54 protein-coding genes and 1 pseudogene are annotated in these 57,671 nt (G+C 28.2%); 47 read left to right on the top strand and 8 right to left on the bottom strand.

The window, feature by feature from the left end:
- The first annotated feature begins 68 nt into the window (after positions 1–68).
- On the top strand, positions 69–548 hold the full coding sequence (locus BUA19_RS06975) for a hypothetical protein (RefSeq protein ID WP_084601979.1): 480 nt from the start codon (positions 69–71) through the stop codon (positions 546–548).
- A 280-nt stretch (positions 549–828) separates the two neighbouring features.
- Positions 829–1,365 carry a hypothetical protein gene (locus BUA19_RS06970; RefSeq protein WP_072725079.1) on the top strand — a complete coding sequence of 179 codons (537 nt, stop codon included), beginning with the start codon at positions 829–831 and terminating at the stop codon, positions 1,363–1,365.
- A gap of 603 nt (positions 1,366–1,968) precedes the next feature.
- Here the strand turns inward: BUA19_RS06970 and BUA19_RS11725 are convergent.
- Positions 1,969–2,205: a hypothetical protein gene (locus BUA19_RS11725; RefSeq protein ID WP_072725077.1), complete on the bottom strand. Its 237-nt coding sequence runs from the start codon at positions 2,203–2,205 to the stop codon at positions 1,969–1,971.
- A 334-nt stretch (positions 2,206–2,539) separates the two neighbouring features.
- On the opposite strand from BUA19_RS11725, the pseudogene BUA19_RS06955 reads away from it, so the two are divergent.
- From BUA19_RS06955 to BUA19_RS06930, 7 genes and pseudogenes are all read left to right on the top strand, one after another.
- Positions 2,540–3,506, top strand: a pseudogene (locus BUA19_RS06955) (IS3 family transposase).
- A gap of 198 nt (positions 3,507–3,704) precedes the next feature.
- Positions 3,705–3,848, top strand: coding sequence for a recombinase family protein (locus BUA19_RS11720; protein WP_178137465.1), 144 nt, complete (start codon positions 3,705–3,707; stop codon positions 3,846–3,848).
- 388 nt (positions 3,849–4,236) lie between these two features.
- Positions 4,237–4,488, top strand: coding sequence for a DUF2087 domain-containing protein (locus BUA19_RS06950; protein WP_072725073.1), 252 nt, complete (start codon positions 4,237–4,239; stop codon positions 4,486–4,488).
- 251 nt (positions 4,489–4,739) lie between these two features.
- Complete coding sequence (locus tag BUA19_RS06945) at positions 4,740–5,624, top strand: ATP-binding cassette domain-containing protein (protein WP_072725071.1); 885 nt, start codon at positions 4,740–4,742, stop codon at positions 5,622–5,624.
- A complete protein-coding gene (locus BUA19_RS06940) occupies positions 5,621–7,051 on the top strand; it encodes a hypothetical protein (RefSeq protein WP_072725069.1) in 1,431 nt (476 codons plus the stop codon). Before BUA19_RS06945 ends, BUA19_RS06940 begins: the two co-directional genes overlap by 4 nt.
- Before the next feature lie 21 nt (positions 7,052–7,072).
- Entirely contained in the window at positions 7,073–7,774 is a 702-nt protein-coding gene (locus tag BUA19_RS11525) for a hypothetical protein (protein ID WP_072725067.1), read from the top strand.
- Between the two features lie 45 nt (positions 7,775–7,819).
- Positions 7,820–8,101, top strand: a complete 282-nt coding sequence (locus BUA19_RS06930) for a hypothetical protein (RefSeq protein ID WP_072725065.1) — start codon at positions 7,820–7,822, stop codon at positions 8,099–8,101.
- Between the two features lie 18 nt (positions 8,102–8,119).
- Here BUA19_RS06930 and BUA19_RS06925 read toward each other — a convergent pair whose 3' ends face one another.
- On the bottom strand, positions 8,120–8,401 hold the full coding sequence (locus BUA19_RS06925) for a hypothetical protein (protein ID WP_072725064.1): 282 nt from the start codon (positions 8,399–8,401) through the stop codon (positions 8,120–8,122).
- 175 nt (positions 8,402–8,576) lie between these two features.
- On the opposite strand from BUA19_RS06925, the gene BUA19_RS06920 reads away from it, so the two are divergent.
- A complete protein-coding gene (locus tag BUA19_RS06920; protein ID WP_072725061.1) occupies positions 8,577–9,011 on the top strand; it encodes a flavodoxin in 435 nt (144 codons plus the stop codon).
- Between the two features lie 42 nt (positions 9,012–9,053).
- On the opposite strand, the gene BUA19_RS06915 is transcribed toward BUA19_RS06920, so the two are convergent.
- Complete coding sequence (locus BUA19_RS06915) at positions 9,054–9,737, bottom strand: Crp/Fnr family transcriptional regulator (protein ID WP_072725059.1); 684 nt, start codon at positions 9,735–9,737, stop codon at positions 9,054–9,056.
- A gap of 127 nt (positions 9,738–9,864) precedes the next feature.
- On the opposite strand from BUA19_RS06915, the gene BUA19_RS06910 reads away from it, so the two are divergent.
- From BUA19_RS06910 to BUA19_RS06885, 6 genes are read left to right on the top strand one after another with little or no spacing between them, the layout of a single operon-like run.
- Positions 9,865–13,716 carry an acyl-CoA dehydratase activase gene (locus tag BUA19_RS06910; protein ID WP_072725057.1) on the top strand — a complete coding sequence of 1,284 codons (3,852 nt, stop codon included), beginning with the start codon at positions 9,865–9,867 and terminating at the stop codon, positions 13,714–13,716.
- 25 nt (positions 13,717–13,741) lie between these two features.
- The gene (locus BUA19_RS06905) at positions 13,742–14,101 is read left to right on the top strand and encodes a cupin domain-containing protein (protein ID WP_072725055.1); all 360 of its coding nucleotides are present in this window, start codon (positions 13,742–13,744) and stop codon (positions 14,099–14,101) included.
- Positions 14,102–14,113: 12 nt separating this feature from the next.
- Positions 14,114–14,461, top strand: coding sequence for a cupin domain-containing protein (locus tag BUA19_RS06900; protein ID WP_072725053.1), 348 nt, complete (start codon positions 14,114–14,116; stop codon positions 14,459–14,461).
- 13 nt (positions 14,462–14,474) lie between these two features.
- On the top strand, positions 14,475–15,464 hold the full coding sequence (locus BUA19_RS06895) for an ABC transporter substrate-binding protein (protein WP_072725052.1): 990 nt from the start codon (positions 14,475–14,477) through the stop codon (positions 15,462–15,464).
- Between the two features lie 52 nt (positions 15,465–15,516).
- Positions 15,517–16,269, top strand: a complete 753-nt coding sequence (locus tag BUA19_RS06890; protein WP_178137466.1) for an ABC transporter permease — start codon at positions 15,517–15,519, stop codon at positions 16,267–16,269.
- Complete coding sequence (locus tag BUA19_RS06885; RefSeq protein ID WP_072725049.1) at positions 16,190–16,879, top strand: ABC transporter ATP-binding protein; 690 nt, start codon at positions 16,190–16,192, stop codon at positions 16,877–16,879. Before BUA19_RS06890 ends, BUA19_RS06885 begins: the two co-directional genes overlap by 80 nt.
- Before the next feature lie 46 nt (positions 16,880–16,925).
- On the opposite strand, the gene BUA19_RS06880 is transcribed toward BUA19_RS06885, so the two are convergent.
- Positions 16,926–18,158: an aminopeptidase gene (locus BUA19_RS06880; protein WP_072725047.1), complete on the bottom strand. Its 1,233-nt coding sequence runs from the start codon at positions 18,156–18,158 to the stop codon at positions 16,926–16,928.
- A gap of 112 nt (positions 18,159–18,270) precedes the next feature.
- On the bottom strand, positions 18,271–19,158 hold the full coding sequence (locus tag BUA19_RS06875) for a sulfite exporter TauE/SafE family protein (RefSeq protein WP_072725045.1): 888 nt from the start codon (positions 19,156–19,158) through the stop codon (positions 18,271–18,273).
- A 417-nt stretch (positions 19,159–19,575) separates the two neighbouring features.
- Between BUA19_RS06875 and cobO the strand changes: the two genes are divergently transcribed.
- The 24 genes from cobO to BUA19_RS06755 all read left to right on the top strand — a co-directional run bounded on the left by cobO (position 19,576) and on the right by BUA19_RS06755 (position 47,193).
- The gene (cobO, locus tag BUA19_RS06870) at positions 19,576–20,085 is read left to right on the top strand and encodes a cob(I)yrinic acid a,c-diamide adenosyltransferase (RefSeq protein ID WP_143145389.1); all 510 of its coding nucleotides are present in this window, start codon (positions 19,576–19,578) and stop codon (positions 20,083–20,085) included.
- A 191-nt stretch (positions 20,086–20,276) separates the two neighbouring features.
- Positions 20,277–20,906, top strand: a complete 630-nt coding sequence (locus BUA19_RS06865) for a hypothetical protein (RefSeq protein WP_207645978.1) — start codon at positions 20,277–20,279, stop codon at positions 20,904–20,906.
- A gap of 136 nt (positions 20,907–21,042) precedes the next feature.
- Entirely contained in the window at positions 21,043–21,279 is a 237-nt protein-coding gene (locus BUA19_RS06860) for a FeoA family protein (RefSeq protein ID WP_072725034.1), read from the top strand.
- A 15-nt stretch (positions 21,280–21,294) separates the two neighbouring features.
- Positions 21,295–23,439, top strand: coding sequence for a ferrous iron transport protein B (gene feoB, locus BUA19_RS06855; protein ID WP_072725032.1), 2,145 nt, complete (start codon positions 21,295–21,297; stop codon positions 23,437–23,439).
- Positions 23,440–23,494: 55 nt separating this feature from the next.
- Positions 23,495–24,436, top strand: coding sequence for a phosphoglycerate dehydrogenase (locus BUA19_RS06850; RefSeq protein WP_072725030.1), 942 nt, complete (start codon positions 23,495–23,497; stop codon positions 24,434–24,436).
- A gap of 124 nt (positions 24,437–24,560) precedes the next feature.
- A complete protein-coding gene (locus tag BUA19_RS06845) occupies positions 24,561–25,721 on the top strand; it encodes a transcriptional regulator (protein ID WP_072725028.1) in 1,161 nt (386 codons plus the stop codon).
- A 2-nt stretch (positions 25,722–25,723) separates the two neighbouring features.
- A complete protein-coding gene (locus BUA19_RS06840; protein WP_072725026.1) occupies positions 25,724–26,497 on the top strand; it encodes a response regulator in 774 nt (257 codons plus the stop codon).
- 299 nt (positions 26,498–26,796) lie between these two features.
- Positions 26,797–28,791, top strand: coding sequence for a methyl-accepting chemotaxis protein (locus BUA19_RS06835; protein WP_072725024.1), 1,995 nt, complete (start codon positions 26,797–26,799; stop codon positions 28,789–28,791).
- 29 nt (positions 28,792–28,820) lie between these two features.
- A complete protein-coding gene (locus BUA19_RS06830; RefSeq protein WP_072725021.1) occupies positions 28,821–29,381 on the top strand; it encodes an HD-GYP domain-containing protein in 561 nt (186 codons plus the stop codon).
- A gap of 201 nt (positions 29,382–29,582) precedes the next feature.
- The gene (gene ligA / locus BUA19_RS06825) at positions 29,583–31,604 is read left to right on the top strand and encodes an NAD-dependent DNA ligase LigA (protein ID WP_072725018.1); all 2,022 of its coding nucleotides are present in this window, start codon (positions 29,583–29,585) and stop codon (positions 31,602–31,604) included.
- Positions 31,605–31,676: 72 nt separating this feature from the next.
- A complete protein-coding gene (gene gatC / locus BUA19_RS06820) occupies positions 31,677–31,961 on the top strand; it encodes an Asp-tRNA(Asn)/Glu-tRNA(Gln) amidotransferase subunit GatC (protein WP_143145388.1) in 285 nt (94 codons plus the stop codon).
- A gap of 14 nt (positions 31,962–31,975) precedes the next feature.
- Positions 31,976–33,433 carry an Asp-tRNA(Asn)/Glu-tRNA(Gln) amidotransferase subunit GatA gene (gatA, locus tag BUA19_RS06815; RefSeq protein WP_072725016.1) on the top strand — a complete coding sequence of 486 codons (1,458 nt, stop codon included), beginning with the start codon at positions 31,976–31,978 and terminating at the stop codon, positions 33,431–33,433.
- Between the two features lie 14 nt (positions 33,434–33,447).
- Positions 33,448–34,878, top strand: coding sequence for an Asp-tRNA(Asn)/Glu-tRNA(Gln) amidotransferase subunit GatB (gene gatB, locus BUA19_RS06810; protein ID WP_072725014.1), 1,431 nt, complete (start codon positions 33,448–33,450; stop codon positions 34,876–34,878).
- Between the two features lie 320 nt (positions 34,879–35,198).
- A complete protein-coding gene (locus BUA19_RS06805) occupies positions 35,199–36,119 on the top strand; it encodes an ABC transporter permease (RefSeq protein ID WP_072725012.1) in 921 nt (306 codons plus the stop codon).
- Positions 36,120–36,132: 13 nt separating this feature from the next.
- A complete protein-coding gene (locus BUA19_RS06800; RefSeq protein ID WP_072725010.1) occupies positions 36,133–37,056 on the top strand; it encodes an ABC transporter permease in 924 nt (307 codons plus the stop codon).
- 18 nt (positions 37,057–37,074) lie between these two features.
- Positions 37,075–38,106, top strand: a complete 1,032-nt coding sequence (locus BUA19_RS06795; RefSeq protein WP_072725008.1) for an ABC transporter ATP-binding protein — start codon at positions 37,075–37,077, stop codon at positions 38,104–38,106.
- Positions 38,099–39,076, top strand: coding sequence for an ABC transporter ATP-binding protein (locus BUA19_RS06790; RefSeq protein ID WP_072725006.1), 978 nt, complete (start codon positions 38,099–38,101; stop codon positions 39,074–39,076). The genes BUA19_RS06795 and BUA19_RS06790 overlap by 8 nt, the downstream gene beginning before the upstream one ends.
- A gap of 157 nt (positions 39,077–39,233) precedes the next feature.
- A complete protein-coding gene (locus BUA19_RS06785; RefSeq protein WP_072725004.1) occupies positions 39,234–40,865 on the top strand; it encodes a peptide ABC transporter substrate-binding protein in 1,632 nt (543 codons plus the stop codon).
- A 57-nt stretch (positions 40,866–40,922) separates the two neighbouring features.
- Complete coding sequence (locus tag BUA19_RS06780; protein ID WP_072724997.1) at positions 40,923–41,510, top strand: hypothetical protein; 588 nt, start codon at positions 40,923–40,925, stop codon at positions 41,508–41,510.
- Between the two features lie 98 nt (positions 41,511–41,608).
- The gene (locus tag BUA19_RS06775; protein WP_072724994.1) at positions 41,609–42,595 is read left to right on the top strand and encodes an AIR synthase family protein; all 987 of its coding nucleotides are present in this window, start codon (positions 41,609–41,611) and stop codon (positions 42,593–42,595) included.
- Positions 42,596–42,694: 99 nt separating this feature from the next.
- A complete protein-coding gene (locus BUA19_RS06770; RefSeq protein WP_072724993.1) occupies positions 42,695–44,734 on the top strand; it encodes an N-acetylmuramoyl-L-alanine amidase family protein in 2,040 nt (679 codons plus the stop codon).
- A 103-nt stretch (positions 44,735–44,837) separates the two neighbouring features.
- On the top strand, positions 44,838–46,178 hold the full coding sequence (gene rph, locus BUA19_RS06765; RefSeq protein WP_330389027.1) for a ribonuclease PH: 1,341 nt from the start codon (positions 44,838–44,840) through the stop codon (positions 46,176–46,178).
- Positions 46,179–46,180: 2 nt separating this feature from the next.
- Positions 46,181–46,651: a metallophosphoesterase gene (locus BUA19_RS06760; RefSeq protein WP_072724989.1), complete on the top strand. Its 471-nt coding sequence runs from the start codon at positions 46,181–46,183 to the stop codon at positions 46,649–46,651.
- An 11-nt stretch (positions 46,652–46,662) separates the two neighbouring features.
- Complete coding sequence (locus BUA19_RS06755; RefSeq protein ID WP_072724988.1) at positions 46,663–47,193, top strand: DUF2179 domain-containing protein; 531 nt, start codon at positions 46,663–46,665, stop codon at positions 47,191–47,193.
- Between the two features lie 27 nt (positions 47,194–47,220).
- On the opposite strand, the gene BUA19_RS06750 is transcribed toward BUA19_RS06755, so the two are convergent.
- Positions 47,221–48,489: an ArsB/NhaD family transporter gene (locus BUA19_RS06750; RefSeq protein WP_072724986.1), complete on the bottom strand. Its 1,269-nt coding sequence runs from the start codon at positions 48,487–48,489 to the stop codon at positions 47,221–47,223.
- A gap of 204 nt (positions 48,490–48,693) precedes the next feature.
- On the opposite strand from BUA19_RS06750, the gene tig reads away from it, so the two are divergent.
- The 3 genes from tig (at position 48,694) to clpX (ending at position 51,916) form a co-directional block, all read left to right on the top strand.
- Positions 48,694–49,980 carry a trigger factor gene (gene tig, locus BUA19_RS06745; protein WP_072724984.1) on the top strand — a complete coding sequence of 429 codons (1,287 nt, stop codon included), beginning with the start codon at positions 48,694–48,696 and terminating at the stop codon, positions 49,978–49,980.
- A 68-nt stretch (positions 49,981–50,048) separates the two neighbouring features.
- Entirely contained in the window at positions 50,049–50,633 is a 585-nt protein-coding gene (gene clpP, locus BUA19_RS06740; protein ID WP_072724983.1) for an ATP-dependent Clp endopeptidase proteolytic subunit ClpP, read from the top strand.
- 23 nt (positions 50,634–50,656) lie between these two features.
- Positions 50,657–51,916 carry an ATP-dependent Clp protease ATP-binding subunit ClpX gene (gene clpX, locus BUA19_RS06735; RefSeq protein WP_072724981.1) on the top strand — a complete coding sequence of 420 codons (1,260 nt, stop codon included), beginning with the start codon at positions 50,657–50,659 and terminating at the stop codon, positions 51,914–51,916.
- Positions 51,917–51,924: 8 nt separating this feature from the next.
- Here clpX and BUA19_RS06730 read toward each other — a convergent pair whose 3' ends face one another.
- Positions 51,925–52,461, bottom strand: coding sequence for a chromate transporter (locus BUA19_RS06730; protein ID WP_072724980.1), 537 nt, complete (start codon positions 52,459–52,461; stop codon positions 51,925–51,927).
- Positions 52,446–52,898 carry a chromate transporter gene (locus tag BUA19_RS06725; protein WP_242939256.1) on the bottom strand — a complete coding sequence of 151 codons (453 nt, stop codon included), beginning with the start codon at positions 52,896–52,898 and terminating at the stop codon, positions 52,446–52,448. The genes BUA19_RS06730 and BUA19_RS06725 overlap by 16 nt, the downstream gene beginning before the upstream one ends.
- A gap of 235 nt (positions 52,899–53,133) precedes the next feature.
- Here BUA19_RS06725 and lon point away from each other — a divergent pair, with 235 nt between their 5' ends.
- The 4 genes from lon to BUA19_RS06705 all read left to right on the top strand — a co-directional run.
- Positions 53,134–55,479: an endopeptidase La gene (gene lon, locus BUA19_RS06720; RefSeq protein WP_072724977.1), complete on the top strand. Its 2,346-nt coding sequence runs from the start codon at positions 53,134–53,136 to the stop codon at positions 55,477–55,479.
- Between the two features lies 1 nt (position 55,480).
- Positions 55,481–56,089, top strand: coding sequence for a ribosome biogenesis GTP-binding protein YihA/YsxC (yihA, locus tag BUA19_RS06715; RefSeq protein ID WP_072724975.1), 609 nt, complete (start codon positions 55,481–55,483; stop codon positions 56,087–56,089).
- 130 nt (positions 56,090–56,219) lie between these two features.
- Positions 56,220–57,335, top strand: a complete 1,116-nt coding sequence (locus tag BUA19_RS06710; RefSeq protein WP_072724974.1) for an aminopeptidase — start codon at positions 56,220–56,222, stop codon at positions 57,333–57,335.
- Positions 57,336–57,428: 93 nt separating this feature from the next.
- The coding region (locus tag BUA19_RS06705) for a helix-turn-helix domain-containing protein (protein WP_143145386.1) at positions 57,429–57,671 on the top strand (243 nt) is incomplete at its 3' end.

The following is a 57,671-nucleotide window of genomic DNA, read 5'->3' as shown; positions in this document are numbered from 1 at the left end:
AAAAGTACAACGAGACAGTCTTTCTGTGTCAAATTATCAGATAAAAATGGAAAGGTGTTAGGAAAGTAATGGAAAGAATATTAGAGCTTATTGAAACATTACAAAGTAGTGAATCTTATCATTTTATTGATGTTTTACCTGAAACAATCAGCCATGCTGGATATTTTGAATTGGAAGAATATCTTCTAGTAAATTGTTTAGATGATTTTAGTCAAAAGATTTGTCGAATAATAATTAAATTGATCACTTATTATGATGCTGAAATTTATTTAACAGAGTTTCCTGAAGAAAAAAGTAGATTGAAATTTTATGAGTATGAATATAAAAATATTCGCTCAAAATCGTTGCAAGAGATTCATAAAATAATTTCATATATCATAAAAAATGGTATTTCATCGGTTCAAATAATCTTCCCCAAAAAAAATATTCTTGTTAGTATACATGGTGAATTTTCAGTAGCTATATATGGAGAGAATGAAGAAGTATTAAAATTAGTAGAAAAACTTGTTAACCAAGAGAATTTATTTTTGAGAAAGAGTATTAGTTAATGGTTGTAGTAAACATTATATAAAAATAAATATACCATACTATAAAAAGTCTAGTAGATAGCAAATTTATAGGTTCTACTAGACTTTGAAATTTTAATATTTACTTTAATAAACAGCAGAAAATTTTGTAAAATAAATAATATAATCAAAAACTATATTGTTGATTAATTGAGAAACAGTATCTGTAACATAAAAAAATAAATGATAGTATATGGAAAATTAGCGATGCATGGGTAAATAAGAAATAAATAGAACATTATTTGAAAGGTCATGATGTGCAATGGATTTAGATAAATTAGATAGAATTATAAAAAATGAAAAATGGGAAAAATTTGCAGAGTTTCTTTATGCTATTAATGAAGATTATTTAAAAATAGTTGGGAAATATGATCTTTTCAGAATTTCTTTTTACACTTGGTATGTTATGGCAGAATGGGGAATATTATCACCTAAATTAGAAAAATGTTTAGACCAAGCAGAAAATATATTAATAGATGCCTTTAAAATAGCAACAGAGAAATATTCAAATGACGAAGATTATTTGTGGTTTTATGGTTATTTAATTAATGTTTTTCCAGAACACTTTTTATCAATATATTCTGATTATTTAAAAGCAGAAAATGTAGGGAAACAAATGTTAAATATGGCTTCACAAATGCAATATACTTTAGCAATTATCTTTAATGAAAAGTTTTTAGAAAAAGATGTATTAGAAAGTGGGAAAAAAGACTTAGAAAATATGTTTGATAAAAGTACAGAAGCATATGATTATTTTATTACAATGATAGAACTGATAGAGTCTGAGAATAAAAAATAGAATACTTTCAATAGAAATACATAAAATGTTTTCCATTCGAGAAAAAATAGATAAACTTTCATTCTGAATGCATGGGGGGAAAAGGGGGTAAACTCCTATTATTTCTGCGAAATACTATCATTTTTCTATCAAAACACACGTTGAGTGCGTAGTATTGATTAAAAGAAAACACAGCTAGAAAATGTTAAAATTTCAACGAAAATAGAGGTTTTGTAAAAAATGTATATATTCCCTTGAACGAGGATAGAAAGCAGTAAGCCCGCAATAAGAATGTGGTTTTTTTATTTTTTTTTCGGTTCTTTGTCAAATAGTGTTGGTAAATAGAATCATAAAATTAATTGTTGGCCGTTTAAAACCGAATAGGTTTTAGACGGCTTTTAACCAATTAATCCGTTTGTATAATCACATTCAAATGTATTTTTTATATAGTTTTTATATTTTTTAATAGATTTAATAGATGTTTTCATGTAATCAGATATATCTGAATGATTATTGTTAAGAATACTTTCAAGTAATTGATAATTTTTTGTTTTAACAGCATATAAAATACTTTGATAAAGGTTGTATGAAACTTTTAGTTCAGAATTATATGGAATTTATCTATTACAATTTATCAGCATCACAAAATATAAAAGACATAGCACCAGTTGCTGATTTAACTGATTTAAATTCATCAAAACATAGATTTTTAGGTAAGTAATTAAAATTTGGTTTATAATCGTAAAAAGCTTGATCAGTAATTCTATTAACAGTTACATGAGAGACATTGTATCTAAAAGAAATGTCTTTTTCTGAAATTTTTTCCTTATTTAATAATATGTTTGTCCATAGTATGTCCACAATGATAACATGCATTAGGCATATAGGTTAATGTAGCATAAAAAACTTTAGATTTAAGGTTATTAATAATTTTTTCAGAGTAATAATTATCATTAAAAGTTATATTAGGGTCTTTTAAATTAAGCAAATTTCGTATAAAATTATTATGAGACATGAGAAATCACTCCTTTTATGATTTTTTTGTGGTGATTAAATTATAACTAAGTGATTCTCTCTTGTCTCGTTTTTTTATACAAAAATTTAGTGTTAGTTTTCACCAACACTAAATATTATAGACCCAAATAAATTCCGAACAATGGTATAATATAAATAGATATCATGAGAAGGAATTTAAATGGCAAAACGTTATGAAGAACCATTCAAAAAACAAATAGTAGCATTATTTAATAATGATAAATCACTGGCAGATATTAATAGAGAATATGGTATTGCAAAATCTACGGTTAAGGAGTGGATAGAGAGATATAATAATTCAGGTTCATTTGATATTAACGCTATGTGTAAGCTTCTTAAGATACCAAGAAGTCTTGTATACTATCATATTAATAATAGATTAAAAACCAATAAGATTTCTAAAGAAGAAGTAAAATTAGAAAATGAAATTATTAGAATATTCAAAGAAAGCAGAAATAATTATGGTACTAGAAAAATAAAAAAGCAATTATATAGAAAAGGAATTATAGCTTCAAGAAGGAAAATAGCATATATTATGAATAAATACTCTCTAGTATCTAAATTATACAGTAGCACAATATAAGGTACACAAAAAAAGATACAATGAAGATAAAATACCTAATACAGTAAATAGAGAATTTAAAGATAGAGAGAAATTGGAAGTTGTAGTTAGTGACCTTACCTATGTTAGAATAAATAAAAAATGGGCTTATATATGTGTATTACTTGATTTACACAATAGAGAAATAATAGGATATAGTGTAGGAGATAATAAGAATGCAGATTTAGTATATCAAGCTTTTCTTAACTGCAAATATCCTTTATCAGAAATAAAACTATTCCATACTGACAGAGGAAATGAATTTAAGAATAAAACTATAGATGCAGTTATTAATGCCTTTAATATAGAAAGATCTCTAAGCAATAAGGGTTGTCCATATGATAATGCAGCAGCTGAAAGTTTATATAATATATTAAAAACAGAGTTTGTAAAAAATAGAGAGTTTAAGAACTTAAATGAGTTGAGGTTAGAGCTAGGAGATTATATAAATTGGTATAATAATCATAGATTACATGGCTCATTAGATTACTTAACACCAATGGAATATAAAGAAAAAAGAAATTAGAAGTACTAGATTTAAATATATATATTCATAGGATTAATGATTGTTCGGTAAAAATATGTCCAAAAAAGTGTTGACATATCATAAAATGTAAAAATTAGAAGCGGTACAAATCCGATTATGTGGTAATAGCCTAGACCAGCCACAAGCCTAATATTTTAAAGGTGCCACATTACCAAAGTGGTGAAGGTTATATGGGTTTTGGGGGATGCACTACTTCAAAAGACTTATACAGTTGATTTCCTTACAAAGAAGAGAGTAGAAAATAACAGAGAAGTTCCAATGTATTACGTTGAAGAAAGTCATCTACCAATTATTGATAAAGATATGTGGGAAGCAGTATAACTTGAACTGAAGAGAAGAAAAGTTTTTGCAAAAAAGTATGGAAATTATATAAACTTTTTTCATTTCATATCGGAAAATATTTACAATGAAATTATTGACAAATTTGGAATTGGAGGGGTAGAATAATTATTGTAAACAAGTTTGTTTATGTAGTTGATAGAATTATCACAAATATTCAAAGAGCAGTACTTTTAAACTGGAAATTGTTTGGAAAATTGACTTTTAAATATGGTCCTGCACTTTCTAAATCTGATTCTAAGTAGTAAGTAATTTTTCATCCACTTCTCCGATATTATAGGAAAAGTGGATGAATTCTTTTGAAATATATTTATGTATTAGTTAGTAGTCAGGACAAAAAAACTACTAAAATGGTAAAGGGGGAAATACTTTGTTGAAAAATTTTTTAGATAAAAACAATAAAGTTTATAAATTGCCAAAAAAATATTCGAAAAGAATTGAAGTTTTGGATTTTCTTATAGATAAATTTGAAAAAGGAAGAATTTATTCGGAAAAGGAAGTAAACTTAATATTAAATAATTACCATTCATTTAATGATCCTTGTGCAATTCGAAGGGAGTTATTTGATAATTTATATTTAGGACGTTCAAAAGATTGTAAAGAATATTGGAGAATAAAATAAAGGGGAATGAGCTATTGAATATAGAATTAATAATTTAATGCCTGAAATTAAAAATTTAAAAAGTTTAAAAAATAGAACTTTTTTTGTTGGAAATGAAAGTGGATTTGAAGATGATATTTTATAAATCTTAGGATTTGACATTGTCAGATTACGAGGATTCAGAGACTTATGATAAATTACACATCGTCTGTATCAGTTTATACTTAGTAAAACGATTATTAATGAAAAAAATTTAAGGTAGAGGTGTAGATATGAATGTAGAAATAAAAAATGTATCCCACAAGTACTTAAAAAACAAAAATAAATCTTTGGATAATGTTAATATGTCGATAACTAAAGGTATATTTGGTCTGATTGGTGAAAATGGAGCAGGGAAAACAACTCTTTTAAAAACGTTAGCAACTGTAATGCCGGTGCAAGATGGTGCTATAAGTATTGATGGATATGATATAACGAAGGATATTGAAAAAGTAAGAAGACATATTGGATATCTACCTCAAAAATTTGATTTTTTTGAGAGTCTTACTGTCTATGAGATGCTTGATTATATTGCTTTATTAAAGAATGTTAAAGCAGAAGAGCGAGAACATGAAATAACATTGCTGATTCAACAATTTAATCTACAAGATAAAATAAATAGCAAGATTAAGAGCTTATCAGGAGGAATGAAGCAGCGATTAGCAATAGCTCAATCTCTATTAGGCAATCCAAAATTGGTTATATTAGATGAACCAACCGTTGGACTTGATCCTAATGAACGTTTGAGATTTAGAAATATCATCAACGAAAAAAGTGGTGAACGGATAATTATTATCTCAACACACATTATTTCTGATATTGCGATGTTATGTAATAATATCGGAATTATGAAAAAAGGAAAAGTAGTCTATTGTGGTTCAATAGATAATCTTCTTGAACTTGTTGAGGGCAAAATTTATGTTGACAAGTTGAATATCCATGACGAAGTTGATAGAACAAAATACAAAAAAATTATCTCAATTCTTAGAAAGAAGAATGTTGTTGAAGTACGATTCATTCTGGATACACCTTTAGACGCTACTTATGAACAGGTTACACCTACTTTAGAAGATGCTTATTTTTACATCATGTTCTTAGATGAAGGTGTTCAATTATGATGGCAATAATCAAGAAAACGATAAAAATATGTAATGTTGAGATTTATAATGGTTTGGCTTATAGATTGTTAATAAATGTACTAGTACTTTTATTCATTATTGGTTTGCAATTTGGAGATATTACATTAAAAGTAAGTAGCAATTATTTTGTAACGACATGGATATCTGTTAATGTGTATTTTATTTTTTCTCTGTTCAGAAAAAAGAATAGAGCTTTCTTGTTGGAGCTTAGTGATTTGTCAAGTAATAGGAAGCTGTTAATGTTATATATGGTTGCAGGAATTATGAATGTTGGATGGGGGGGATTTATTTTTTTTCATCTTGTGTTTGTAATGAAGGCGACGATTCTAAATGCCTTAATGGTTACCGTACTTCAGTATGTTTTTGCTCTATCAATAGGTGCTGTAGGTGGTATTTTGTATAAAAAATATGTTGGTATCATGATAATCATCGGTCTTGCAGTTGTTAACTTTATTTCTTATAACCCGTTAATTTATGATGGCTCTAGTCACTTTTTATCAATAAGTGAACAATTATATGCGATTAATGTGCCTAATATTATTAACATTATAAGTCTAATATTATTATCATTATTAAGTACATTTGTAACGGATGTTTTATCAAAATCACATAAAAGGTTTAAAGGTGCAAAGCTGATGATATTGATGATAGTATGTGTTGCTTCTTACGTAATTATGATTTTTTATGACTTCTCAAAATATGAAAGCCTTGTAAAAGAGGATTATGTCACCATAGCTATGGATGATCATATAGTTGAATATAAAGATATCCCAATAGATAAGGTTGAGGTCATTTATTCAATTGTATCAGAGTTTGAAAAACATTATCAGAACATACAATCAGAGACTCTGTATTCAAAGTACATAATGGATAAAACATATCTATCTGAACTTTCTTGGAAATTAAAGGGCATAATTCCAAAAACTGCGGTTTTTAATAAGGATACCATGTATATTCATGTATTATCAGACTCAATGATATATTTTGAAGATGCTGATTTGTTACGCAATTTTATGGATGAAATGAAATGTTCGATGGTTCTTAATATTAAAGGTTATAATCAGAGTAGATATACCAGACAGTTGGTAGAAGGTTATAGTATTGCTATTATGAAGGAGATAAGTGGTGATTTAGATTTGGAACAAGCTCGGAAGGTAGAAGACTATTATATAAAAGAGATTGAAGACATTTTTAGTTATCCAACCACTCAGTTTAATTTTGTTTATAGAGTGGCATTGATTATATATAATAAATTCCCTTCATTAGCTGGATCAGTTTATGATGTAATTTTGAGGCAGAATCCACAATCAAACCAAGAATTCATTAAGTTACTTGAAGCTAATTTTAAAGATATTGTTAGGGATGAGGATATGTTAGCTATTTTAAGTCGAGTAGATAAAGAGTAGAAAAGGGGGAATCTTATAGAAATGTACACAATATTGCGCGTAAAATGGAATGCATTAAAAAGAACAAAAGCTTTTTATTTTTTAGTTATTTTTAACTATTTTTTGTTAGCGATGGTTGATACAAAATCGTTTGTTCTGATTCTAGGCATTGAAAGTTATATATTTAGATATGTTTTTCAACAATTTTGGATTGTTATAACCAGTGCTTTATTCGTCCACATAGTTTTTAATGAAAAAACGATTGATAGTATAAAAAATTATATGATTATTTATGTGAGAGACATCAAAAAGGAAATCTATGGGTCAGCACTACTGTGTATAATAGTAAATGTTGTCGCTTTGTTTATTGGACAGTTCATCTTGTTGATTATTAATTATATCTACTATAGAAAAGTGCTATTGACCCTTTCAATAGTAAATTTCATTATTGTTTCTTTGCAGATTGTTATCAGTATATTATTTGTGATGAGTTTGCGGATGTATTTCAAAAAGAACCTACTTGTTTTTGGGTTATTCTATTTGATAATAATGCTTATGATAACGATTAATAACGTTTTTATTACCATGCCATTGACGATAAAGATACTTGGTATTGGTGGAGAAGGGTACTATATTACTTATGGATGGCAACTATGGGTTGGGAGAATTATTCTATTGGTAATGAGTTATATTGCATTTAGACTGTCTACGAATAAATTGAATGAGGAATTGAAAAATGGATAGGTACATGTTTTACCTGAAACAATCAGCCATGCTGGATATTTTGAATTGGAAGAATATCTTCTAGTAAATTGTTTAGATGATTTTAGTCAAAAGATTTGTCGAATAATAATTAAATTGATTACTTATTATGATGCTGAAATTTATTTAACAGAGTTTCCTGAAGAAAAAAGTAGATTGAAGTTTTATGAGTGTGAATATAAAAATATTCTTGTTAGTATACATGGTGAATTTTCAGTAGCTATATATGGCGAGAATGAAGAAGTATTAAAATTAGTAGAAAAACTTGTTAACCAAGAGAATTTATTTTTGAGAAAGAGTATTAGTTAATAATGATGTTTTGTTTTATTATAAATATAAATTTATAATTTTTTGAAGGCTACTTCCTAATAAGCTAGATATAAAATCTATTAAACTAATTATTCCCATAAAAACACCAAGAATTAAAGATAATTTTAAAATAATTTTTAAATACGAATTTGTAAATAAAAATGGTTGATTATATGGATTAAAAGAATTATAAAATTTATAAGCTATTTGAACAGCTTTTTTAAAATTAAATAGTCCATACATAGAAAAAATCAATAATATTATATTAGAAAACTCAACTATAAATTTATATAAAGACATTGAATCACTCTTTCTTTTTAATATATGTTTAATTATATCACAATATTATTTAAGAGATATATTTGTTGATTATCATATAAAAAGTATTTACAAAACTTAAGATAGATGATATAATTTTTATCAAATAATGATAATAATTATCAATATCAATAAAGTGCAGAGGAGGCTAATATTAATGAAAAAAGCAACTATAATTTATTGGAGTGGTACAGGTAATACTGAAATGATGGCAAATGCTATTGCTGAAGGGGTAAAAGTTAATGGAATTGATGTAGAAGTAGTTAGAGTAGAAGATGCAAACAAAGATATGGTTATTAACTCAGAGATTCTTGCATTTGGTTGTCCTTCTATGGGTATAGAAGTTTTAGAAGAAGAGTTTATGGAGCCATTTATTGAGTCTTTAAGTGATATTGATTTTTCAGGCAAGACAGTTGCGTTATTTGGCTCTTATGATTGGGGTGATGGTGAATGGATGAGAAATTGGGCAGAAAGAATGAAGCAATATGGAGCTAATTTAGTAGATGAAGAAGGTTTAATTATTCACTTAACTCCTGATGATGAAGGAATAGATAATTGTAAAGCATTAGGAGAACAATTGGCTAGGGGATAAATAATTAATTGCCACCATGAGATTTATTCGGTGGCAATTTTTTTATTGGTTTAGTAAATTAAGTAAATAATTTTCGTTTAAAATTGTAATAGTTCTATTTTGTATTTGAATAATTTTTTGATTACAAAGGATTTTTAATTCTCTAAATAGAGATGGTCTAGATACATTTAGATGCTCTGACCATGTTTTTTTGGAGTATGGTAAAAAGATAACATTATTGTATTTATATTCGTTCATAAGATATAGTAGTGAAAATGCAATTTTTTGTTGAATAGATGAGTAAGATAATAGTTCTGTTTTTAGATTTAATAAAAGTATACGATTAGCGAATGAATTTAAAAAATTAGTCAATAATAAAGAATCTTTACTTAATAAATTGAGAATATTTTGTTTAGTAATGAGGAGAATAGTACTTTTTGTTTTGGCGAAAATATTACAAGGGTATGTACTTGCTTTTGAAAAAGCAGATCCTTCACCAAATAGGTCGCCTTTTTTCTTGTAAAGAATACTGATAACTTTTCCAGAAGCTAAATTTTTTTGCACTTCAATACATCCTTCTAAAATAATTCCAATATATTTGGGTGGTTGATCTACGCTAAAAATTAAATCTCCTTTTTTATAATGTTTTATTATGTAGTTAATAGAAGATAAAGCGATATTTATTTCTTGTTGTGTTTTGTTTTTAAAAAGAATAGAATTGCTAAGAATGTTAGATATATTTTTCATATTAACCTCCAAATTTTTTAAAAATTTTTTTCAAAAGTATCTCCAGATACGTGTGATTTAAAATTATTGTACTATAATGATAATTGGATGTAAATAAAAAAGATAATCATTATCACTGGAGGGGGTTATGTATAGTGTTGGAATAGATATTGGATATTCTACATTAAAGTGTATAGTGTTGGATGATGAAAAAAAACAAGTTTTTCAGAATTATATCTTTCATCATGGAAATGTAAAAGAATTATTGAATAAAGAATTGTGTAATATTGAAAAGAAATTCAATATAAAAAAGTGCTATATTGGATTTACAGGAACGCATGGAAAAGTGTTTGAAAAGTATCATGTGAATGATATTTTAGCACTTGTAGAAGGGGGGTTATATACCAATGAAAATATTCAATCTATTATTGAAATAGGAGCTCAAACTTCTAGGTATATTACGGGATTTTCAAAGGATAATAAGTCAAATATAAAATTTTCTATGAATTCAAGTTGTTCAGCTGGTACAGGATCTTTTTTAGAAGAACAAGTATCGAGATTAGGCATTAAATTAGATGAATACTCAAATTATACTCAAAAAGCTACAAAAATACTTAGAATTGCGGGTAGATGTAGTGTGTTTTCTAAGACAGATATGATTCATCATCAACAAGAAGGTGCAAAAATTGAAGATATATTATTAGGATTGTCATATGCACTTGTCAGAAATTACAAAGCAAATGTGTTGCAGCGAATGAAACTTGCAAAACCAGTTATGTTTGTTGGTGGTGTGGCAAAAAATAAAGGAGTTATTAAAGCTTTAAAAGATGTTTTTCAATTGGATGATGATTTGCTGATTTATGATAATTGTTCGAATATAGGAGCTTTAGGGGCAGCCTTATTGGCAAGAGATAGAAATATATTATGTGATTTAGAAAATATATTTGAGCAATTAAAAGCCATGGCTATAAAAAATAATGATGAATTTTTTTATAAACAGCTTCAGGAATATGGAGATAATGATTGTGTAGGTAAACATGTTTGTAAAGTTACAAATAATACTATTGTTGATGGTTATATAGGAATAGATATAGGTTCTACTAGTACGAATCTTGTATTAATAGATAAAAATAAAAATGTATTATCTTATAGATATTTAAGAACGAAAGGAAATCCTAAAAAAGCTGTAAAACAGGGAATAAAATCAATTCAAGATGAATTTAAAGGAAGATTAAAAATACGAGGTATTGGTACAACAGGTTCGGGTAGAGTTATGATTGGAAAAGAAATAAAAGCAAATTTGATTGTAAATGAGATTACAGCACAGGCTAAAGGTGCTATTGAAATGGATAAAGATGTAGATACGATTTTTGAAATAGGAGGGCAGGATTCAAAATATATAAGAATACAAAATGGGCGTGTTGTTGATTTTGAAATGAATAAGATTTGTGCTGCTGGTACAGGTTCATTTATTGAGGAACAAGCAAAGAAATTAGGAATCTCTATAGAAGAATATGAAAAAATTGCGTTAAAAGGGAAAAAACCTTTAAATTTAGGAGACAGGTGTACTGTTTTTATAGAAGGAAATATTTCAAAAGCTATAGCACAAGGAAAAAGTAAAGAAGACATTGCGGCTGGACTTAGTTATTCTATTGTTCAAAATTATTTAAATAGAGTAGTTGCAAATAAACCTATAGGAAATAGAATTTTTTTACAAGGAGGAATAGCATACAATCAGGCGGTAGTGAATGCATTTAGAGCAGTACTTGGAAAGGAAATTACTGTTCCACCGTTTTTTAGTGTTACAGGAGCATATGGTGTAGCATTATTAACAAAAGAAGAAGTAGAGAGCAAAAAGAACAAAAAAGTTATATCTCATGAATTACGAGATATGGAAAGTGAAATTAAGGAATTGTTCTTAAAGGGATATACAGAAAAAATAGATGATAAGAAACTTACGATAGGAATTCCTAGAGTTTTATTTATGCATAAATTATTTCCAATGTTTAACGAATTTTTTAAAGTTTTAGGATTTAATGTTTTATTATCTGAAGAAACAAATAAAGAAATAATAGCATTAAGTCAAGAATATTCATTAGATGAAACTTGTTATCCTATAAAACTTATTAATGGTCATGTAGCAACACTTATTAATAAAGGTGTAGATTATATATTTTTGCCTAGCTTATATACAATGAAGCATCCAATATCTAAGGCAAGAGAAAATTATGCATGTGTATATATGCAAACTGTGCCACAAATTGTATCACGGATTATGGATTTGGAAAAAAAGGGGATTAAACTTTTATCTCCAGCTTTGTCTTTTAAGTTTGGCAAAAAATATATGATGAAAGCATTGATGGATTTAGGGCAAAAGCTTGGTAAAAATAAAATTCAGACGGCACTGGCTTTGGCAAAAGGAATGAAGAGATTTAAAGAATTTGAAAAAGATGTTGAAAACTTAGGAAAAGAGTTAATTGATTCTCTCGAAGAAAATGAAAAAGCTTTTGTCATTATTACAAGAACTTATGGAATAGCAGATAAAGGTTTAAATATGGAGATTCCACGAAGATTGAGAGAAATGGGCTATAAAGTTTTTACTTTGTCCAATCTTCCTGCACATAATTATGATTTGTCTGATGATTATTCTAATATGTACTGGCCTTTTGGAGAACATATTTTATCAGGTGCAAAGATTGTAAAGGAAAATAAAAATCTTTATGCTATATATTTAACTAATCATGGTTGTGGACCAGATACGATATTAAGTCATTATTTTAAAGAAGAAATGGGAGAAAAGCCTTATTTACATATAGAAGTAGATGAGCATGCATCTAATGTTGGAGTAATAACAAGATTAGAGGCTTTTATAGAAAGTTTAAAAAATACTAAAATGAATGAAGTTGTCAATAAGACAGGGAAAATTATAAAGGAAAATCGTAATTTTCGAAAAAAAATATATATACCTTATTTATATCCGTATAGTCATTTGTTGCAGGGAATATTTAGAAAAAAAGGAATAGATGCAAATCTTCTTTCGCCTACAAATGAAAGGACTCTAGAAATTGGTAAAAAATATGCAACATCAAAAGAATATGTATCGTTAATAGCTTTATTGGGAGATGTATTTTCACAAATTCAAAATATAGAAAAAAATGCATCTATATGGATTCCACAAACGGAAGGTAGTGAGACGTTTGGACAATATAGTAGATTGTTAGAGCAAAAAATTAAACTGGAAGGTTATGGTGATATTACAGTTGAATCTCCGTTTATAGAAGATTTATTAGAATGTGAAAAATATGGAATGGATTTTTTATTAATACTTATTGCAGGAGATCTCGTTATGGCCGCAAATAGAGATCAAAGAGATGCTTATTTAAAAATAATATTAAATGAGATTAAAAATGAGACTTTTAATGAAGATTCATTGATAATGATAGCTAATAATATATACAAACAATTATCAAAAGAAAAATATGAAAAATATATCTATGCATTAGGGGAATTGAGTGTAGTATTTAATCCTATACTTAATAATTATCAACTTGAAAAATTGGAGTATAAAAATAAAGTTTATTATCAACCTATTTCAGAAACGATGTATTTTAGATGGGTAGATTTTTTGAGAAAAGAAAAAAGGAAAAACTCGTTACTAAGTAAAATGAAAAATATAATGAATCAAGTTTCAAAAGAACTAGGAGCATATAGTCCATTTGACAAAAATTTAGATGAGATGATAAAAATAGCTGATGAAAAATTGCCACTATATTCTGGAGGTAATGGAAGATATAGAATGGTAAAATCATTGAGATGTTCAGATAATATTAATGGTTTATTGCTTTTAAGTTCAATGTATGAAAATACAGGAACTATTTTGAAACTTTTAAAGAATCAAGATGAAAAAGTAATGAGTGTTCCTTCTATAGAATTGTGTTTTGATGGAACTTTACATAGTGGAAATGATGAAAAAATTAAAAATTTTATTTATTACATATAAAAAATAAAAATAAGGAGGAGTAAAAATGAAAGAAAAATTTTTAAAGAACATACCTTTTGAGGAAGTTTTGGAGTTGAAGGATTTGGTAGATTATGCAGAGGGAAGAGTAAGTAGTAAGACACTTGTACAAAGGAGCGATTTAAGTATAACGTTGTTTGCTTTTGATAAGGGAGAGGGGCTTAGTACTCACTCTGCACCTGGTGATGCGATGGTATATGTTATGGAAGGTAGTGTGAAAGTTAGTATTGGGGAAGATATAAATGTTGTTTTAAAAGAAGGACAAACAGCAGTTATGCCCGCGAATATTCCACACGCTTTAGAATCAATTGAAAAATTTAAAATGTTGCTTATAGTTGTAAAACCTCAAAAAGAAAATAAGAGATAGGAGATTTTATTTATGGTAGAAAAATATATAAAAAATATAGATTTTGAAAAAGTGTTAGATTTTAAAAATTTAATTGAATATGTAGAAGGAGGAGTTGAAAGTCGTACTCTTGTGCAAAGAGAAGATTTTAGTATAACTTTATTTGCTTTTGATCAAGGAGAAGGGGTAAGTGCTTATTCAATGCCTGGAGATACAATGATTTATGTATATGAAGGAAAGGCAGAAGTAGTTATTGATGAAGATAAAAAATTTATTCTTGAAAAAGGAAAAACAATTGTTGTACCACCAGATATGTTGCATAGTATTGATGTACTAGAAAAGTCAAAAATAATGATTATTATTGTTAAGTTACAAAGATAAGGAGGGGTGAAATATGGGGCGAAAAATCCTATTGAGCTTAATTCTAATATTGAGTATTACTGTATTTGGGGGTTGTAAGCAATCAGGAAATAAAGAGGTGGAAGTACCAAAAGAAGAAATAAAAATAGTTATAAGTGGACCAAAAGCGCCACCTACATTCCCGTTGTTAAGAATGATAGAAACAAAAGCACTAGGGGAAAATGTGAAAATTGACTTTAAAATATGGAATGGCGTGGAAGAATTATTGACTATTGCAACTAATTCGGAATATGGATTTTTAGCTGTACCAGTAAATACAGCAGCTAAGTTATATAATAAAGGTGTTGATATAAAGCTTACTAATGTAAATACATGGGGAGTTATGTATTTATCGACGACAGATTCAAAATGTAATCACTGGGAAGATTTAAAAGGGAAAAAGTTATATGTACCTTTTAAAAGTGCTCCGCCTGATATTGTTACACAATATTTTTTAGAAGAATATGGACTGAAAGTTGGAAAGGATGTTGATATTATTTATTCAACACCATCAGAGATTGCACAGATGGTAAAAGCGGGAGAGGTTGAATATGCCATGAATATAGAACCTTTTATAACAGCAAGTAAGATGGAGAATGAAAAATTAAGAGTTATTTTTGATTATATGAAAGAATGGAAAAAAATAAAAGGATCTGAATATGATATTCCTAATGCAGGGATTGTCACAAATAATAAATTTTTAAAAGAACATAAGGAGTTGGTAAAATTATTTGAAAAGGAATATGAAAAAGCGCTTATATGGACATTAGAAAATCCTAAAGAAGCAGCACAATTAGTAGAAAAATATCTTGGATTAAATAAAGATTTAATAGAAAAGTCTATGCCGACTTTAGGACTTAAATACAAACACTCTAATAATGCAAAGAAGGATTTAAAAAAGTATTATGAAACCCTTTTAAATTTCAAAGCAGATAGTATTGGAGGTAAAATTCCAAATGAGGATTATTATTACGAAGAAAAATAGGGATATTTTAAAAATGATTATTGGTATATTGCTGTTTTGGGGAGGATTATCGGTGATTTATTCACCTATAATCCTTCCAGGACCTATTAAAACATTGCAAGCTACATGGAATGTTTTTAATGATGTTAATTTTTTAAAACATGTATTGATTACTTTGAAAAGACTTTTTATAGGTCTTTTTGGTGCAGTTTTATTAGGAAGTATTTTAGGGATTGTAATAGGTGAAAACAAAAGAATGAAGTATTTATTTGAGCCTGTATTTCATATTATACAAGCTACGCCACCTATATCATGGTTAGCACTTGGAATGATTTGGTTTGGATTAGATGGACAAGCTACTGTATTTATTGTATTTATTGCAAGCATACCTATATTGATTATTAATATTATGGAGGGGTTTGAAAATATTGATCCTAAGCTTATTGAAATGGCAAGGATTTTTCGTTTTTCAAAAAAGGAAATATTGTTTGAAATTACACTTCCATCATTGAAGTCATATTTTAAATCTGGAATTACTATAGCTGTTGGATTAGGTTGGAAATTAGTAATTATGGGAGAAGTATTAAGTTCTAGTACTGGGATTGGAGCACAGATTACTAATGCACGATTGAATATTGAAACGGAGAAGGTATTAGCGTGGACAATTATTATTATTTTATTAGGGGTTTTATCTCAAAAATTAATAGATATGGCATTTGAATTTAGATGTAAGGGGAAAGATAGTTATGGTTTTGGAAATGAACAAAATAGAAAAAACATTTGGCAAGCTTATTGTATTAAAAGATTTTTCGTTAAAGGTAGATAAAAAGGAGATACTCTGTATTATCGGACCATCTGGGTGTGGAAAATCTACTATGCTCAATATTATATCGGGATATTTAACACCTTCTAGAGGAAATTTAGTAAACAAAAGTAAAAATATCAGTTATGTATTTCAAGAAGATAGATTACTTCCGTGGAAGACTGTTTATGAAAATATTTATATTGTTAATAAAAAGGCTTCAAAAAAGCAGATGAAATTATTGATTGAACAGGTAGGTCTTACAGGGTTTGAAGATCATTATCCTTTTGAATTAAGTGGAGGAATGAGGCAAAGGTGTGCTATTGCAAGGGCATTCAATTATGAAGCAGATTTATTACTTATGGATGAACCCTTTAAATCTCTTGATTATAATTTGAGATTTAATATGATTGAAAATTTATTAAATCTTTGGAAATTGAAACAAAATTCAATTATATTTGTTACTCATGAAATAGATGAAGCACTTTTGCTTGGAGATAGAATTTTAGTTCTATCAAATAGACCTACAAAAGTAATTAAGGAGTTTAAAATAGAAAAGTTAAAAAGAGAAAGGAGTTTAAGAGATGAAATATTAATGAAAATAAGAAGTGAGATTGTGAGTTGTCTTGTTTAGATTTTAAATTATTTAAAATATTTAATGAAAAAGTAACAAATTAAATTTAAAATGCCCAGTTTCCATTTTTAAATATTTGAATTTTTTCTCCATCTTTTGTTTCTCCTATTATATCAAGGTCTTTAGATCCTATCATAAAATCTTCGTGGATTAAAGAACTATTAGCACCAGCTTTTTCTAGTTCTTCTTCATTCATTTTGCTTCCACCTTCAATACAAATAGGATAAGCCATTCCTAGAGCCAAATGACAAGATGCATTTTCATCGAACAATGTATTATAAAAAATTGTATTAGAATTTGAAATCGGTGAATTATGAGGTACTAGAGCAACTTCTCCAAGATAACTTGATCCTTTATCTGTTTCTATTAATTTTTTTAATGTTTCGTACCCTTTTTCTGCTGAAAAATCGACAATTTTACCGTCTTTAAATGTTAAAGTAAAATTATCTATTAAGTTGCCTGCATAATTAAAAGGTTTTGTATTTTTAACAGTACCATTTACACCTGTTTTTAATGGCAATGTAAATACTTCTTCAGTTGGAATATTAGCAACAAAGTAAGTGCCTTTTGCATTATATTCTCCACCACCAGCCCATAGATGTTTTTCTGGAAGTTCAATAGTTAGGTCTGTATTTTTTGAAATAAAGTGGAGTTTTTTAAATTTTTTTTCGTTTAGAAATTTAACTTTTTTATCCATATTATCTAAGTGTTTGTTCCATTCTTTAATAGGGTCTTCTTTATCAACTCTAACTATTTTAAATATATTTTCCCAAAGTTTTTTGATAGCTTCATTTTCAGAAAGATCGGGGAATACTTTTTTTGCCCATCCTTTTGTAGGGATTGAAACTATTGACCAAGAAACAGTACTGTTCATTATGTATTCTCTATATTTTTTTAGGGCAATAGATCTTGTTTTGTTAGCAGTGGCAATTTTTTTAGGATCAACATCTTTTAAAAGTTCAGGATTTGATGCTGAAATTGAAAGAAAAGCAGCATTATTTTTGGCAAGTTCTTCATATCCCTCAGCTTTCCATTTAGGAAATTCTTTAAATGCTTCTTCTGGTGCATTTAAGTATTTTATGAGATTTAGTTCTTCGTCATTCCATTCAACATGCACATTTTTAGCACCTGCTTTATAAGCTGATTTTGCTACAAGTCTTACAAAGTCTGCACATTCTATTGGAGAATTTATAACAAGAGTTTGACCTTTTTGTATGTTAACTCCAATTTTTACTGTAAGATCTGCGTATTTTTGAAGAGTATTATTGAAACTATTCATTTTTCCACCCCTTTTATTTTTATTATTAGTTACTTTAATTCAATTATACAAAAATAAATAATATAAGTAAAAGAGCAAAAGAAATTTGAATTCTTTTGCTCTTTATTGAGTATTAAGCTATGTTTTTATTAGATATAGAAACATTTTCTTTGTAAGATTTAAACATCATTACTGTAGTATAAAGAACAATAAATATTAATAATAATTTTAGTAGATGAATATCCATTTTTTTAACTAAGAATGCAGCTATTAAAACACCTATTGGTCCCATTGTATTAATTGCCATTGAAGCTTTAGCAGAATGAGCATCTTCTTTTATAAATTTCATTCCTGCAAAAGGAAGTAATAATGCACAAGAGCCCATCATTATAGGAAAAGCGGCTATTGGTGCCATACCTAACATATAAACTAGAGTCATACATGGAGCAAAAAGTCCAATACCTAATGTATTTAAAGCTCCAAATATAAAGTTACCAATTATAGCAATAATAAGTTTACTACCACTAAGCTCCATGGCATTTCCACCAACAGGAAGAAGTTTTAATTGATCTGCAATTAAAATTACCGCCATGGTAAGTAGTGCAATTCCCATTGCAAGCTGTATAGTTTTTTTCGGCAATTTTGATATAAGTCCAGCTCCAACGATTGCTCCTATAAGAGCTGCTATAATCATAGAAAATAGAGTTAGAGGTTCAACTTTAATAGACGCTATAAATATACAAGCTTGAAATAAAGTTGGAATTGTAGCACCTACATTTAATGTTCCAGGAAGTTTTGCATCATCTACTAATTTGAAGTTTTTAAATAAAGATGTTTCAATAGCAAAACTGCTTAATCCTAAAGTATCGAAGAAATTTGCAAAAGCTCCAATTAAACCAATTTGTATAAAGCTTTCTTTTTCGAGTTTTCCTTCAGCTTTTCTTTTAAAATAAGCTTTAAAAAGCATTAATGCAAATGGTATTCCAGAAAGAATAATAATTCCTAAAAGTACTTTTGTCATTTTATACTCTCCTTTTGTTTGTTATTTAGTATTATGAAAACGTTTTTTAGTTATTTAATTATCAACCGCGGTTTCATCAAATTAGATTATATATGATTTTTGATGTTGCGTCTACCATATTTTAATATATTATGATTTTTTTGTCTGAATATATGAAAACTATGTATTTCAATATTTGTATGGATTCTATTAAAAAAAATATATGTAAAATAAATATTGTTTGAATATTTTAAAATTATATTAAAAAATGAATTTTACAATATATTTAAAAAATTATTACAATAATGAATATTTAAGATTGATTATTCGGTAAATATTGTTAAAATAATAACATTATTTAACGTGATTATTTACTTTCATTTACAATAAGTATTTAGTATTATTAAAGTAGATATTAAATCTAAAGGAGTGAGTGATGTGGGATATGTACATGTATATACTGGAAATGGAAAAGGAAAAACTACTGCAGCATTAGGTCTTTCTTTAAGAGCTATATGTGCAGGGAAAAAAGTGTTTTTTGGTCAATTTGTAAAGGGTATGAAGTATAGTGAAATAGATTCTACAAAGTATTTACCGAATTTCAATATAGAGCAATTTGGTAGAGGGTGTTTTATCAATAAAGATCCAGATAAGGAGGATATAGATTTTGCGGTAAGAGGGCTTGAAAGAATTAAAGAAATACTCTTAAATGGAGAATATGATATTGTAGTTTTAGATGAGCTTAATATTGCGCTTTATTTTAATCTTTTTTCAGTTAAAGATGTAATTGAGATAATAAAAAATAGATCACCGCATGTAGAAGTGATAATTACAGGTAGATATGCACCTAAAGAAATAATAGAAATTGCAGATCTTGTTACTGAGATGAAGGAAATAAAGCATTATTATAATGAAGGTGTACTCGCAAGAGAAGGGATAGAAAGGTAAATAAGCTGTGAAAGGAAGTGTTTAAAATTCCTATTTTAATAGCTGTATTGTCAATAATACTATTTTTATTAATTGGAAAATTATTATTTAATTCTTTTGTGTTTTTTTTAGGGATAGTTCTTATTATAGCTAGAGGGATTTTTAGTATATTTGGAATTGTTTTTATATGTTTTCTTTTTGGAATTTTGATTTTGCTTATATCAAAATTTGTAAAAGAAAAAGAAGTTAAATTGTCAAAAGAGGATATTAATGAGTATGTAAATACATGTATGAATTATATTAACAATATTAAAAACTATATTAAAGAAAAACTCATTATGCTAAATAAAGTGACTACTAATGGAAATGGGTTGTGTGATTATGAAGAAAATGTAAAAAGATATTATAGTTTAATTGATAATAGTGTAAAAAGTGAATTTGGATATGATTATATTGTTTATACACAAAATACATGTGAATATAATCAAGTTAATTGGAATTACAATATATTTAGTATTAAATATAATTTAAGTAAATATAAAAAAAGTTATAAAAAGGTAGATAGTATTTTTATTACATTTCATAAGCACAATACTTTAACCATGAAAGAAGTTTTAAGATTAGTTGAAGAATTTTTGCCAAAGGATTGTGCACAAATTGACAGCATTATTGAAAATAATTCTTCTAAAATAAAATACACAATTTTATATAAGAGTAATTTAATTAAGAAAAATAAATCTATAATAAAAGTAGTACTACTTAAAATTAAAGAGCCTCTTGTTCATAGTAAAGAAGATATAGTTGAATATAAAGAACAATTTGTTAGTGCTAAAATTTTTTAAGTCTCGTATTAATCGAGGCTTTTTTTGTTTGAAAATAAACGATTCATGTGGAACAAAATTCATATAAAAACCATATTATTATATTGTGAACAAATTTATCTAAAATTAGCCATGGCTAATTTAGGAGGGAAAAATTATGATAGTTCAACTTTCGCAGCTTGAAATAGGATATAGAGGTAGAGTTACAAATTTATTAAGTGAAGGGCTTTCAAGAAGGAGAATATTGGATTTAGGGATTGTTCCGGGAACGGTTATAACAGCTATAAGAAAAAGTCCTCTAGGAGATCCAATAGCGTATAAGATAAAGGAGGCTGTAATCGCACTTAGAAAAGAAGAATCAAGTAAAATTTTGGTTCAAGTAATAGATAAATAGAAAGGGGGGAGTATTGTGGGGTGTACATGTGAAACTTGTAAAAGATCGGTTTTAATAGAGGATTTTGATATGGATATTGAAGCTAAAGAAGAATTAGTAATAGCGTTGGCTGGAAATCCCAATGTCGGTAAAAGTACAGTTTTTAATGCTTTAACAGGGCTTAAACAACATACTGGTAATTGGCCGGGAAAAACTGTATCTAATGCTCGAGGGGTTTATAAACATAAAGATAAAAAGTTTATACTAGTAGATCTTCCAGGGACTTATTCGTTATTAGCTAATTCTGTTGAAGAACAGGTGGCAAGAGATTTTATATGTTTTGGAAAGCCAGATACTACTATTGTAGTAGCGGACGCAACTTGTCTTGAAAGAAATTTAAATATTGTACTTCAAGTGATGGAGCTTACTGATAATGTAGTGCTTTGTGTGAATCTTTTAGATGAAGCAAAAAGAAAAGGAATAGATGTAGATATAAAAAAACTTGAAGAAGAATTAGGCATTCCTGTTGTAGGAACATGTGCAAGAAAAGGAGAAGGTCTTGAAAAACTCATGGATAAAGTGTATAATGTCGCTTTGAAAATTGAAACATTTACTTCAAAAAAAATAACATACTCATTAAATATAGAAAATGAAATTGAAAAAATAGTTTTTAAACTAAAAGATATATTAGATGATAAAATTGATTTAAGGTGGGTAGCTTTAAGAATTATCGAAGGAGATAAAACAATAATTGATTCAATTTATAGATATATGTATAAAGAGAAAGATGTAGATTATAAATTAGAACAACTATCAAAATTAATAAATGAAGTTAATGTAGAAAACAGTTATAAATTTAGAGATGATATGGTAAGTAATATATACAATCAAGCTGAACAAATTGTAAAAAACGTAGTCAAAAAAAATAATGATGACAAAATAGATTGGGATAAAAAATTAGATGATATACTAACTTCAAAAATTACAGGATACCCAATAATGTTTATTCTTTTAGGATTAGTTTTCTGGGTAACAGTATCAGGAGCTAATATCCCATCAGCTATAATTGCAGATTTTTTATTTAGAATAGAAGGAAAAATTACAGAGTTATTTATCAACTTAAATGCACCTAAGTGGCTTCATGGAATTTTGGTACTTGGTATGTATAGAACTTTAGCGTGGGTTATATCTGTAATGCTTCCTCCTATGGCTATATTTTTTCCTTGTTTTACATTACTTGAGGATTTAGGATATTTACCTAGAGTTGCATTTAATTTAGATAGATTATTTAAAAAAGCAGGTACACATGGAAAACAGTCTCTTACTATGAGTATGGGGTTCGGGTGTAATGCAGCCGGTATAGTTGCATGTAGAATTATAGAGTCTCCAAGAGAAAGATTAATAGCAATGATTACTAATAATTTTGTTCCTTGTAATGGAAGATTTCCTACGTTAATAGCAATAGCATCTATATTTGTAGGTAGTGCATTTGCTAGTAAAAATTCTACTTTAGTTGCTGCATTTTTTGTATCTATTTTAGTTTTATTTGGCATTGTAATAACTTTAATAGTTTCATGGGTTTTATCAAAAACAATACTTAAAGGAGTTCCATCTTCTTTTACATTAGAATTACCTCCTTATAGAAAACCTCAAATAGGAAGAATAATATATACATCTATAATAGATAGAACTATCTTTGTGTTAGGTCGTGCAATTGTAGTAGCAGCACCCGCTGGATTTATAACTTGGATTTTTGCAAATGTTATAATAGCAGATAAAAGCATATTAGCACATATGGCTTCGTTTTTACAACCGTTTGGAAATTCTATAGGTCTTGATGGGTTTATTTTAGTGGCGTTTATTTTGGGATTTCCTGCTAATGAAATAGTAATTCCAATACTTATTATGAGTTACATGTCAGAAGGGGCTATGTTGGAATTAGATAGTTTATCAGCTATGAAAGATTTATTTATAGCTAATGGATGGACTTTTCTTACAGCTTTGAATGTTATGTTATTTTCACTGCTTCATTTTCCTTGTGGAACAACTCTTTGGACTATAAAAAAAGAAAGTGGGAGTGTTAAATGGACAGTATTTGCTGCATTGATGCCGACATTAGTTGCAATTTCAGTGTGTTTTATAACTACACAGATATCAAAGCTTATATTAGCTTTTCATTAAAATAAATATGGGATATAATTATAAATATATTTTATTGTTGGAGGAGATTTTTAAGATGAAAGTGCTATTCACATATGATTATGGAAAAGAAAAAATGGATTGTGTTAAAAAATTAGGATATGAAGTAGTATATGTTTATGAAAGAGAAATTACTAACACAAAGGAAGTAGAGGATGTAGATATTTTAGTTTGCTATAATCCATTTGAAACACTAGATATAACGAAATTAAAAAATTTAAAATTAATACAGCTTTCTAGTATTGGAATAGATCAAGCTCCACTTGATTATATAAAGAAAAAAGGAATTATTTTGACTAATAATAAGGGCGGATATAGTATTCCTATGGGAGAATGGATAGTACTAAAAATTCTTGAAATATACAAAAATAGTAGAGAATTTTATGAAAGACAAAAAAGTAAGATATGGAAAATTAATACTAATATAATGGAACTTTACGGGAAAACAGTAGGATTTATAGGAACTGGAACTATTGCTGTAGAAGGAGCAAAGAGACTTCAAGGATTTGGCGTTAATATTTATGGATTAAATACAAGTGGAAGAAAAATTGATTATTTTGATAAGTGTTTTTCTATGAATGAAATAGATAGCTTTTTAGAAATTTGTGATGTGGTAGTTTTAGCTATTCCTTATACAGAAAAAACACATCATTTAATAAATATGCAAAGGCTTGATAAAATGAAGGACGGATCTATTTTAATTAATATATCAAGAGGAAATATAATAGATGAAGAAGCACTTATTGAAAAACTAGCTGATAATAAATTTATGGGAGTTGCACTAGATGTGTTTGAAAAGGAACCTCTTTCAAAAGAAAGTCCACTTTGGGATTTTGAAAACGTTATTATAACTCCGCATAATTCGTGGATATCAGAAAAAAGAAATGAGAGAAGATTTGAGTATATATATGAAAATTTAAAAAGATATAAAAACAATGAAGAGTTGATTAATGTTGTAGATTTAAATAGAGGATATTAAAAAGTCCCTCACATAAATGTGGGGGATTTATTTTTCACAAATTAAATTTGAAATTATTCATATATATAGTATAATAGTAAATTGACATTAAATTATAATTATGTATAATGAAGGGGAGAAAATTTTGAACGAAAGTGTGAACTTATTAAAAGTTAAACATATACCACATAAAATGGATAGTCTTATATGTGATGTAGATAAACTTATAGAATTAACATTAGAAGTGGAAATAAGAGAAGAGAATCAAAAACCTAAATTTTATATAAAAAATATAAATACTAAGGATAGTGAATATTTAAAAATAAAGTCTAAAGATATAATAGGAAAAAATATTTTTGATATATATGAATATAGTTCGGCAAAGTTATATTATGAAGTAGCTTTAAGAATATATAATAGCAAAACAAAGGGAAGTGTGAAATTTTATATAAAAAATAAGAATGGAAAAAGTAGCATTATATTTGATAAAAAAATTGCAATTGAAGAAGATGCTAATTATATGGAAATTACATTATATCCTTTTGTTGAAGATAATGAAATGACGAAAATGTTTGTTGTGATTAAAAATGCAACAAAGTATTTAAAGGAGATTCAAACTTTAAAGGAGGAAGAGGCTGTTAAGATATATAATGATAAGATAACAAGTATGTCAGATATAATCTCAAATTTATCACATGTGTGGAGACAACCGCTTAATAGTCTGAATTTTTGTATTTTAAATTTAATAGATGAAATAAAAGACGAATGTAAATATTGTATTGATTTAGAGGATTATTATAAAGAAATGTGGGAAATAATGAAAAGTTTATCTAAAAAAATAGACAAGTTCCAATCTTTTTTCGAACTTTCAGATAAAAATGAACATTTTGAAATGAAAAGATGTATTGATTTGACTTTTGAGATTATGGAAGAAAAAATAAAAAAGGATAATATAAAAATAAGCATAAATGCAGAAGAAAAAATTAATATGTATGGTTGTCCTAATGAATTCTCGCAACTTATGTATCATATTTTTTGTGATATGATTGAGTGGTGCAAGGAGTATTTGGATATTAATGACAGAATTTTAGATGTGAAGATATATTCAAATAATAAGATTATCAATTTTGAAATTAGATTAATATATGATAAACAAAAGTATAAAACAATAGATTTAAATCTAAAAAACTTAATGATTATAAGAAATATAGTTGAGCAAAGAATGAAAGGAACAATTAGTTTAATGGATGATAATTTAGAAAAAGGAATACTACTGAATATCCCTTTTAGTATTGAGGAGGTTTAAACGTGAAGAGTTTAAATATATTAAAAAATATAAAAATTTTATATGTAGAAGATGAACTTATTACAAGAAATCAAGTGTTTAGATTTTTGAAAAAAAGAGTAGGTAAAATTATATTAGCTGAAAACGGAGAAGAAGGAATAAAACAATTTATTGAGCATAAACCAGACATAATAATAACTGATTTAGTAATGCCGGATATGAGTGGGATTGAAATGATGAAAAAAATTAGAAGTAACGGCTCTAAATGTCCTGTTATTATAACTTCAGCCTTATCAGATTCAAAAACTATTTTAGACACTGTAGATTTGAAAATAGAAAAATATTTAATAAAACCTATAGACATAGATGCTTTATTAAAAAGTTTAAATGATATAGTTATTGATGAATTAGAAAGTAATAAAAATATATTAGTACTTGATAATGAATTTATTTTAACGGATGAGAAGAAAAATCAGTTGGAACTTGAAATTAGAAATTTATATTCAAAATATCTTAAAAAGGTTACAGGTAAAGGGGCAAAGTGTATTCAAGTTCTCATAAAAGGAAAACAAATAGAAATATTATCAAAAGAAAACTTAACTGTTATTGAAGAAAGTTTATTATCATCTGGTTATGGCTTTACAACTATAGAAACATTAAGAAAAAACATATATATAAATACAAAATCTGAAATTGAAAATCAAATAGCTGATATTATAAACAGGAAAATAGTATTAGAAAAGATAGAGGTATGTCCAAGGGAAAAATATGAGAGAGTAATATTTGATATCTATTAATAAATTTGAATAAAAGAAAAATTTTTTTGAATATATATTTGACAAAATAATACATTAAATGATAAAATTAGTTTAGATGTTAAGTATAAATTTTCAATACCTGGTTAGTAAAAGTAGATATATGATATATAAGCTATTTTTACTAGGTTTTGTTTTAAAATAGAATATATTTTATGGAGTAACTATTTGAATCAAATAATATATTTGCAATTCAAATGGTCCATAATAAGAGACTGAAATATGTCTTTTATTATGGACCATTTTTTGTTTAAAAATAATTTAAAGAAAGGAATGGTTTTATGAAATCTAGTATAAAAACAAAACTAATTATACTAATATTAGCATTAATAATAATACCTCTTGTATTTTCTGGAATTATGTCTTATAAAAAAGCAGAAAATAGCATGCAAAAACAATTTAAAAATTTTTTGATTCAATCAAATAATCAAATAAATTTATATGTTGAAGAATTTTATGAAGAATATAAGAAAAGTGCGTATGCGCTTAGTAATAATAGTGATTTTCAACAAGTAATTGATCACCCTGAATACGAAGAAAGGATAATGAAGAATTTTGAGGAATATATTAAAACATATGATGGAGTGTTACATGTATATATGGCTACTGTAGATGGAAAATTTAGAATGTACCCTCAAAGCGATTTAGAAAGCGATTTTGATCCAAGAACAAAAGTATGGTATCAAAAAGCTGTAGAAAATGAAAGTGCTATTTTTACTGATGTATATGAAGATTTAGTTACTGGAAATTTGACGATTACTTGTGCAGTGCCTGTTTATGAAAATGAAAATAATTTAGTAGGTGTAATAGGAATAGATGTATCATTAGATGTATTATCTAAAAAAATAAGTTCTATAAAAGTGGGAGAAAAAGGATATGTATGTATAGTGGATTCGAATAAAAAATTTGTATCTCATAAAAATATTGAAAAAATAGGACAAGAAGTGAGTGTTCCGGAAATAAGAAAAATATTAGATAATACTAAAGATGGATATGTAGAGTATAAATTAAAAGAGAGTGATGGAAGTATATCTAAAAAAATTGCTGCATATACGAGAATACCAGAATTAGGATGGACAGTTTTTTCAGCAGTACATGTTGATGAAATAAAAAAAGAAACAAGTCCTATACTATTTAATACTATCTTAATAACTCTAATTTCTCTTATAATTGCATCTGCAATAGGAATAGGATATATAAATAATATTACAAAACCAATAGAAATAATAGTTAAAGATATGGATAGAGTAAAAAATGGAGATTTAACAGTACAGACAAATGTTAAATCTAATGATGAGATTGGAGTATTAGCTGATAATTTTAATATAATGATAGAAAATGTAAAAGCACTTTTGTCAGATGCTAAAGATGTAAGTGAAGAAGTAATGGATGCTGCGACAAATTTAGCGGCTACGTCAGAAGAAGCTAGTGCATCAGCAGAGGAAATATCAAGAACTGTTGAAGAGATAGCAAATGGTGCTAATAATCAGGCAGAAGATGCTGAAAAAGGAGCAAAAATAGCTTGCGATTTAGATGCCAAATTTGACAATTTGGCAAGAAATAGTAAAAATATGCTTAAAAATGCAAATAGAATAATGGAAATAAATACATTAGGTGTATCTGTTGTAAAAGAATTAAAAGAAAAAACAAATTTAAATAATAATTCTATTGATAAAATAGAAAGTGCAGTAAATCAATTGAGCGAAAAATCTAGTTATATAGAAGGTATACTAGGCACAATAAAATCCATAGCAGAACAGACGAATTTATTAGCACTTAATGCATCAATTGAAGCAGCACGTGCTGGAGAAGCAGGAAGAGGATTTGCGGTAGTAGCAGATGAAATAAGAAAACTTGCAGAAGGCTCAAGTGATGCAACTAATGAAATAAAGGAAATATTAGATGCTATTCAAGAAGAAAGTAAAAATACAGTTGATATTATGAAAGAAGTAAAAGAAGTTTCTTTAAATCAGACAAAGTCAGTTGAAGATGTAAATACTGCATTTGAAAAGATATCAAATTCAATAGCTAATATAACAACAAATATAGAGGAAGTTAATGAATACATACATAATATAACAAGTGATAAAGATTTGATAGTTCATTTTATAGAAAATATATCAGCAGTATCACAAGAAACAGCAGCATCATCAGAAGAAGTTACAGCATCAGTTCAGCAACAATCTATGACAGTTGAAGAAGTAGCTAAAAATGCAGAAAAACTTAATGAACTTTCTTTAAAACTTAATTATCAAATAGAGAAATTTAAAATGTAGATAATTTATATAAAAGATGGAGTTGATTAATGGTCATGATTCTAAGAAAAAAAGAACAGATAATTGAACATGGATATAGAGTAGCTTCTTTAGCTAAAAAACTTGCACAAAAAATAGGTTTATCTGAAAAAGAAATAGATTATATTTATTTAGTGGGTCTAAATCATGATATGGGTAAAAAATATTTAGATTTTAAAATACTCAATAAAAAAGAAATGATTACTCAAAAAGAAGATGTTTATAAAAAAATGTATGTTTTATTATCTACAAGTATAGCGATAGAGAAAAAAATGCCTTTATATGTAATTAAAGGAATAATGCATCATTGTGAAAATTTTGATGGAACAGGATATCCGTATAATCTTAAGGGATATAAAATACCTATACAGTCTAGAATAATAAGAATAATAGATGCATATGATACTTTAATGACTGATAATTGTCTTAATAAAAACTTTGATATTCAAAAAATTATAGAAATTATGGATGAGGAAGTAAATAATTTTGATATAAATATATATTTAAAATTTAAAGAAATGTTGGAAGTTGATAGTCGTAATTTAAAAAAATTAAAGGTTATAAATGAGTAATATATGATATAATAGCGATACATGAAGTTTATTTGAATGGGGTATTAAGAGTATTAACAATTAGCACTGTCGGCTAGGCCGGCAGTGCTAATTTAATTAAAAAGGATATTATATTTCAGGTGTTTGTTTAAAATAATATTTACAAATGTTAAAATAAAATTTAGGCTTAATATGTGAAATGATTTTTGGAAGGTGATGAAAATGGATATAAAAAAGAAAATAGATGAACTTACGGAGATTATTAATTATCATAACCATAAATATTATGTAGAAGATGACCCTGAAATTTCAGATTATGAATATGATATGTTGATGAAAGAGCTTATAGAGCTTGAAGAAAAATATCCTGATTATAAAAAAGAAGATTCTCCTACGCAGAGAGTTGGAGGAAAAGCACTTGAAAAATTTAATCAAGTGGCTCATAAAGTGCCTATGCTTAGTCTTTCTAATGCTTTTTCAGAGGGTGATTTAATAGACTTTGATAGAAGAATAAAGAGTGTTATAACAGAAAATATAGAATATGTAGTGGAATTTAAAATAGATGGTCTTTCGGTAAAACTAACATATGAAAATGGTATTTTTAAATTAGGAGCAACTCGTGGAGATGGACAAGTAGGAGAAGATGTAACGCTTAATCTTAAAACTATAAAATCTATACCAATAAAGTTGAAAGAAAATATAAATGTAGAAGTTAGAGGAGAAGTGTTTATTGCGAAAGATAAATTTGAACAACTCAATGCTTATCAAGAAGAAAAAGGATTAAGTTTATTTGCAAATCCTAGAAATGCAGCAGCGGGTTCTTTAAGGCAGCTTGATCCTAAAATTACTGCAAAACGCCCTCTTGATATATTTGTATTTAATCTTGAATGGATACAAGGAATAGAGTTTAAGAGTCATAGTGAAAGTTTAGAATATTTAAAAAGTATGGGATTTAAGATAAGTCCTAATTATAAAGTTTGTAAAAATATAGATGAAGTTATAGATTATATAAAATATTGGCAAGACAATAGAGAAAATCTTAAATTTGATATAGATGGAATTGTTGTAAAAGTAAATGATTTAGAACAAAGAAGAAAACTAGGAAGTACAGCTAAAAGTCCTAGATGGGCTATAGCTTATAAATTTCCAGCTGAAAGAAAAAAGACAAAGCTTTTAGATATAATAGTACAAGTTGGGAGAACGGGAACACTTACTCCTACAGCTGTACTTACTCCAGTAAAAATTGCAGGTTCTACGGTAAGTAGAGCTACACTTCACAATGAAGATTATATAAAACAAAAAGATATTAAAATAGGAGATATGGTTATAATACAAAAAGCTGGAGATATAATTCCAGAGGTAGTTGAGGTAGTATTTGATGAAAGAGATGGAAGTGAAATAGAATTTAATATGCCATCAAAATGTCCTGAATGTGGGGAAAAAACTGTAAGAATTAAAGGAGAAGCTGCGACTAAGTGCAGTAATATATCTTGTCCAGCTCAAATAAGAAGAGGGATAATTCATTTTGTTTCAAGAGATGCTATGAATATTGAGGGCCTTGGAGAGTCAATAGTAACTTTACTGTTAAAGGAAAATTTGATAAATGATGTTGCTGATATTTATTACATAAAAAAGGAAGATTTAATTCCGCTTGAAAGAATGGGAGAAAAATCAGCTCAAAATTTGATAAACTCAATAGAAAAATCTAAAAATAATGATTTGTCAAGACTTATATTTGGGCTTGGAATAAAATATATAGGAAACAAAGGGGCTAAAATTTTAGCTAATCATTTTAAAGATATATATGAATTGATGAATGCAAAAGAGGAAGATTTGGTGAAACTTGAAGAATTTGGTAGTGTTATGGCTCAAAGTGTTGTTCAGTTTTTTGAAAATGAAAAAAATATAAAAGTTATAGAAAAACTTAAAAATGCTGGAGTGAATTTAAAATCATTAAAGCGAGAAGATGGAAGTGTGGTTAGAATATTTGATGGAATGAAAATAGTACTTACTGGAACTCTTGAAAAATATAAAAGAAATGATGTCAAGGAGATAATAGAGAAATTTGGTGGTAAAGTAACTTCGAGTGTGAGCAAATCGACAACCTTTGTGCTTGCGGGGAGAGAAGCTGGTTCAAAGCTTGATAAAGCAAATTCGTTAGGAGTTAAAGTTATAGATGAAAATACTTTTGACAATTTGATTACATTAAAAACAAAAGAAGAGGTAGAAAATTATATTAAATAAGGAAGTAGCCTAGATTATTTTGACTAAAAAAGGTATAATTTTTATTGTATTTTGTTAGAAAGGAGTGAAATTATGTTAGATAAAGATACTGTAAAGCATGTTGCAAATTTATGTAGACTTGAATTTAAAGAAGAGGAAATGGATGGTATATCAAAAAAATTAGGTGATATATTAGGTTATGTGGAAAAACTTAAAAGTGTTGATACTGAAAGCGTTGATATAACATATAATCCTATTAATCTTACTAATGTATTTAGAGAAGATGAAGTTAAAAAATCTTTAGATAGAGAAAAAGTACTTCAAAATGCACCAGATAAAGAAATGGGATGTTTTAAAGTACCTAAAGTACTAGATTAGAAAGGAGTGAAATAATGAAATTATATGAAATGACTTTAAAAGAAGTAAGTGAAAAAATAAAAAATAAAGAAATAACATCACTTGAACTTACTGAAAGTGTATTGAATAGAATAAAGGAAGTTGAAGGAAAAGTTGAATCTTTTATAAGTGTAACTGAAGAATATGCAATAAATAAAGCCAAGGAAGTGGATAAAAAAATAGAAAAAGGGGAAAAATTATCTCCACTTGCTGGTATTCCTATGGCTGTGAAAGATAATATTTGTACTGATGGAATAAAAACTACTTGTGCGTCTAAAATGCTTGAAAATTTTATACCTCCTTATGATGCTACAGTTGTGAAAAAACTTAATAAAGCTGGAGCTGTTATGGTTGGAAAGACAAATATGGATGAATTTGCCATGGGATCTTCTACTGAAAATTCAGCATTTAAAAATACTAAAAATCCATGGGATTTAACTAGAGTTCCTGGTGGGTCATCTGGGGGGTCTGCATCGGCTGTTGCAGCTGGACAGGCTTTTTATTCGCTGGGTTCTGATACTGGAGGGTCTGTTAAGCAACCAGCTTCTCTTACAGGTCTTGTTGGACTTAGACCTACGTATGGAAGGATATCGAGATATGGACTTATAGCTTTTGGATCATCACTTGATCAAATAGGTATATTTACAAAAGATGTTACAGACTGTGCTTTGGTTTTAAAAGAAATAGCAGGAAAAGATGATATGGATGGAACAAGTGCTAATATTGAAGTTCCTGATTATACAAAGTATTTAGATAATAATGTAAAAGGAATTAAAATAGGAATACCAAAAGAATACTTTGGACAAGGTGTAGATGAAGATGTTAAAAATGCAGTGTTAAAATCAGTAGAGCTTTTAAAAGAAATGGGAGCTGAAGTTAAAGAAATATCTCTTCCTCATACAGATTATGCAATAGCTACATATTATGTAATTGCTCCTAGTGAAGCAAGTTCAAATCTCGCTAGATTTGATGGTATTAGATATGGATATAGAGCGAAAGAATATGGTTCTTTGGAAGAACTTTATAAAAAATCAAGAAGTGAAGGGTTTGGAGATGAAGTTAAAAGAAGGATAATGATAGGAACTTATGCGCTTAGTGCAGGGTATTATGATGCTTATTATAAAAAGGCTTTAAAGGTAAGAACATTAATAAAAAATGATTTTGTCAATGCATTTGAAGATGTAGATGTGATTATAACTCCTACAGCACCTAATATTGCATTTAAAATAGGAGAAAAAACATCAGATCCTATGGCTATGTATATGGAAGATATATGTACTGTTCCATCGTGCTTAGCGGGGGTTCCTGGAATGTCTATTCCATGTGGATTTAAAAATGGACTTCCTATAGGAATGCAAATAATAGGAAATCATTTTGATGAAGCTACGATGTTAAAGGTTGCTTATGCGTTTGAATGTGCTACGGATTTTAAAAATAAAAGAGCAAGTTTATAATTGGAGGTGAAATTATGAGTTATAAAACTGTTATAGGACTTGAAATACATGCAGAACTTTTAACTGATACTAAAATATTTTGTGGATGTAAAAACGAATTTGGTGCAGATGTAAATACAAACTGTTGTCCTGTTTGTTTAGGACTTCCAGGATCACTTCCTGTTCTTAATAAGAAAGTGCTCGAGTATGGAGTGATGGCTGGACTTAGCTTTAATTGTGAGATAGCGAGAGAAACTAAGATGGATAGAAAAAATTATTTTTATCCAGATCTTACAAAGGCATATCAAATATCTCAATATGATATTCCTCTTTGTTCTAATGGGTATATAGAGATAGAAAAAGAAGATGGAACTACTAAAAAAATAAGAATAAGAAGAATACATATAGAAGAAGATACAGGAAAATCGCTTCACGATATAAGTGGAGATACACTACTTGATTACAATAGAAGTGGAGTTCCTTTAATTGAAATAGTTACAGAACCGGATATGAATTCACCACAAGAAGCATACAAATTTTTAGAAAAATTAAAGGAAATATTACTTTTTACTCAAGTTTCAGATGTTAAAATGGAACAAGGTTCTTTGAGATGTGATGTAAATATAAACATTGTAAAAGAAGATGGATTAAAGTCTAATATTGTAGAACTTAAAAATTTAAATTCATTTAAAGCAGCGTTAAAAGCCATGGAATATGAAGAAATAAGACATAGAGAACTTTTAGAAAAAGGCGAAAATACAGCTCGTGAAACAAGACGTTGGGATGATAGTCAAAATAAAACTATAAGTATGAGAAGTAAAGAAAATGTTCAGGATTATAGGTATTTTCCAGAGCCTGATATAGTTGATATTAAAATTAGTGAAGAATTTATAAACAATATAAAAGAAAATCTTCCAGAGCTTCCTGATGCTAAAAGAAGCAGATTTATAAAAGAGTATTCTTTGCCTGATTACGATGCTAAAATTTTAACGTCAACTAAAGAAATTGCAAATTATTTTGAAGAAGTCGTTAAAAAATTCAATGATCCTAAAATGATAAGTAATTGGATTATGACAGAACTTTTAAGAAGAGTTAATGATGAGGGAATAACTTTAAATGACCTTAAATTTACTATTGAAGATTTTGTTTATTTATTAAATGAAATTTCACAAGGTAAGATAAATAATAATGCTGGTAAAAAAGTATTTAGAGAAATGTTTGAAACTGGAAAAAAACCTGAGGATATCATAAAAGAAAAAGGTCTTGTTCAGATACAAGATGAAGGTGCTATTAAAGATATGGTAATGAATGTATTAAAAGAAAATATGCAATCTGTAAAAGACTATAAAAATGGAAAGGATAGAGCATTAGGATTTTTAGTTGGTCAAGTAATGAAAGCAAGTAGAGGGAAAGCAAATCCTCAAATTGTAAATAAGTTAATAGTAGAATTAATCGACAATATGTAGAGTGGAAAATTTTCCACTCTTTTTTTGTATTAAGTTTGAATATGAATTGTAATTGCACAAATAATAATAAAAACAATATAATATTTATTAAAAACAAAAAAGAATAGTTTTATATATAAAATATTAATTGTTTGAAAAATATATATATTTTTAAAAAAGCAAAAATATGAAAAAAATTTCTAAGTACTGAAAAATAGTGAAAAATTCTAAAAAATAAGTATTGAAATATTTCTAGAATTAATATAATATATATAAAAAATGCAACTCCCATAAAAAATGTTTCATGTGTAAAAAAATTTAAATAATAAAGGAGTGAGGTTATGGGTAGATATGTGTTAAAACGTTTGGGGTCTATGGCGATAACTATGTTTTTTATTATCACAATTACATTTATATTAATGCATGCAATACCTGGGGGACCATTTACAGGTGAAAAGAAATTGCCTCCAGCTATAGAGCAAGCATTGATGAAAAAGTACAATTTAGATCAACCTATATTTAAGCAATATACAAATTATTTAGGAAATGTGTTAAAAGGAGATTTGGGACCGTCTTTTAAACTTAAAGGTCAAACTGTAAATGAAATAATTTCCAGATCATTTCCTGCTTCAGCTCAACTTGGTATTATAGCTACAATATTAATATTATTAATAGGTGTTCCAATAGGGGTTATAGCTGCATTAAAACAAGGAACTTGGCTAGATAATGCAGTTATGTTTTTAGCAATAGCGGGAGTTACAATACCGAGCTTTGTAATAGCAACTCTTATGATTTATGTATTTTCTGTTAAGCTCAATGTTCTTCCTGCTGCTAGATGGGGATCATTTGAACAAATGATTATGCCAACTATCGCTCTTGCAGCTTATTCATTGGCTTTCGTAGCAAGACTTACAAGATCTACTATGCTTGAAGTTATTTCACAAGATTATATAAGAACTGCTAGAGCTAAAGGGTTAAGTGAGAGAGTAGTAATATTTAAACATGCTTTAAAGAATGCGCTAATTCCTATAATTACATATGTAGGACCGTTAGCAGCAGCACTTCTTACAGGATCTTTTGTTGTAGAAAAAATATTTGCTATTCCAGGACTTGGAAGATTTTTTGTGGAAAGTATAAGTAACAGAGATTATACAGTTATAATGGGAGTTACGATATTTTACGCAGTATTTTTGGTGATAATGATGTTGATTGTAGATATATTATATGCATTTGTTGATCCTAGAATAAAGTTTGATGATTAAGGGGTGAGATATAATGGAAAATATTAATGTAGATAGAAGTTTGTGGCAGCCTTTAAGTCAAGATGAAAAGGATTCAGAGAAAATAGCAAGACCATCGATGACTTATTGGCAAGATGTGTGGAGAAGACTAAAGTCAAACAAAGTTGCTATGGGTTCATTGGTGTTTTTAATATTATTAATTTTATTAGCTGTATTTGGACCGATGTTTTCTAAGTATTCTTATTCAGATCAAAATCTTATGATGGCAAATCAAACTCCTAGTAGTGAACATTGGTTTGGAACTGATAAACATGGTAGAGATTTATATATAAGAGTATTATATGGAGCTAGAATTTCTCTTACAGTAGGTTTTGTCGCTTCGATTATAAATTTAGTAGTAGGTGTATTATATGGCGGTATTTCTGGTTATTTTGGTGGAAAAGTAGATAACATAATGATGAGAATAGTAGATATACTTTATACTATACCACTTACATTATATGTTATACTGTTAATGGTAGTAATTGGATCTGGACTTAAAAGTATATTAATAGCATTGGGTTCTGTTTATTGGTTGGGTATGGCAAGGCTTGTGAGAGGTCAAATACTATCACTTAAAGAACAAGAGTATGTACTTGCAGCTAAAACTCTTGGAGCGAGCGATTTTAGAATACTTTTAAGACATCTTATTCCGAATGCAATGGGACCGATAATTGTAACTATGACAATGGCAATACCAAGTGCTATATTTACAGAAGCTTTCTTATCTTTTATAGGACTTGGAGTTTCTGCACCTATGGCATCTTGGGGGGTTTTAGCTAACGATGCTTTAGGATCTATAAGAACATACCCTTATCAATTGTTTTTCCCATCTTTAGCAATATCTATAACAATGCTAGCGTTTAACTTTTTAGGTGATGGACTAAGAGATGCGTTAGATCCACGTATGCGTAAATAGTAAAAGGGGGAATATAAAATGGGTGATAAATTATTGGACGTAAAGAATTTAAAAACTTCATTTTTTACTCATGTAGGAGAAGTTAAAGCTATAAGAGGAGTGAGTTTTCACGTAGATAAAGGAGAAGCTTTAGGTATAGTTGGGGAATCGGGTAGTGGTAAATCTGTAACATCTATGTCTATTATGAGACTTTTACAGCATCCAGGAAAAATAATTAATGGTGAAATTATATTTAATGGAGATGATTTAGTAAAAAAATCTGATAAGGAAATGCAGAGTATAAGAGGAAATGATATAAGTATGATTTTCCAAGATCCTATGACTTCTTTAAATCCTGTTTATACTGTTGGAAATCAAATAATGGAAGCTATAATAAAACACCAAAAATTATCTAAAGCAGATGCTAAGAAAAAAGCAATAGAAATGCTTAGGCTTGTTGGAATACCAAGTCCTGAAAAACGTGTTAATCAATATCCGCATGAGTTTTCTGGAGGTATGAGACAAAGAGCTATGATTGCCATGGCGCTTTCATGTGAACCACAACTATTAATTGCAGATGAACCGACTACAGCTTTAGATGTTACAATTCAAGCACAAATACTTGAGCTTATGAAAGATTTAAAAAACAAATTAAATACATCTATTATGCTAATTACTCATGATTTAGGAGTTGTGGCAGATGTATGTTCAAGAATAATTGTTATGTATGGAGGACTTATAATGGAAGAAGGATCAACGGATGATATATTTTATAATCCTAAGCATCCTTATACATTGGGACTTTTAAAATCAGTTCCAAAACTTACTGATAAAGCTAACAAAGAAAGATTGATTCCAATTCCAGGTTCTCCTCCGGATTTATTAAAACCTCCAAAAGGATGTCCTTTTGCAGCTAGATGTAAATATGCAATGAAAATATGCATGGAGGAAATGCCAGAATATACTTATGTCGATGAAAAACATAGATCTATGTGTTGGTTGCTTCATCCTGATGCTCCGAGGGTTGAAGAAATAAATGGTAATTTGAAAGGGGGAGCAAGTAATGAGTAATAAAGAAATATTATTAGATGTGAAAAATTTAAAAAAATACTTCCCTGTTAGAAAAGGATTTTTTGGAAGACAAACTCAATATGTAAAGGCAGTTGATGATGTAAGTTTTTTCATTAAAAAAGGAGAAACGCTAGGGCTTGTTGGAGAATCTGGATGTGGTAAATCTACAACAGGAAGAACCCTAATAAGATTATATGATCCAACGGATGGAGAAATAATTTTTAACGGTAAAGATATAGCGAAATTGAGCCAAAAGGAATTAAAGCCTTACAGAAAAAAAATACAGATGATATTTCAAGATCCATACGCATCTTTAAACTCTCGTATGACTGTTGGAGATATAATAGGAGAACCTCTTGATATACATGGCATTGCAAGTGGAAAAGAAAGACTTGAAAGAATTCACGAACTTTTAAATATAGTTGGTCTTAATCCAGATCATGCAACTAGATATCCGCATGAGTTTTCTGGAGGACAAAGACAACGTATAGGAATAGCGAGAGCTTTGGCAGTTGAACCGGAATTTATAATAGCAGATGAACCGATATCGGCATTGGACGTTTCTATACAAGCTCAAGTTGTAAATATGCTTGAAGATCTTCAAAATGATCTTGGACTTACTTACTTATTCATAGCACATGATCTTTCTATGGTTAGACATATTTCTAATAGAGTAGGAGTTATGTATTTAGGTAAATTGGTTGAAATTGCAGAAAGTGATGAACTTTATGAAAAACCATCACACCCTTATACTCAAGCGCTTTTATCTGCTATACCACTTCCAGATCCTAAGGCTGCTAGAGAAAATAAAAGGGTAATACTTGAAGGAGATGTGCCAAGTCCACTAAATCCTCCTTCTGGATGTAGATTTAGAACTAGATGTAGATATGCAATGGATAAATGTGCTGAAATTGAGCCACAATTAAAGGAAATAGCTCCAGGACATTGTGTTGCATGTCATCTTTATTAAAAAACATTTGCAAAAAATTGAGAAAATTGATAAAATAACAAAAAGTTAAAATTTAAAAATATAGAATATATATAAGCAACAATTAATATATTCTATATAAAATACATAAAATAATTTAGCTTTTAAGAAAATAAAAAATAAAAGGAGGGAATTTTTAATGAAAAAGATATTATCTTTAGCTCTTGCGATGCTACTAGTGTTAGTATCATTAGTTGGATGTGGCAAGCAAGAGAACAAAGAACAAGCAGGAGGAGAGAGTTCTGCTGGAAAAATGATAGTAAGACACAATATAAATTCAGACCCAGAAACAATAGACCCAGCTTTAAATGCAGCGGTAGAAGGAGCTACTATATTAGTTAATGCATTTGAAGGACTTATGAGACTTGATAAAAATGATAAAGCTATTCCAGGGGTAGCAGAAAGTTATGAAGTATCAGAAGATGGACTTACTTATACATTTCATTTAAGAGATTGTAAATGGTCTGATGGAAAACCTGTAAAAGCACAAGACTTTGAATATGCTTGGAAAAGAGTTTTAAACCCAGCTACAGCAGCAGATTATGCTTATCAAATGTATTATATAAAAAATGGTGAAAAATACAATAAAGGAGAAGCAAGTGCTGATGAAGTAGGGGTAAAAGCTATAGATGATAAAACTTTAGAAGTTAAACTTATAGCTCCAACTCCATACTTTTTAGAATTAACTGCATTTCCAACATATTTCCCGGTTAGAAAGGATGTTGTTGAGAAAGATCCTGAGGGATGGGCTTTAAATCCAGAAACTCATATTTCAAATGGACCATTTAAAGTTGTTAAGTGGGATCACAATAATGTATTAGCACTTGAAAAAAATGAAAATTACTACGATAAAGATAGAGTAAAACTTGATGGTATAGAGTTTTATATGATGACAGAAGCTTCAACTTCTCTTTCTGCATTTGAATCAGGAGAAGTTGACATTATAGATGATATGCCAAGTGAAGAAATACCAAGACTTAAAGCAGAAAGTGATGAATTTAAAATATTCCCACAACTTGGAACATACTTCTATGTATTTAATACAACTAAAGAACCAGTTAATGATCCTAAAGTTAGAAAGGCATTAGCACTAGCTATAGATAGAAAAGCTATAGTTGAAGTTATAACAAAAGCAGGACAACAACCAGCTTTAACATTTGTTGCTCCAGGAATAAAAGAGCCAGATGGAAAAGAATTTTATAAAAAAGCTAAAGATTATGGATTGAGAGAAACAGCTCAAGTAGAAGAAGCTAAAAAATTATTAGCAGAAGCAGGATATCCAGATGGCAAGGGATTCCCAGAATTAACAGTTATATACAATACTTCAGAAGGACATAAAGCAATAGCAGAAGCTATTCAAGAAATGTGGAAAAAGAATTTAGGAATAGAAGTAAAACTTCAAAATCAAGAATGGAAAGTATTCCAAGAAACTAGAGATAGAGGAGATTTTGTTATAGCTAGACATGGTTGGTTAGGAGATTATACAGATCCAATGACATTCTTAGATATGTGGTATTCAACAAGTGGAAATAATAATGCTCATTGGAAAAATAAAGAATTTGATAAACTGATAAATGAAGCAAAAACTACTTCTGATGAAAAAGCGAGATTTGAACTTATGCACAAAGCAGAAGATTTGATGATGGAAGATATGATAGTTATGCCAATTTATTACTATACTAATCCAGAAATGATAAAATCTTATGTGAAAAATGTAAGAATATCTCCATTAGGATTTGTTTACTACGATGAAGCGTATATAGAAAAATAAAACAGGAAAAAATAAAGAAGGCTAAAAGCCTTCTTTATTTTTTGAAAGGATGATTATATGGATTTTTTGTTCGATGATTATATCAAAACTAAAAGGGTTTATCATATAGTATCTTTAAGAGATTTGGATTATATACTTGAAAAAGGAATACATTATAATGATAAGGTGACATACAATACGAAATATAAAGGATTTCACGATTATATAGATGATTTTAAGACAAATAATATACCAGATTGGGTAGAGAGAAAAAAAGCTATATTTGCAAGTTTAAATTTTGAAAAAAATCATTATTTTCATTCTCACAGTGCAGTTCTCTCTATAAAAATTAATGAAGACATGTGTTGGGTTGCAAATGAAAATTTGGCAAATAAAATTTATGAGCCTTTTGTTTTGAAAGGTATATATGGGTTTGAATTTTGCAATAACTTTTTAAATAATAAAGGAAAGGAGATATTAAAAGAATATTGGAATTCTTCTTTGAGCTTTAAAGAAAATTTAATATTGAGAAAGGATTTAGAAAAAGGGTATGATGCTGAAGTATTAATTTTTCATCATATACCAAAAGATGATATAGAGGTTTTGTATATTTGTTCAGACCATGAAATGATGAGCTTAGAAGAATTTAAAAAATTTTTTAGTTAAAACTTTAGGATTAAAAATTTGTTCCTAAAGTTTTTTGTTTTTATAAATATTGCTATGATGGTATAATATCTATATTAGTTGAAATAGGGGGTATTTAGATGAAAGTTGGCAAACTAACAACAGAACAACTTAAAAAACTTGTTTTTTCTACATTGAACAAAAAAAGAAAGGAAGTTTTAATTAGACCCAATATAGGAGAGGATTGTGCAGTTGTAGATTTTGGGGAATATGTATGTGTAATGAGTACAGATCCTATAACTGGAACTGCTGAAGAAATAGGAAAACTCGCTATTCATATAACGTGTAATGATATAGCATCTAGTGGAGTTGAACCTATAGGTATTATGCTTACTATAATGGCTCCAAAAGGTACAAAAGAGGAAGAAATAAAAAAAATAATGGAAGATGCATCTAATGAAGCTGATAAATTAAATGTAGATATAATAGGTGGACATACTGAAATAACAAGTGCAGTAAACAGGATTGTTATATCATCAACTGGAATAGGAAAGCAGTTAAAGAGAAATATATTAAATAAAAATATCCCTAGGGAAGGCGATGTGATTGTACTGACGAAAGGTGCAGGGATTGAAGGAACAGGTATTATATGTTTTGAAAAAGAGGATGAGTTAAAGAATTTATACGGTGAAAAAATAATAAATGAAGGTAAATCTTTGCTTGATAAAATAAGTGTTGTAAAAGAAGGGATTATAGCAGGTAAAATAGGGGTAAGTTGTATGCATGATGTAACTGAAGGTGGAGTATTGGGGGCAATTTGGGAAATGTGTACTCTTTATAATTTGGGATGTGTTATTTATGAAGATAAAATAAAAATAAACAATAGTACAAGTGTTGTATGTAATCATTTTAATATAAACCCATTAAGGCTTATATCCAGTGGTTCTATGATAATTGGAGTTGATAAATGTAAGTTAAATAAATTAAAATGTGAATTTGAAAAAGAAAATATAGAATTTTGTATAATAGGAGAATTTAATAGATGTAATAAAAAAGTTTTAATTAGTAGTGAGTTTGAAGAAGAAATAGTTCCTCCTGAAAGTGATGAATTATATAAAGTTATTTAATGTTACAATTAATTTACAAATATTGAGTTGAGTTGACACTATATTTTAACAAATGATATTCTTAAAATAAGATGTAGAAAGTTAATAGGAGGAATTTGGATGAAAAGATTGGGTTATATAATTACTTTTTTTATACTAATAGTTTCTTTAATTTTTAGTACAAGTTTTGCAGAAGAAAAAATAGATAAAAAAGAATTTGTTGTAGATGGCAAAATTGTTAAACTTCCTGTTATAAAAGTAAAGCTTGATGGTGAATTTCTAAATGGGGATGTTCCTCCTATTATATTAAATGATAGAACTTTAGTTCCTGTAAGGCTTATATCGGAAAATTTAGGGGCAGAAGTAACATGGGATCAAGAAGAATACAAGGTACATATTAATAAGGAAGATAAAGAGATAATTTTAAAAATAGACAGTTATAAGGCAGATGTAAATGGGAAAGAATATATACTTCCTGATAATGTTCCTGCAAAACTAGTCAGTGATAGAACTATGGTTCCGGTTAGGTTTGTTTCTGAACAATTAGGGGTAAATGTAGATTGGGATGATATAAACAGAGTAGTACTTCTTGAAAATAAAAATGAAGAAAAGAATTATGTGAAATTGAATGATGTCAAAATAAAAAGTGATGAAGTTAGGTTGAAAATGAGCGATAAAACATCTTATAAAGATGTAGTTTTGGTAAATCCAGATAGATTAGTAATAGATTTAGAAAATACTAAGATAGAAACTTTGAAAGATAAATATGAAGGATTAGGACCTTTGATAAGTGGAGTGAGAATCTCTCAATTTAAAGAAGAACCTTTAGAAGCCAGAGTAGTTGTAGATTTGAAATATATGTTAGATTATGATATAGATCAAGAAGATAATGAGATAATAATAAAATTTGATTTAGATGATAATTTTGCTGAATTTAAATTTGAAAAAGTTGATGATAAAGAGAATTTTATTATTAAAAGAGATATAAAAACTGATTATAAAAGTTTTTATTTAAAAAATCCAAATAGGCTTGTAATTGACTTATATTATACTAAATTAAAATTAGAAGATGATGATTTGATAGAAAAAGAATTAGAAGAAAATTATGTAAAGAGTTATAAAGCTTATTATTATAAAGATGATGAAAAAACTAGACTAGTTTTAAATTTAAATGAAGATATAAATATAGATGAGTATGAAAAAAGTGTTGAAATTTTAGAAGAAGAAAATGATTTAAAAATATTATTTAATTTTTTAAATATAGAAAATGAAAATTTAATGTATAAATTAAATAGAAATAGTTCTGTATTTACAATTGTTCAAAACTCTGAGGAGAAAGCTGAAGATATAGATTATGATGAATGGTTTAATAAAATAAAAATTAAAGTGAAAAATGAATATGTAGATTTAGATGATGAAGATATAAATATAGATGATGAATATGTGGAAAATATAGAAGTAGATAAGTCTTCTGAGTACACTTATATTGATGTAAAGCTTAAAGATGATGTATTATTTGATATATTAAAATATGGAGAAGATAAAGATATTGAGATTAAGTTTTTCAAACAAAGACATATTGAGAGTGGAAAATATTTAATTGTTATAGATGCAGGCCATGGCGGAGATGATCCGGGAGCTATATCTCCTATAGATAGAACTAAAGAAAAGGATTTAACTCTTGAAATATCAAAAAAGCTCGATGAAAAATTAAAAGAAAATGGGTACGATACGATAATGACAAGAGATACAGATACGTATATAAAATTAAGAGAAAGAACTGATTTGGCGAATGAAAGTAAAGCTGATATTTTTGTAAGTATACACATAAATGCAGTTGGTAAAACTGATATACATGGAATACAAACTCTTTATTATCCTAATGATGGAGAATATGCAAATGGAAGGGATAATGAAAGTTTTGCTAAATTGATACAAGAAGAATTGTTAAAAGAGACAAATGCAGTTGACAGAAAAATAGTAAAAAGACCTAATTTAGTTGTAATTAAGTATACACAAATGCCAGCTGTTTTAGTTGAATGTGGATTTTTAACTAATAGCTATGAATTAGAATTGTTGAAATCACCTGAATATCAATATAAATTAGTTGAAGGTATATATAAAGGGATAGAAAGGTATTTAGAAGAAAAGGGAGAGTAGAATTGCTCTTCCTTATTTTTATCTAGTAAAAAAATTTTTGTTCATAATATGGCATTTATTGTATAATAATAAAGTATAGTCATTAATAGAAAGGATGGTTTTTTTGAATAGATTAGATGGAAGAAAAAATGATGAAATTAGAAATATAAGAATAATAAGAGATTATACTAAATACGCAGAAGGTTCTGTTTTAATAGAGATGGGAGATACGAAAGTATTGTGTAATGCATCTATTGAAGATAGAGTTCCTCCGTTTTTAAAAAACAGTGGTACAGGGTGGATTACAGCAGAATATTCAATGCTTCCAAGGTCTACTCATCAAAGGAAAGTAAGAGAGTCTTCAAGGGGAAAAGTAGATGGAAGAACACAGGAAATTCAAAGACTTATAGGAAGAGCTTTAAGATCAGTAATAAATCTCGATGCTTTAGGAGAAAGAACTATATGGATAGATTGTGATGTTATTCAGGCTGATGGTGGAACTAGAACTGCATCAATAACAGGTGCATTTGTTGCCATGGCTGATGCTTTATATAAACTTTACAGACAAAAACTCATTGATAAAATTCCTATAAAGTCGTTTGTATCTGCTGTAAGTGTAGGTATTCTTAATGGTGAGAATATACTTGATCTTTGTTATGAAGAAGATTCAAATGCTCAAGTAGATATGAATATAGTAATGACAGATAAAGGAGAATTTGTAGAAGTTCAGGGAACAGGAGAAGAATTTCCATTTACAAAAGAGCAGTTATATGATCTTTTAGAATTAGGAGAAAAGGGAAATAGAATGTTAATAGATGCTCAAAAAAGAGCTTTAGGTCAAATTTCAGATTTGATATTAGGAACAAAACCACAAGTAGTTATTGCAACTTCTAATTCTCATAAACTTGAAGAAATAGGAAAAATATTAAAGGATTTTGATTTAGAAATACTTTCTATGAAAGATGTAGGACTTAATGGAATTGAAATAGATGAAAATGGAGCTACATTTGAAGAAAATGCTTTAATTAAAGCAAGAGAAGTGGCAAATAGAACTGGAAAAATAACAATAGCAGATGATTCAGGGCTTATGGTAGATGCGATAGGAGGAAAGCCTGGAATATATTCGTCTAGATTTGCTGGTGAAAATGCTACGGATAAGGAAAATAATGAAAAACTTTTGAAAATGTTAAGTAATGTTAACATGAGTCAAAGAACTGCTAGATTTGTGTCTTGTATTGCAGTTGTATTTCCAAATAATGAAGAATTTACAGTGAGAGGAACAATTGAAGGAAAAATAGGATTTGAAGAAAAAGGAAGTAATGGATTTGGATACGATCCATTGTTTATAGTAGATAAATACAATAAGACTTTTGGAGAACTTCCAGGTGAAGTTAAAAATAAAATAAGTCATAGAGCGAATGCTTTAGAAAAAATGAAACAAGAGTTTGAAAAGAGGTTTAAATAATAATGAAGATAGGTGTAATAGGTGATACTCATAGGAATTTTAAGTATATAGATAAAGCAATAGATTATTTAAGGGAATGCGATTTAATACTTCATACGGGAGATAATTTTTTTGATTCAAGATATATTTATAAAATGACAGGAGTAAATACTATAGGTGTTAAGGGAAATTGTGATTTTGAAGATGTTGAAGATGAAATTGTATTTAAAGTGGAGGATTTTAATATATTTTTATGCCATGGACATAAATACGATGTTAAATATGGCTTGAGAAGTATTAAAAAAAGAGCTTTGGAATTAGGAGTAGATATAGTTGTATTTGGACACACTCATACTCAACTTAATTTAAAAGAAAATAATATACTGTTTTTAAATCCAGGAAGCATATCGCTTCCAAGAGGAACAACTAAAAAAAGTTTTTTTATTATAAATATTGAAAAAGGAAATATTGATATTGAAGATATTTATTTGTAAGGAGTATTGATATGGATTATATTTGGGGTTACCTGTTTATATTTGCTGCAAGATGCACAGATGTATCTATGGCAACTGTTAGAACTATAATGGTTGTAAAGGGGAGAAAGTTTGTAGCAGCTTTGATTGGGTTTGTAGAAATAATTATATATATATTGGCGATAAATAAAGTCTTGAGCAATATGGATAATATAGGAAATATATTATCTTACGCTTTAGGATTTGCTGCGGGAAATTATGTAGGAATATTGATAGAAGAAAAAATGGCAATAGGAACTTTAGTTGCACAAATTATCACTAAAAAAGATATAGAAGGATTTTCTAATTATTTAAGAGAAAAAAATTTTGGGGTAACAGTTACAGAAGGAAGTGGAAGAGAAGGCAAAATACACATATTAAATGTAGTATTGGACAGAAAAGACCTTCCAAGTTTTGAAGTGTGTGTAGATAAATATGATAAAGATGCTTTTATAACAATATCAGATGTTAGAAATATAAAAGGTGGATATTTTAGAGGTAAACGTAGAATGAAGAAAAAATGACCTAAATATTTAGGCCATTTTTTCTTTTTAAATATAAAAAGCTATGAGATAAATTGTACTTAATATAATAGATAAAATCATCAAAGGAAAACCTATTTTTAAATACTCAATAAAAGATATACTGTGATTATTTTTCTTTAGTATTCCCGCTACTATAACGTTTGCTGATGCTCCTATTAAACTTCCATTTCCTCCAAGGCATGCTCCGAGAGATAAAGCCCACCAAAGAGGCATTACATTTATATCAGATAAAAGAGATATTTTTTTTATTAGAGGAATCATTGTAGCAACAAAAGGAATATTGTCTAAAAATGAAGATAGTATAGAGCTACTCCAAAGAAGTAGAATAGTTGCTAAAGCTAAGTTATCACTAGCAAAAGAAACTATAACTTGTGCAATTTCATCTATAATACCTACTTTTTCAATTCCACCTACAAGTATAAACAAGAACATAAAGAAAAATATGGTAGTCCATTCGATTGAATGAAGAACTTCTTCAACATTAGCTTTACTTATTACCATCATAATAGAAGCTCCTATTAAAGCGACTGAGGAAGATTCTAGTCCTACATATTGATGAGTCATGAGACCACATACAACTAAAAACAATACAGTTAAACATTTTATTAGAAGTTTTCTATCTTTTAATGCGAGTTTTTCATCAAATTTAAATATTTTTTTCTTTGTTTCTTCATCTACTATTAATTGTTTTTTATACATAAATTTAAACAAATATACTGTAATTATTAGTATTATAAGAGATATAGGACCTGTGTTTAATATAAAATGCAAAAATCCAATATTTGCAGAACTTCCAATCATTATATTTGGAGGATCTCCAATGAGAGTTGCAGTACCTCCAATGTTAGAAGAAAGTATTTGAGGTATTAAGAAAGGTATAGGATTTAAATTGAGAGTATCTGTTATGACAAGGGTTACAGGCGCTATTAAAAGCACTGTGGTAACGTTATCCAAAAATGCAGATAGGATTGCTGTTACAAAACAGAAAATAATCATTATTTTTAGAGGATCTCCTTTTGAAATTTTAGCTGATTTTATAGCTATATATTGAAATAGTCCTGTACTTTTTAGTATATTTACTATAATCATCATACCTACTAATAATCCTATTGTGTTAAAATCAATAAAATGAAGAGCTTCTTCTTCTGTTAAAATTCCAAATAAAATTAACAATGATGCTCCTAAAAAAGATATAGCTGTTCTATCTATTTTTTCTGAAATAATAAATGTGTATGTTGCTATAAATATAATTAATGCTATAATGGTTTCAGACATAGAATTTTCAACTCCTTTATAAATTTATTTGAGCTTGATATTAGTAAAAAAGATTAACATGTTTACTAATATTTATTATAATTATATGAAAATTTAGGAAAAAAGTAAATGAAAGAATCACTCTCTTGTAAATAAAAAATGTTATATGTTATAATAAAATGGTTATAAAAGAAAATAAAGAAAGGTACATAGGAGGAATACAAAATGAATTCAGAATTAATTAAAAAAGAAAATAATGAAGTTACTTTAAAAATTACTGTAAGCAGTGATGAATTTGAAAAAGCAGTTAATAAGGCATATAATAAATTAAAGGGAAGATTTAACATTCCAGGATTTAGAAAAGGAAAAGCTCCTAAAAGTTTAATAGAAGCTCAATATGGTAAGGGAGTATTTTATGATGAAGCTATAAATATAGTATTCCCAGAAGTATATACAAAAGCTATAGATGAAAACAATTTAGAGCCAGTGGATAGACCAGAACTTGATATAGAAGAAATAGGAGATGGAAAGGACTTAGTACTTTCTGTTAAAGTTACTGTAAAACCTGAAGTTAAATTAGGAGAATATAAAGGTATAGAAGTAGATAAAATTGAATATACTGTAAAAGAAGAAGATGTAGAAGCTAGACTTGAACAAATGAGAAATCAAAATGCTAGATTAGTAACTGTTGAAGATAGACCAGTTCAAGATAAAGATACAGTTACAATAGATTTTGAAGGATTTGTAGATGGAGAAGCTTTTGAAGGTGGAAAAGGAGAAAACTATAATTTAGTTATAGGTTCAGGAACATTTATACCAGGATTTGAAGAACAATTAATAGGAGCAAAAATAGGAGAAGAAGTAAAAGTAAATGTAACTTTCCCTGAAGAATATCATGCAGAGAATTTAGCTGGAAAACCTGCTGTATTTGAAGTGAAAATAAAAGAAATAAAAGTGAAGGAACTTCCTGAGCTTGATGATGAATTTGCTAAGGATGTAAGTGAATTTGATACTTTAGATGAATTAAAAAGCGATATAAAGAATAAATTAGAAGAAGATGCAAAAAATAGGGAAGAAGCAGAAATAAGAAATAAAGTTATAGAAAAAGCTGTTGAAGTTTGTGAGGTTGAAGTACCTGAAGTTATGGTAGAAAATCAAATAAGCAATATGTTAAGAGATTTTGATTATCAATTACAAATGCAAGGATTAAATCTTGAAAAATATATACAATACACAGGAATGAAAATAGATGATTTAAAATCTCAAATGAAAGAAGAAGCTGAAAAGAAAGTGAAAACATCTTTAGTTCTTGAAGCTATTTTAAAAGAAGAAAAAATAGAAGTTTCTGATGAAGATGTGAATAAAGAAATAGAAGAAATGGCAAAAATGTATAAAATGGATTTAGATAAGTTTAAAGCAACACTTCGTGATGAAGATATGGATTATTTTAAAGAAAATATAGCTGTTAAGAAAACTATAGACATGTTAGTTGAAAATGCTAAAATAGCTTAGTTCTTACAGTAGCCTAATTTAGGCTACTGTATCTATATACAGGATATATAACAAAGGAGGGGTATTTTATGGCTTTAGTACCTGTAGTAGTAGAACAAACAGGAAGAGGAGAAAGATCTTATGATATATATTCTAGACTTTTAAAGGATAGAATAATATTTTTAGGAGATGAAGTAAATGACACTACAGCAAGTCTTGTTGTAGCACAGCTTTTATTTTTAGAATCAGAAGATCCTGATAAAGATATATATCTATATATAAATTCACCAGGAGGAAGTATTACTGCTGGAATGGCTATTTATGATACAATGCAATATATAAAACCTGATGTTTGCACTATTTGTATAGGAATGGCGGCGTCTATGGGAGCATTTTTATTAAATGCTGGAGCAAAAGGTAAAAGATTTGCTCTTCCAAATAGTGAAATAATGATACATCAGCCATTAGGAGGAACAAGAGGTCAGGCTACGGACATACAAATACATGCACAGAGAATTATAAAAATGAAAGAGAAATTAAATAAGATTTTATCAGAAAGAACTGGACAGCCGCTTGAAAAAATAAAACAAGACACAGAAAGAGATTATTTCATGGATGCACATGAGGCTAAAGAATATGGAATAATTGATGAAGTTATAAGCAAAAGATTATAGCTCAAATTAAGAGAGGTGTAAAAATGTCAAAATTTGAAGATAAAAAACATCTAAAGTGTTCTTTTTGTGGAAAAAATCAGGAGCAAGTTAGAAGGCTTATAGCAGGACCAAATGTGTATATTTGTGATGAGTGTGTTGAGCTTTGTGAGGAGATAATAAAAGAAGAATTTGAAGAGTCTTTTGAAAGTGATTTTACTACTCTTCCAAAGCCTATGGAGATAAAAGAAATTTTAGATGAATACGTAATTGGTCAAAATGAAGCTAAGAAGGCTTTATCTGTTGCTGTATATAATCATTATAAAAGAATATATACAAGCAATAAAAGCAGTAAAGATGTTGAAGTTCAAAAAAGTAATATATTAATGCTTGGACCTACTGGTTCAGGTAAAACTTTACTTGCACAAACTCTTGCTAAGATACTTAATGTTCCTTTTGCCATGGCAGATGCTACTTCGCTTACAGAAGCTGGATATGTTGGAGAAGATGTGGAAAATATTCTTTTAAAATTAATTCAAGCTGCAGATTATGATTTAGAGAGAGCAGAAAAAGGTATAATATATATAGATGAGATAGATAAAATAGCGAGAAAATCGGATAATCCATCTATAACAAGAGATGTTAGTGGAGAAGGAGTTCAGCAAGCACTTCTTAAAATACTAGAAGGAACTACTGCTAATGTACCACCACAAGGAGGAAGAAAGCATCCACATCAAGAATTTTTACAGATAGATACCACTAATATATTGTTCATAGTAGGTGGAGCTTTTGATGGAATAGATAAAATAATTAAAAAGAGAACAGGTCAAAAAACTTTAGGTTTTGGAGCTAAAATAGAAAGTAAAAAAGAGGAGGATTTGAGTAAGTTATACAGACAAGTTCAACCAGAAGACTTACTTAAATTTGGACTTATACCGGAATTTATAGGTAGAGTTCCAGTGGTTGTAACTTTAGATTTATTAGATGAAGATGCTTTAGTTAGAATATTAAAAGAGCCTAAAAATGCTCTTACAAAGCAGTATAAAAAATTATTTGATATGGATAATGTAGAGCTTGAATTTAGAGAAGATGCATTGAAAGCCATAGCTAAAAAGGCTATTGAGAGAAATACAGGTGCAAGAGGTCTTAGAAGTATATTGGAAGAAGCTATGATGGACATTATGTTTGAAATACCATCTAGAAAAGATATAGAAAAAGTAGTTATAACTGAAGAAACTATAAATGGCAATAAAGAGCCATTAATTATGTTTGAAAATGACAGTAAAAAACCAGAAGAAAGTGCATAAAAGGGGCATTATGCCCCTTTTAAAATTGTTCCAGCTAATCCAAATCCGATTATTATAATTATCGGATGGACTTTTTTGGAATTTAATAAAATAAAAGACAATAAAAAAATCATAAAAGAATATAAGTCAAATATACTCTTGTTGAATGTAGAATAAGCTGATGACAGTATAAATCCAACAGTTATTGGTTTTAAAAATTTGAGAATTTTTGATAAATGTTTATTGTCTTTGTATTTTTCAAGAGCAGGAGATAATATATTCATACAAATAATTGAAAAACTTATTACGCCAAGTGTTGCAAATATACTTCCTAAAATGTAGTAGTATTTATATCCTATAAATGTAGCGCTGTTTATTGCGATAGGACCAGGGGAAGCTTGAGAAATAGCGAGCACGTCTAAAAATTCTTTGTATGTAAGCCACCCTTTAAGTTTGATTATTTCTCTTTCGATAAATGGCAACATGGCATAGCCACCACCAAAACTAAAAGCTCCTATTTTAAAAAATGCTATAAAAATTTTAAATAGACTTAATATTTTGTACATAACCCTATAATTCCTCCAATTAATATTATATATATCGGATTAACTGAAAAAAACGTAACTAAAATAAAAGATGTGATAAAAAGTAATATATGTATTTTATTTTTATCTATATTTTTAAACATTTTAAAAAAAGAATACAAAAGAAGAGAGGCAACTACGGGCCTTACTCCGTAAAAAAATCCTTCTATGTAATTTGAATTTTTGTTTATGGTGTATAAAAAAGCTAATAATAATATAGAAAAAAAAGAAGGAAGAACGACACCTAAAAGACATACCAAACTTCCCGGGATTTTGTAAAACCTATACCCTAAAAGCAGTGATATATTAACTGCTATGGCTCCGGGAAAACTTTGAGCTATAGATACATAATCTAAAAAATCATCTTCAGTTAATAATTTTTGTTTATTTACAATTTCTTCTTGGATTAGAGGAATCATAGCGTATCCTCCTCCAAAGGTAACTGAGCCTATTTTTAAAAAAGTTAAGAATAATTTAAGCATGATTACCTCCTAAATGATTTTATAAAAATATTATAACACTTAAAAAACAAATAAACTCTATAATTTATATTATATTGAAAAATTTTTAAGGGAAATATATAATAGTATAGACATTTCAATAAAAATACTAAAAAATTTAAAAGAACGATTTTTTTACATAAGGAGTGATGTTATGGAGCAAAACTATACGATGAAAGAACATCAATTGCCACTTATACCTCTTAGAGGGTTAGCGGTATTTCCATATATGGTTTTACATTTTGATGTTGGTAGAGATAAATCTATAAATGCATTAGAAGAAGCCATGGTTGATGAACAGCTTATATTTTTAACATCTCAAAAAGAAGCTGAAGTAGATTTACCTACACCAAATGATTTTTATCATATAGGAACAATATGTAAGATAAAACAAATGTTAAAACTTCCTGGAGATACTATAAGAGTATTGGTAGAAGGTATATCTAGAGCTGAAATAAAAGAAGTTATACAGGAAGAACCGTTTTTTAAAGCTGTTTTAGAAGAAGTAGTTTATGATGAAGAACTTATTAAGGAAGATAAAGAAGTAGAAGCATTGATGAGAAATGTATTTGAATCATTTGAAGAATATATCAACATAAGCAATAGAATTTCTCCAGAAATACTACTTTCTTTATCTGATATAGAGGATGCTAGTAGGTTTGTAGATACTATAGCTTCAAATATGTTTTTAAAACCTCTTCAAAAACAAGAAATACTAGAAATATTTGATCCTAAAAAGAGATTGGAAAAAATATACAAAATATTACTTGAAGAAATAGATATTTTAAAAATAGAAAAGAAAATAAGTTTAAGAGTAAAAAAACAGATAAACAAAGTTCAAAAGGAATACTATCTAAGAGAGCAACTTAAAGCAATTCAAAAAGAGCTTGGAGAAGATGAAGAAATAGCCGATGAAATTGAAGAATACAAAAATAAATTAAAAAAATTAAAGGTAAAAAAAGAAATAAAAGAAAAAATATCTAAAGAAATAAACAGGCTATCGAGAATGTCTTCATCTTCAGCTGAATCTAGTGTTATAAGAAATTATTTAGATACAATTTTTTCGCTTCCTTGGAATAATGAAATTAAAGATAAAATAGATATAAAAGAGTCTAGAAAAATACTTGATCAAGATCATTACGGACTTGAAAAAGTAAAAGAAAGAATTATTGAATATTTAGCTATAAGGAAACTTGCTAAATCGATGAAAGGACCTATACTTTGTCTTGTTGGACCTCCAGGAGTTGGTAAAACTTCTATAGCAAAATCAGTAGCGAAATCTTTAAATAGAAAATTTGTAAGAGTATCTTTAGGTGGAGTGAGAGATGAAGCTGAAATAAGAGGGCATAGAAGAACTTATGTTGGAGCTATACCTGGAAGAATTATAAATGCTATAAAAGAAGCAAAAAGTAAAAATCCGGTATTTTTATTTGATGAAATAGACAAAATGGCCTCTGATTTTAGAGGAGATCCAGCTTCAGCAATGCTTGAAGTTTTAGATCCGGAGCAAAATAAGGAATTTGTGGATCATTATTTAGAAATACCATTTGATTTATCTAAGGTTTTATTTATAACTACTGCAAACAGTTTAAGTACTATTCCAAGACCATTACTTGACAGAATGGAGATAATAGAAATTTCTGGATATACAGAAGAAGAAAAATTGAAAATATCTCAAAAATACTTACTTCCAAAACAAATAAAAGAACATGGGCTTAAAGAAGACTTTTTGAAAATAGGAGAAGATACTTTAAGGGATATAATTAACTATTATACAAGAGAATCTGGAGTTAGAAATTTAGAGAGAACAATAGGTAAGGTTTGTAGAAAAGCAGCTACAAGATATGTAGAAAATCCAAATTTAAAATCAATAAGAGTTAATAGAACTAATTTGGAAAAATACCTTGGAAAGAAAAGATATAGATATGAACTTATAAAAGAAAAGCCTGAGATTGGAATAGTTACGGGGCTTGCTTGGACTGCAGTAGGAGGAGATACATTGTCAATAGAAGTAACTCCGATGAAGGGAAAAGGACAACTTGTATTAACTGGACAACTTGGAGATGTTATGAAAGAATCTGCAAAAGCAGGTATTTCGTATATAAGATCTAGATGTGAAGAATTGAATATAGATCCTGAATTTTATAAAGAAAAAGATATACACATTCATATTCCGGAAGGAGCTATTCCGAAGGATGGTCCATCTGCTGGTATAACAATGGCAACTGCAGTAATATCTGCTTTATCACAGATACCAGTAAGCAATACTGTGGCTATGACTGGAGAAATAACTTTAAGAGGAAGAGTTTTAGCTGTTGGAGGAATTAAAGAAAAGGTACTTGCAGCTCATAGAGCTGGAATTAAAAAAGTGTTACTTCCAATTGAAAATAAAAAAGATTTAGAAGATATTCCTGAAAATGTAAAGAAAAAAATGGAATTTGTATTAGTAGAGAACATGGATGAAGTATTAGAGCATGCATTAGTAAGGGATGGTGAATAAATTGAAAATTAGATCGGCAGAAATTGTAGTAAGTGCTGTTAATAGAGATCAATACCCTAATGAAGGTATTCCTGAAATAGCCTTTGTAGGGAGATCTAATGTAGGTAAATCTTCTAGTATAAATTCTCTTTTGAATAGAAGACAGTTTGCTAGAGTCAGTCAAACACCGGGAAAAACTAGAACTATAAATTTTTATTTAATAAATAAAGAATTTTATTTTGTGGATTTGCCAGGTTATGGATATGCCAAAGTATCAAAAACAGAAAAGGCTAGTTGGGGCAAAATAATGGAAAGATATTTAAGTCGTAGAAAAGAACTTTGCAATATATTTTTATTAGTCGATATAAGACATGAACCTACTAATGATGATAAAGCGATGTACGATTGGATAAAATACTATGGATATGATTGTACTATTGTAGCGACAAAAGCTGATAAGATATCTAGAGGAAAGTATCAAAAACATCTCAGCATAATAAGAAAAAAACTAGGGCTTAGTGATGAAAAGATAATTCCTGTTTCATCATTGAAAAAAACAGGGTTTGATGATTTATGGAACGAGATAATAAATATATATACAGAAAAAGGATATAATATAACTGTAGATTAGGGCCTTTGAATGTAAGGTCCTTATTTTTTTTATTTTTTTAAATTTATTCTTAATTTTATGAATATTATGTGGTAATATATAAATATATTTATATGTATAGAAAAAATTTACAATGTAAGGAGTTGGAAATATGAGAGACCCTAGGATAAATAAGTTGGCTAAAAATTTAATTAATTATTCAGTAGAGTTAAAAGAGGGAGAGAAGATATTAATTGATGTCAAGGGAGATGATATCGATCTTGCTAAAGAACTTGTAAAAGAAGCTTACGAAGTAGGAGGTATTCCTTTTGTTTCAGTTAAGAATGATATTATATTAAGAGAAATTTTGATGAAAACAAATAAAGAACAGATAAAAAGCATGGCAAAATATGAACTTGAAAGAATGAAGGAAATGGATGCTTATATTTCTATCAGAGGTACAAATAATATAACTGAACTTTCAGATGTACCAGAAGATAATATGAGTTTGTATATGGAAGAATTTATTGGGCCTGTACATATAAAAGAAAGAGTGGCAAATACAAAATGGTGTGTAATGAGATATCCGAATCCATCTATGGCTCAACTTGCAGGAACTAGTACAGAAAAATTTGAAGATTTTTATTTTAATGTATGTAACTTAGATTATTCTAAAATGTCAAAGGCAATGGATTCATTGGTAAATCTTATGGAAAAAACAGATAAAGTGAAAATAATAGGACCAGGTACAGAACTTACTTTTTCAATAAAGGATATACCTGTAGTAAAATGTGATGGAAAGATGAATATACCTGATGGGGAAGTATATACAGCACCGGTTAAGGACTCTGTAAACGGATACATAACATATAATACTCCAGCTGTATATAATGGATTTACATATGAAAATATAAGACTTGAATTTAAAGATGGAAAAATAGTAAAAGCTATTGCAAATGACACAGATAGAATAAATAAAATATTCGATACGGATGAAGGAGCAAGATATGTAGGCGAATTTGCAATAGGAGTAAATCCGTATATAGAAAAACCTATGAAAGATACATTGTTTGATGAAAAAATTAAAGGAAGTTTTCATTTTACTCCAGGAAATAGCTATAAAGATGCTTACAATGGAAATAATTCTTCAATACATTGGGATTTAGTTTGTATTCAAACTCCGGAATTTGGAGGAGGAGAAATTTACTTTGATGATGTTTTGATTAGAAAAGATGGATTATTTGTTATAGAAGAATTGAAATGTTTAAATCCTGAAAATTTAAAATAAATAAAAAGCACTAGTGTTTATGAATTGATATGCTCCCCTTATAGTAGACAGTTAAAATAATAAAACTGTTGGCTATAAGGAGGAGTATTTTTTATGGGAAGAAAAAGTAAGTTCACAACAAATGAAAAATTAGAATATGTTCTTAGATGTATAAATGGAGAGGACTCTATCAATCATACTGCTAAACTAATTGGTGTTAATCGAAGCACCTTAAGCAATTGGATTCGAAATTATCAATCATTAGGAATTAATGGATTAAATACCACATCTAAGAATACTTCTTATTCAGAAAAAATTAAGAATATGTCTGTGAGAGATTATCTTGATGGAAAAGGA

The sequence above is a fragment of the Tepidibacter thalassicus DSM 15285 genome, assembly GCF_900129915.1.
Classification (GTDB): domain Bacteria; phylum Bacillota; class Clostridia; order Peptostreptococcales; family Peptostreptococcaceae; genus Tepidibacter; species Tepidibacter thalassicus.
The sequence above is the reverse complement of the archived record's forward strand: the minus strand, read 5'-3'. Positions and strand labels throughout refer to the sequence as shown.

Excerpts from the sequence above, each read along its gene's own strand:
- BUA19_RS06875 (WP_072725045.1), bottom strand. The coding sequence starts at position 19,158 with ATGACAAAAGTACTTTTAGGAATTATTATTCTTTCTGGAATACCATTT.
- BUA19_RS06760 (WP_072724989.1), top strand. The coding sequence starts at position 46,181 with ATGAAGATAGGTGTAATAGGTGATACTCATAGGAATTTTAAGTATATA.
- BUA19_RS06770 (WP_072724993.1), top strand. The coding sequence starts at position 42,695 with ATGAAAAGATTGGGTTATATAATTACTTTTTTTATACTAATAGTTTCT.
- BUA19_RS06785 (WP_072725004.1), top strand. The coding sequence starts at position 39,234 with ATGAAAAAGATATTATCTTTAGCTCTTGCGATGCTACTAGTGTTAGTA.
- BUA19_RS06900 (WP_072725053.1), top strand. The coding sequence starts at position 14,114 with ATGGTAGAAAAATATATAAAAAATATAGATTTTGAAAAAGTGTTAGAT.
- BUA19_RS06830 (WP_072725021.1), top strand. The coding sequence starts at position 28,821 with ATGGTCATGATTCTAAGAAAAAAAGAACAGATAATTGAACATGGATAT.
- BUA19_RS06860 (WP_072725034.1), top strand. The coding sequence starts at position 21,043 with ATGATAGTTCAACTTTCGCAGCTTGAAATAGGATATAGAGGTAGAGTT.
- BUA19_RS06805 (WP_072725012.1), top strand. The coding sequence starts at position 35,199 with ATGGGTAGATATGTGTTAAAACGTTTGGGGTCTATGGCGATAACTATG.
- BUA19_RS06925 (WP_072725064.1), bottom strand. The coding sequence starts at position 8,401 with ATGTCTTTATATAAATTTATAGTTGAGTTTTCTAATATAATATTATTG.
- clpP (WP_072724983.1), top strand. The coding sequence starts at position 50,049 with ATGGCTTTAGTACCTGTAGTAGTAGAACAAACAGGAAGAGGAGAAAGA.
- BUA19_RS06775 (WP_072724994.1), top strand. The coding sequence starts at position 41,609 with ATGAAAGTTGGCAAACTAACAACAGAACAACTTAAAAAACTTGTTTTT.
- BUA19_RS06730 (WP_072724980.1), bottom strand. The coding sequence starts at position 52,461 with ATGTACAAAATATTAAGTCTATTTAAAATTTTTATAGCATTTTTTAAA.
- BUA19_RS06790 (WP_072725006.1), top strand. The coding sequence starts at position 38,099 with ATGAGTAATAAAGAAATATTATTAGATGTGAAAAATTTAAAAAAATAC.
- lon (WP_072724977.1), top strand. The coding sequence starts at position 53,134 with ATGGAGCAAAACTATACGATGAAAGAACATCAATTGCCACTTATACCT.
- BUA19_RS06725 (WP_242939256.1), bottom strand. The coding sequence starts at position 52,898 with ATGATTCCTCTAATCCAAGAAGAAATTGTAAATAAACAAAAATTATTA.
- BUA19_RS06905 (WP_072725055.1), top strand. The coding sequence starts at position 13,742 with ATGAAAGAAAAATTTTTAAAGAACATACCTTTTGAGGAAGTTTTGGAG.
- BUA19_RS06750 (WP_072724986.1), bottom strand. The coding sequence starts at position 48,489 with ATGTCTGAAACCATTATAGCATTAATTATATTTATAGCAACATACACA.
- BUA19_RS06780 (WP_072724997.1), top strand. The coding sequence starts at position 40,923 with ATGGATTTTTTGTTCGATGATTATATCAAAACTAAAAGGGTTTATCAT.
- clpX (WP_072724981.1), top strand. The coding sequence starts at position 50,657 with ATGTCAAAATTTGAAGATAAAAAACATCTAAAGTGTTCTTTTTGTGGA.
- BUA19_RS11525 (WP_072725067.1), top strand. The coding sequence starts at position 7,073 with ATGTACACAATATTGCGCGTAAAATGGAATGCATTAAAAAGAACAAAA.
- BUA19_RS06710 (WP_072724974.1), top strand. The coding sequence starts at position 56,220 with ATGAGAGACCCTAGGATAAATAAGTTGGCTAAAAATTTAATTAATTAT.
- BUA19_RS06920 (WP_072725061.1), top strand. The coding sequence starts at position 8,577 with ATGAAAAAAGCAACTATAATTTATTGGAGTGGTACAGGTAATACTGAA.
- gatA (WP_072725016.1), top strand. The coding sequence starts at position 31,976 with ATGAAATTATATGAAATGACTTTAAAAGAAGTAAGTGAAAAAATAAAA.
- BUA19_RS06970 (WP_072725079.1), top strand. The coding sequence starts at position 829 with ATGGATTTAGATAAATTAGATAGAATTATAAAAAATGAAAAATGGGAA.
- BUA19_RS06910 (WP_072725057.1), top strand. The coding sequence starts at position 9,865 with ATGTATAGTGTTGGAATAGATATTGGATATTCTACATTAAAGTGTATA.
- tig (WP_072724984.1), top strand. The coding sequence starts at position 48,694 with ATGAATTCAGAATTAATTAAAAAAGAAAATAATGAAGTTACTTTAAAA.
- BUA19_RS06975 (WP_084601979.1), top strand. The coding sequence starts at position 69 with ATGGAAAGAATATTAGAGCTTATTGAAACATTACAAAGTAGTGAATCT.
- BUA19_RS06885 (WP_072725049.1), top strand. The coding sequence starts at position 16,190 with ATGGTTTTGGAAATGAACAAAATAGAAAAAACATTTGGCAAGCTTATT.
- BUA19_RS06795 (WP_072725008.1), top strand. The coding sequence starts at position 37,075 with ATGGGTGATAAATTATTGGACGTAAAGAATTTAAAAACTTCATTTTTT.
- BUA19_RS06895 (WP_072725052.1), top strand. The coding sequence starts at position 14,475 with ATGGGGCGAAAAATCCTATTGAGCTTAATTCTAATATTGAGTATTACT.
- ligA (WP_072725018.1), top strand. The coding sequence starts at position 29,583 with ATGGATATAAAAAAGAAAATAGATGAACTTACGGAGATTATTAATTAT.
- BUA19_RS06850 (WP_072725030.1), top strand. The coding sequence starts at position 23,495 with ATGAAAGTGCTATTCACATATGATTATGGAAAAGAAAAAATGGATTGT.
- BUA19_RS06915 (WP_072725059.1), bottom strand. The coding sequence starts at position 9,737 with ATGAAAAATATATCTAACATTCTTAGCAATTCTATTCTTTTTAAAAAC.
- BUA19_RS06940 (WP_072725069.1), top strand. The coding sequence starts at position 5,621 with ATGATGGCAATAATCAAGAAAACGATAAAAATATGTAATGTTGAGATT.
- BUA19_RS06835 (WP_072725024.1), top strand. The coding sequence starts at position 26,797 with ATGAAATCTAGTATAAAAACAAAACTAATTATACTAATATTAGCATTA.
- BUA19_RS06800 (WP_072725010.1), top strand. The coding sequence starts at position 36,133 with ATGGAAAATATTAATGTAGATAGAAGTTTGTGGCAGCCTTTAAGTCAA.
- BUA19_RS06945 (WP_072725071.1), top strand. The coding sequence starts at position 4,740 with ATGAATGTAGAAATAAAAAATGTATCCCACAAGTACTTAAAAAACAAA.
- BUA19_RS06880 (WP_072725047.1), bottom strand. The coding sequence starts at position 18,158 with ATGAATAGTTTCAATAATACTCTTCAAAAATACGCAGATCTTACAGTA.
- BUA19_RS06755 (WP_072724988.1), top strand. The coding sequence starts at position 46,663 with ATGGATTATATTTGGGGTTACCTGTTTATATTTGCTGCAAGATGCACA.
- gatB (WP_072725014.1), top strand. The coding sequence starts at position 33,448 with ATGAGTTATAAAACTGTTATAGGACTTGAAATACATGCAGAACTTTTA.
- gatC (WP_143145388.1), top strand. The coding sequence starts at position 31,677 with ATGTTAGATAAAGATACTGTAAAGCATGTTGCAAATTTATGTAGACTT.